Genomic DNA, 55,641 nt, shown 5'->3' on the forward strand with positions numbered 1-55,641 from the left:
GATGATGCGCACCCCCCTCTCCTCCAGCTTGTCCAGGATGAGGTTCATGCCCAGGGAATCGGAAACGATGTGCCCGGCGATGATCACGTTTATCTTCTGCCTTTCCGCCTCCTCGCGGTGCTTCTCGGAGTAATGCATGGCCACGATGGTCCCCACGCCGGCGGCCGCCAGCTTCTCCAGCACCTCCTGGGGGCCCTCGGTTCCTCCCGTCATGTCCACCATCACCTTGCCGGCGCGGTTCTCCTTCTTGCCCACGATGACCACCGGTCCCGCCTGGCTTTCCGCTGAGGCCTGGTACTCGGGGATCTCCAGGAGGATATCCACCACCTCGCCCACGGTGCGCGGCTTGCGCTTGGCGAAGAGCTCACCCAGGTAGGAATGGACCTGGTTGTCGGCCACGGTGTGCATGCTCATGAAGGGTATGCCCAGGAGGCGGGCGGCGTCCAGGGCCCGCTCGTGGTTGCGGGGGAGGAAGGCGCGGTAGATCTCCTGCATGCGCTTTCCTATGAGGGCCTCTCCGATGTTGATGGGCACGCCGTGGCGGTACCATTCGTCGGCCTGGAGGGCCATGACCTTGTCCAGGTTCACCAGCCCCTTCCCCTCCGGGTGGTGGCTTATGATGAGGTCCACGGGCTCCCCCTTCTCCCGCAGGCGGTCGGCAAGGAGGACCTCCGGCACCTCCATGTCGATGCCCACCAGGGCGCAGCGTACCTCCGTCTCCGGGTCCCCCACCAGGATGCGGGAGTCCGGAAATGGGTTCTCCAGGCTTTCCAGGTCGAAGAACCTCTTTTCCTTTTCCGGGAGCTTCTCGTACTTCTCCCGATTGGCGGCCAGTATCCTCTCGATCTCCTCCTTGCCGCGGGGGTCTTTTTCCATCCCCATCTTCACCGCCAGCTCGTAGATCTCCCTCAGCTTCAAGGCTTACCTCCTTGGTTCCACAACCTTTTCCGGTTCAGATCAGGTTCAGATAAACAACGTGCCCTGGTCCGCCTCCCTGTCCTCCTCCCGGGAGAGCACGCGCCGGATGCGGCCCACCAGGTCGTCGATGTCCAGGCCGCTCTCCTCCCGGATGCTCCTGCGGAGCATGGGCCCCACCCTCTCCATCTCGTGCAGTATCCTCTCCAGGAGCTCGAAGGCCATGGAGGCCTCCGCCTCCTCGCCGGAGACCACCATGTCCCGCAGGATGGTCTCCTCGGTGCGGGAGGCGATGACTGGCTCCTGCCGCCCCTCCACGTAGACGTAGGTGCGACGGGCCGGACCGCGTTCCTCCCCTATGGGCTCCAGGCCGATGATCTTGTCCGCCCGGTAATACTTGCCGTACCCCAGCGGAACGATGGCGTTCTTCCTAACCTCCATCTCCACCCCTTCCCCTCCTGCGACCGCTCCCGCGACCCGTCCGGCGGCCGTGCCGTCCACTACCCGGGTGCTCTATGCCTGCCTTTCGCGACCCGCCCACAGCCACCGGAGAAGCTCCTCGGGCTCTTTGGCGTTGAGGACGTGTTCCCGTCCCAGCCATCCCCTGCGGGCGGTGGCCACCCCGTAGAGCATGAAGGCCAGGTGTTCCCGGCGGTGGGCGTCGGTTCCCAGGGCAATCATCACCCCGCGGGAACGAGCCTCCATGAGGTTCTCGTCGTTCAGGTCCAGGCGGTCTGGAAAAGCGTTGAGCTCCAGGGCCGTCCCCGTCTCCGCCGCCGCCTCCATCACCGCCCGGAGGTCCACCTCGTAGGGCGGGCGCTGCCCGATAAGCCTTCCCGTGGGATGGGCGATTATCTTCACGTGGGGGTTGCGAATGGCCTCCAGGATACGCCTGGTCATCTGCTCCCTGGGCTGGCGAAATCCCCCGTGGATGGAGGCGATGACCACGTCAAGGCGGGAGAGGACCTCGGGGTCGTAGTCCACCTCCCCTCGGTTGCCCACGTTCAGTTCCGTCCCCGAGAGGAGCAGGACGGGGGAATCCTTCCTGGCATTCAGCCTCTTGATCTCCTCCACCTGCCGGAGCAGCCTTTCCCGGTCCAGCCCGTTGGCCACCTTGAGGTTCCCGGCGTGATCGGTGATGGCCAGGTAGCGGTATCCCAGGGCCTCCGCCGCCGCCCGCATCTCCAGGAGGTCGGCGGTCCCGTCGCTGGCCTCGGTGTGCACGTGCAGGTCTCCACGGATGTCCTCCAAGGTCACCAGGGTGGGGAGCCGGTGTTCCAGCGCCGCCTCCACCTCTCCCCGGTTCTCGCGCAGTTCCGGGGGCGGGCAGTCCATCCCCAGCTCCGCGTAGACCTCCTCCTCGTCGGCTCCCGCCAGCCGCCGGTTGTCCTTCACCCAGAACACGCCGTACTCGCTGACCTTCTTCCCCGCCTTCTTGGCGATCTCGCGCACCCTGACGTTGTGCGCCTTGGACCCGGTGAAGTACTGCAGAGCCGCCCCGTATTCCTCGGGAGCCACCACCCTGAGGTCCACCTGCAGCCCGTCGACGGTGCGTATAGAGCTCTTGGTATCGCCATGAAGGAGCACCCTCTCCACCAGCGGCAGGGAGCAGAAGGCTTCCATGACCTTTCCCGGTTCCCTCGAGGCGGCCAGGATGTCGATGTCCCCGATGGTCTCCTTCATGCGGCGCAGGCTCCCCGCGGGGCTCAGGGTAAGACCGGGTATCCTCTCCTGGAGGTGCCGGGATATCTCCTCCTGGACGCGGTGGGCCCGGTGGATGGGAAGCCGACCCGTGGTGGTCTGGAGGTGCCTGATGCCCTCCAGGATGTTCTGCTCCGCCTTGGGTCCCAGCCCGTGCAGCTCGGCCAGCTTGTGGGCTTCCGCCGCTTCCTTGAGCTCCTCGATGGTGCGCACTCCCAATTCGTCATATACCAGCCTGGCCCTCCTGGGGCCCAGGTTGGGGACCTGGAGGAGGGAGATGAGCTCCACGGGTATCTCCTCCTTGAGCTCCTCCAGCTTGGAGATGGTCCCGGTGCGCTTGAACTCCAGGATCTTCTTGGCTATACCTTCGCCTATCCCCTTGTACTTGCGGAGCTCCTTGATGTCCTCGGCCTTCAGGATCTCCTCGCCCACCTCCCTGACCACCTCGGCGGCCCGGTGGTAGGCGTTAACCTTGAAGCGCACCTCCCCCTTGATGTCCGAGAGCTCCGCCAGCTCCTCGAAGGCCCGGCTAAGCTCCTCCACCTTTCCCATGGAAACCACCCTCTCCGTCCCCGACTCGAGGACGCCCGCATGCGGGACGCCGCCCCGCGACCCTCCCGCGCCGCCACGCTCTCAGCGCGGAAGGCGCCGGCCCTCCACCTCCAGCCAGCTGCGCGCCTCCCTCAGGGCTTTCTCTACCCTCCCCGGGGAGGTGCCCCCCGGAAGGTCGCGTGCCTTTATGCATTCCTGGAGGGAGAGGCGCGGGTAGACGTCTTCCTCGATGCACGGCTCTATGGCCTGGAGGTCCTTCAGGGCAAGCTCCTCCAGGGGGATGCCTCCCCGGTCCAGGCAGAGCCTGACCGCCTTCCCCGCCGCCTCATGGGCATGGAGAAAGGGAACCCCTTTTTCCACCAGATAATCGGCCAGGTCAGTGGCGTTGAGATACCCCTCCGAGGCCGCCTCCTGCATCCTCTCCCGGTCGAACTCCGCCGTGCGCAGCGCCGCGGCGGTTATCTCCAGCATGGAGCGCAGTTGATCGGCGGCATCGAAAACGCCCTCCTTGTCCTCCTGGAGGTCCCGGTTGTAGGCCAGGGGCTGTCCCTTCAGCATCACCAACAGGGAAACCAGGTGGCCGATCATCCTTCCCGTCTTGCCCCTCAACAGCTCCGCCAGGTCAGGATTGGCCTTCTGGGGCATGATGGAGGAACCCGTGGTGTAGGCCTCGTCCAGCCGCAGGAAACCGAACCTGGGGTTCATCCATAGGACGATCTCCTCCGCCAGGCGGCTGAGGTGCACGGCGGTGAGGGCGGCCGCGTAGAGAAAGTCGGCCGCGAAGTCACGGTCGGAGACCGCGTCCATGGAATTGGCGGTGATTCCCCCGAATCCCAGCTCTTCGGCTAGCAGCCAGCGGTCCAGGGGATAGCCCACCCCGGCCAGTGCACCGCTCCCCAGGGGACAGCGGTCCATGCGGGACCTCGCCTGCGTGAAGCGCTCCACGTCCCGCTTGAACATCTCGAAATAGGCCAGCAGGTGGTGGGAGAGGAGGATGGGCTGGGCCGGCTGCAGGTGGGTGAAACCGGGCATGATCACCCCCAGGTTCTCCTCCGCCAGTTCCAGGAGCACCTCCATGAGATCGGCCAGCCGGTGGACGATCTCCGCCGTTTCCTCCATCAGGTAGAGTCGCAGGTCCGCCGCCACCTGGTCGTTGCGGCTGCGTGCGGTGCGCAGCTTGGCCCCCACCTCACCAAGTCTCTCCACCAGCACCCGCTCCACGGCGGTATGAACATCCTCGTCATCGGCGAAGGGGAAAGTCCCCTCCTCCGCCTCCCTGGCCATCTCCCTCAGGGCGGAGACCACCTTCTCATGCTCCTCGGGGGTGAGGACGCCGCATTCCCGCAGGGCCAGGGCGTGGGCCTCGGTTACTTTAAGATCCTGCTTGAGCAGGCGTGGGTCGAAGGCAAGGGAGGAGGTGAAACGGTGGACGATCTCCGCCGTGTCCTTGCTGAAACGACCTCCCCAGAGCTTCATGGCTTTTCATGCCCCCTTCCCAACCTCGGGGAGTGTTCTTCCCCCGGCATGTGGCGTGAAAAAAACCTTTTCTCGCCCCATTTATTTCCACCTCACAAGCGCCCCTTCCATTCCCCCCTTCCGCGGCGGTCCTCCTGCCCGGGCCGCCTCCGCCTCGCCCCCTTCCACCACCACGGTCGCATGTCCCACCCGCCCCGCTTCCTGAGCCAGGGCCCCTGCCGCCTAAAAGCCGGCCCTTTCCCGCCTCTTTCCCCATACCCGCAGCGGGAGACCCCACAACTCGACGAACCCTCGGCTGGAGGCATGGTCGAAGAGGTCGGAGCGATCGTAGGTGGCCAGGGAATAGTCGTACAGGGAATAGGGCGACTCGCGACCCACCACGGTGCAGGTTCCCTTGTACAGCTTCACCCTCACCTCGCCGGTCACCGCCCTCTGAGTCTCCTCCACGGCGGCGCAGAGGGCCGGGCGCAGGGGGTCGTGCCACAGCCCGTAATAGATGAGCTCCGCGAGCTTGGATTCCAGGATGGGCTTGAAGTGCTGCGTCTCCCGGGTCAGGGTCAAGGACTCCAGAGCCCGGTGGGCCTCGATGAGGATGGTGGCGGCCGGCGCCTCGTAGATTTCCCGCGATTTTATCCCCACCAAGCGGTTCTCGATCATGTCTATCCTGCCCACGCCGTGGGAGCCTCCCAGCCGGTTCAGCTCCATTATCAGGCCCACCAGCCCCATCTCCTCCCCCTCCAGGGAGACCGGCCTCCCTTCCCGGAAACCGATGGTCAGGTAGGCCGGTTCGTCGGGGGCCTCTTGCGGGGAGACCGTCCACTGGTAGGCGTCCTCGGGGGGCTCCACGCCGGGGTCCTCCAGGACACCCGCCTCGCAGCTCCGGCCCCACAGGTTCTCGTCCACCGAATAGGGGCTCTCCAGGGTTACCGGGACCGGGATGCCGTGCCGGCGGGCGTAGTCGATCTCCTCCTCCCGGGACATGTTCCACTCCCTCAGGGGAGCGATGATGCGGAGGTCGGGCCCCAGGGCCATGAAGGTGAGGTCGAAGCGCACCTGGTCGTTTCCCTTCCCCGTGCATCCGTGGGCCACCGCCGTAGCTCCCCGGCGCCTCGCCTCCTCCACCAGCACTGAGGCGATGAGGGGACGCGCCAGCGAGGTGGCCAGGGGGTACTTGCCCTCGTAGAGGGCGTTGGCCTTGAGGGCCGGGAGAACGTACTGCTCGGCGAAGACCTCCTTGAGATCCAGCGTGACCGCGTCCACCGCCCCCAGGCGCAGCGCCTTATCCCGCAAGGCGTTGAGGTCACCGGGCTGTCCCAGGTCGGCGGCCAGGGCCACCACTTCCAGGTCGTAGTTTTCCTGAAGCCAGCGGATGGCCACCGAGGTATCCAGCCCCCCCGAATAGGCCAGGATGACTTTCTCCTTCATAGGCACGTCCTTTCCGGATCCTTTCCTCATGAACACCCGCCGGGATTTCCGCTTCCGAGCACATCTTCAGAAGCACCCGGCTTCGGACCTTCTCGATGCCTGCCGGTCTCTATCCCCTCGTCCCCGCCCAGAAAATCATATCACCACCGGGGGTTCCGAGGCTTACGCCAGCCCCGCCTTCTCCCTCCATTCCCGGGCCAGGTCGGCGGCGCGGAATCCCTCCCTCACCACCACCAGGATAGTGTCGTCCCCGGCCACTGTCCCCGCCACCCCCTCGTGGCCCGCCCGGTCCATGATGACCGCCAGGGCATGGGCATTTCCGGCCGGGGTGCGCACCACCACCAGGTTCCCGCTGGGCTCCAGGGAGAGGGCATAGGTGCGGAGCCCCCTTTCCAGCTCCGCTTCCTCCCCTCGCAGACCCTCTCCCTCCGGCAAGGCGTAGCGCCCGCCGGGAAGGCGGATGATTCCCATCTCCCGGAGGTCCCTGGACACGGTGGACTGGTCCACCCTGACTCCCCGCTCGGAGAGCATTTCCACCAGTTCCCTCTGGCTGGAGGGGGGATGGAGGCGGATTAGCTCCCGGATGAGGTCCCGTCTCCTCCTGCGGTCCAAGGCCTCAATCCTCCTCCCCGACAAGGAGATGCAGGAGGGCGGCCTGGGCGTGCAAGCGGTTCTCGGCCTGGTCCCAAACCACGGAGCGCGGGCCGTCCAGCACCTCGTCGGTGATCTCCTGGCCCCGGTGAGCGGGAAGGCAGTGCATGACCACGGCCTCCGGGTCGGCGAGTCCCAGAAGCTCACCGTTGAGCTGGTAGGGTCGGAGGTCCCGCTCGCGACGGGCCTCCTCGCTCTGGCCCATGGACACCCAGACGTCGGTGTAGAGGACGTGGGCGCCCGAGGCTGCCTCCCGGGGATCACGGACGACCCGCACCGCTTCCTCTCCCGCCAGGGATCGTGCCCTGCGCAGGATCTCCTCATCCGGCTCGTATCCACCCGGGCAGGCGGCGGTGAAGACGATGCCCGCCAGGGCGCATCCCAGGGCCAGGGAGTTGGCCACGTTGTTACCGTCGCCCAGGTAGGTCAGCTTGAGTCCGGAGAATCCTCCGAACCTCTCCCGGATGGTGAGCAGGTCCGCCAGCACCTGGCAGGGATGCTCCAGGTCGGTGAGGGCGTTGATCACCGGGACCTCCGCCGCCTCCGCCAGCTCCTCTACCTCCCGGTGGGCGAAGGTGCGCAGGGTTATGGCCTGCACGTAGCGGGAGAGGACGCGCCCGGTGTCGGAAACCGTCTCTCCCCGGCCCAGCTGCATCTCCGAGGCATTCATGTTTATGGGATGGCCACCGAGGTGACGCACGGCGGCCTCGAAGGACACCCGGGTGCGCGTGGAGGGCTTCTGGAATATGAGGGCCACCAGCTTGCCTCGCAGGCTGGGGCGGACCTTGCCCGCCCGCAGGGCGCACTTGAACTCCGCGGCCTCCTCGAGGAGCAACAGCAGTTCCCCCGCCTCCAGGTCCGCCATGCTCAGGAAATCGCGGCCCTTGAGGCTCATCTCGCCACCCTCCCCTCTCCGGCCCCGCCACGCAGGAGCTCCCGCAACACCTCCACCAGGCCGTCCACCTCCCGGGTGGAGACGGTGAGCGGGGGGAGGAAGCGCAGGATGCGCTGTCCGATATTGTTCACCACGTAACCCCTCTCCAGGCACTCCTGCACCACGCGGCCGGCATCCATGTCCTCGAGCTCCACGGCCAGCATGAGACCCATGCCCCGGACCTCGACGATGCCGGGGACCTCGTCCTTCAGGCGCAGCAGCCTCTCCCGGAAATACCCGCCCACCCGCGCCGCATTCTCCACCAGTTGCTCCTCCTGGAGCACGGTGAGTACCGCCAGGGCCGCGGCGCAGGCCACCGGGTTACCGCCGAAGGTGCTGCCGTGGTCGCCGGGCTGGAATCCCCTGGCCACCTCCTCGGTGGCCAGCACCGCTCCCAGGGGAAGCCCACCCGCCAGACCCTTGGCCACCGTTATCACGTCGGGCAGGATACCGTAGTGTTGGTAGGCGAAGAGGGCCCCCGTCCTTCCCATGCCCGTCTGCACCTCGTCCAGGACGAGCAGGGCTCCCCTCTCCTCGCAGAGTTCACGCGCCCTCTTCAGGTAGGAAGGCTCCGCTACGTAGACCCCTCCCTCCCCCTGGATGGGCTCGAGGAGCACGGCGCAGGTGCTCTTGTCCACCGCCTCCTCCAGCGCCGCGGCGTCGTTGAAGGGCACGTGCACGAAACCCTCCGGAAGGGGCCGGAAGGGCTCCGCCTTCTCCGGTTGACCGGTGGCGGCAAGCGAGCCGTAGGTCCTCCCGTGGAAGGAACGCAGAGCGGAGACCACCTTGTAGCGGTCCTCCCCCCGCACCTCCCTCATGTACTTGCGTACCAGCTTGATGGCCGCCTCGTTGGCCTCCGTGCCGCTGTTGCAGAAAAAGACCCGATCGGCGAAGGTGCTGCGTACCAGCATCTCCGCCAGCTCCCCCTGGGGCCTGGTATGGTAAAGGTTGGAAACGTGTATCAGCTGGGAGGACTGGCGGGCCACGGCGGCGATGATCTCCCCGTGGCAGTGCCCGGCTATACAGGCCCCCAGCCCGGACACGAAGTCCACGTACTCCCGGCCCTCGTCGTCCCAGAGCCGGGTCCCGAAACCCCTGACGAAGAGCACGGGCATGCGCCGGTAGGTGCGCATGAAGAAACGCTCCTCCGCCTTCAGGGCCCTATCGAGGTTGTAATCGGAATTCATCTTTCCTCCCGCCTCACAAGCACCCGCCTGCCGGGCTCTCGCCGCCTTTCGGTGCCGTCACCCGATCCGCATCAACTTCAGGGCCGCACCATGGTCCCGATGCCGGCATCGGTGAAGAGCTCGAGCAGCAGGGCGTGCTCCACGGTCCCATTTATGATGTGGGCGCGGCGGACTCCCTCCCGCACCGCCTCCACGCAGCTCTGGAGCTTGGGGATCATGCCGCTGCCCAGAGTGCCCCCGCGCACCAGCTCCTCGGCCTCCTCCAGGCCGAGCTCCGGGATGAGGCTGCTCCGGTCCGCCAGGTCGCGGTAGATGCCGTCCACGTCGGTGAGGTAGATGAGCTTGTCTGCCTTGAGGGCGGAGGCTAGGGCTCCCGCCACCAGGTCGGCGTTGATGTTGTAGCTCTGCCCCTTCTCGTCCACCCCTATGCTGGCCACCACGGGGATGAACTCCTCCCGGATGAGGTTGTCCAGGATGCGCGGGTTCACCGCCTTCACTTCCCCCACGAAACCCAGATCCGTCTCCCCTCCCTCCCCCACGTGACGGCGCTTGACGGCCTGGATAAGGTTGCCGTCCTCCCCCGACAGGCCCACAGCCAGGGTGCCGTGTCCGTTGATAAGGGAAACGATCTCCTTGTTCACCTTCCCCACCAGGACCATCTTGGCCACCTCCATGGCGGCGGCGTCGGTCACCCGGTGGCCGTCCACGAAACGGACCTGCAGTCCCAGCCTCTCCATGTAATGCGTGATCTGGGGCCCCCCGCCGTGCACGATGATGGGGTTGATGCCCACGTAGCGCATGAGCACAATGTCCGAGGCGAAAAGCTCCTTGAGGGCTTCGCTCTCCATGGCTTTGCCCCCGAACTTCACCACCACCGTGCGGCCGTAATACTCCTTTATATAGGGAAGGGCCTCCATGAGCACCTTGGCCTTGCGCTTCGCCGCCTCCATCTCCCCTCCTCAGGTATCAGGTATGGTATTCCGCATTGATGCGCACGTATTCGTAACTCAGGTCGCATGTCCAGACCTCGGCCTCCCCCCTGCCCCGGCCCAGGCTTATCTCCAGGTCCACCCGGGGGGAGGACATTACCTTCCTAAGCGCACCTTCCTCCACGTCCACCGGTCCGCCTCCCCGGGCCACAGGAAGGCCCCCGAAGCGTACCTCCACCCCCGCCGCATCCAGTTCGGGAAGGGAGGCTCCCAGGGCCTGCACCACCCGGCCCCAGTTGGCGTCCCCGCCGAAGAAGGCCGTTTTAACCAGGGGGGAATCCGCAACCGCGCGGGCCGCCGCCTCCGCCTCCGCGTCGTCCTCGGCCTCCCGCACGCGGACGGTTATGAACCTGGTGGCTCCCTCGCCGTCCTCCACTATCAGGCGAGCCAGGCGGGAGCACAGGGGAAGGAGGGCCTCCTCCAACTCCTCGCCTCCCACCCTTCGCCCGGAGAGCCCGCTGGCCATTGCCACCACCATGTCGTTGGTGCTGGTGCAGCCATCCACCGTGATGCGGTTGAAGGTGCGGTCCACCACCCGGCGCAGGGCCCGGGAGAGTTCCCAGGTCTCCACCCGGGCGTCGGTAGTGATGAAGGCCAGCATGGTAGCCATGCGGGGACTGATCATGCCCGCCCCCTTGGCCATGCCTCCCACCCGGAAGCCGTCCGCCTCCAGGGACCACTGCTTGGGAAAGGTGTCCGTGGTCATGATAGCCTCCGCCGCCCGGCCGGCACCCTCCCGGCTGAGGGAGGTGGCCGCCTCGGAGATGCCCTTTCTCACCTTCTCCATGTCCAGGTAACACCCGATGACCCCGGTTGAGGCCACCGCCACCTCCCGTGCCGGTATTCCCAGCTCCCGGGCCGCCGTCCCGGCCATGTCCCGGGCGTCCTCCAGGCCCCTCCGGCCGGTCCAGGCGTTGGCGTTGCCGCTGTTGGCCACCACCGCCCGCAGGCTTCCTCCCCGCAGGTTCTCCATGGTGACCAGGACCGGGGCGGCCCGGAAGGCGTTGGTGGTGAAGACCCCGGCCGCCGAACAGCTGACCTCCGAGGATATGAGACACAGGTCCGGCTTGCCGCTCTCCTTCAGGCCGCAGGCCACCCCCGCGGCCGCGAAACCGAGGGGCGCGCACACGCCGCCCATTATCTCCGTAGATGTCATCCTTCGTCTCCTTTACCTTTATAAAGTCTCCCGTCTCCTTCGAAAACGGGCATTTCCGCAACCACCGGAAACGGCAACCTCCATACCCCGGTTCCCCGACGGGTCCGCTCGACCCTTGTCCGGCACCCCGCCATCCTCTCAGGGGAAGATGCCCGGATCCTCCAGGCCCAGGGACTCCTCCCAGCCCATCATGATGTTCATGCACTGCACCGCCTGACCGGAGGCCCCTTTCACCAGGTTGTCGATGGCCGACGCCACCACCAGCACTCCCCTCTCGCGGTCCAGGTGCCACCCGAGGTGGCAGTAATTGCTCCCCGAAACGCACTTGGTCTCCGGGAAACGCCCCTCCCCGAGGAGGACCACGAAACGGGACCCGGCATAGAAGTCCTCGTAGGTCCCGGCGACCTCCCGCGGGTTCACCTCGGTCCCCACGGACAGGTAACAGGTGGCCAGGATGCCACGGCTCATGGGCACCAGGTGGGGTACGAAATTAACCCTCACCGGCCGGGAGGAGAGCTCCGTGAGCCGGCCCTCGATCTCCGGCGTGTGGCGGTGGGAGCCCACCGCATAGGGCTTCACGCTCTCGTCGGCCTGGGCGAAATGGGAGGAGAGGGAAAGGGTCCTCCCCGCCCCGGAAACCCCCGACTTGGCATCGATGACGCATCCCTCCAGGGGATAGCCGCGCAGGGCCAGGGGTCCCAGAGCCAGCAGGGCGGCGGTGGGGTAACACCCGGGCACGGCCACCAGCCGGGCCTCCCGAATGCCCGTGGAGTAGAACTCGGGCAGGCCGTATACCGCCTGGGAAAGAAGGTCCGGGGAGCCGTGTTCCTTCCCGTACCAGCGGGCGTACTCCCGGGCATCGGTCAGCCTGTAATCCGCGGAGAGGTCCACCACCCTGGCCCCGCCCTCCAGAAGGGACGGCACCACCTCCATGGCCTCCCCATGGGGAAGGGCGACGAAGTGGAGCTCCGCTTCCTCAAGCGCCTCCTGCGGCCGGAAGGAGCGAAACCTCATGCCCCGGTAGGCATGCAGGTGAGGGTAGAGCTCATCCACTTCCTTTCCCGCATAAGTATGCGCGGTCACATAAGCCACCTCCACTCTGGGGTGGCGGAAAAGCAGGCGCATGAGCTCCGCACCGGTGTACCCGGAAGCGCCTATAATGCCTACCTTCATGCGGACACCTCTTCGTCCTCCGACGAGTTACTCACAACATTATGCCTAATTATGCATAATTTTGCATTTCTGTCAATCAGGATCCGGCCGAAGCCAGGCGGATTACCGTCCCGGTCAGGGCGTCCTCCGGCTCCGCGCGCCCCGTCTTGAGGTCCCGTTCCGCCTCCATCAGGGCGGCCAGGGACCGGCGGAGGCCTTCCTCCCCCAGCCGTGAGGCCTGGGGCCGGAGGCGGGAGCTAAGCGTCCACTCCATGCTCGCCGGCATCTTCAGTTCCACGGCGATCTCCCGGTCGGACAGACCGTCGTCCCGCAGGGCCTTGTAGTGGAGCAGGCGTAGATAGTGACGGGAAAGGGCGTAGAGGACCCGGTTGGGGTCCTCTCCCTGCCTCAACAGGCGGCGCAGTATCTTCAGGGCCTGGTCCGTGTCCCCCAGCATCACCCGGTCGGTCAGCTCGTAGACCGCTTTCTCCGCCGAGGGCATCACCAGGGCCACCACTTCCTCCAGCTCCACGGGCCGGTCGCCCTGGTGAAAAAGGGATATCTTCTCCACCGCCGCTTCCAGGGCCATGAGATCCTCGCCCACCATCTCCAGGAGATAAGGTATGGCCCTGCCGTTCACCCGCAGCCCCCGCGCTTCGAAGCGGGACTTTATCCACAGTGGAAACTCGCGGCGGGATATGGCCGCCTCCCTCACCGCGGCCTTTTCCCGGCAGGCCTTGATAAGGGGAGCGTTCTTCTTCAGACCTGAGGCCAGGATTATAAGAACCGCGCTCTCCGGGGGACGATCCAGGAAGGAGGAAAGCCGTTTCACCTCCCCCGGGGTGAGCCGCTGGGCCTCCTTTATGACCACGTACCTCCACCCGCCGGCCAGGGGAAGGGTCTCCGCGGCGGCCAGGGCTTCCTCCAGGCCATCCTCGCCCATGCGGAAGACGTCGAGGTTGAATTCCAGCTCCGGATGGTTACGGGAAGCCTTTTCCAGGATCTTCCTGAGCTCATCCTCCAGGAGGAGGGGTTGTTCCCCGTGAATGAGAACGGCCCGGGCCCGTTTTCCCTCGCCCAATTCAAGCCCCCTCCGATGACGGCATACATGAAGCTGCCCGGGTACGAACGTCCCATCCATCCTGGGTCCACCGGCTTGTGCGATGGCGGAAGGCCATAAGTTGGCCCCTCCCGCCCGGCGAACCGGGGCACCCTCCGGTCACGGTCGCCGGAACCGGGCTTCCGGCCGGGTGGGCGCCGCTCTCTTCCCGCCGCTCTCCCGGAAGCTCGGGGCCGCGACGGGACACCCCCTCCCGCGAGGTCTCCACCCGAAATCCCCCCTCCACCACACGGATTACTATATCACCGCCGAGGTCGGTCCGGTACACGGCGCATCCCTGCGCCCGCAGAGCGCGCAAGGTGCGCGGGGAGGGATGGCCATAAGAATTACCGGCCCCCACGCTGATGACCGCCAGCCGCGGGCGCAGGGCCAGGAGGAACTCCTCCCACCCCGCCGCATATCCGCCGTGATGGGGGACCTTCAGCAGGTCGCACGGGGGGAGGGGTTCCCGCAGGAGTCCATCCATGCCCTCCTCCTCCACGTCGCCCGGAAAAAGGAAACTCCTACCGCCCGCTTCCATCCTCAACACCAGCGACCGGTCATTGGCGGCGAGCTCGGGCCCGCAGGCGGGATCGGGACCCAGTGCCTCCAGCTTTACGTCGCCCACCTCGAACCGGTCTCCCCGCTTCATCTCCCGCACCGGAATACCCATCTCCGCGGCCAGGCTGAAGAAGCGATGTCCCTCCTTCCCCTGCAGCGGGGGATGGAGGACGAGGCCCACGGAGCAGGCCCTCAGGGCTCCCTCCAGCCCACCGGCATGGTCTTCCTCCGGGTGGCTCACGACGACGGCATCCAGGCGGCGGACGTCTCTCGCGCGGAGTTTTCCTTCCAGGACGAAGGGGTCCTTTCCCCCGTCCACCAGAAGGTTCACGCCCCCGGGGGCCTGGACAAGGCAGGCGTCCCCCTGACCCACGTCCAGAAAGGTAAGGTCGATTCCCCTCGCGCCCCCCAGTGCGGGGAGATTGAGCTGCAGGCCGCATGCCAGGAGGAGGGAGAGGAGGACGGCGAGGGAAAGCCCCGCCCACCTCCGAACCCTTCCCCTTCCCATAAGGGCAGCAAGAAGCAGGGGAAAATAGATCGTTATCCAGGCCAGGGAAAAGGGGTAGACGCGGACCAGGCTCCACCTGGCAGAGGAGAAGAACCCGGCTACCTTGAGTATCCAGCGGGCCAGCGGGGCGGCGGCGAGCAGGGGGAGGGAGGCTCCCGGAATCCCGAGGGCCGCCAGGCACAAGGAAAACATGGAAAACCCCATGAGCAGGGGAAGCACGGGAAGCACCAGGAGGTTGCTCACGGGGGCCAAAAGGGGCAGCTCCCCGAAGTGGTGCAGGAGGAAAGGGCCCACGGCGGCCTGGGCGGCCAGGGAGGTGACCACGAGGTCCAGGAACCGGGAGTTGCCAGCTCCTATAAGGACTCCAAGTGGACGGCGCAGAAGCACCACCCCCAGGGCTGCGGCTAGGGATAGCTGGAAACTGGGAGAAGCTGCCAGGTCGGCCTGGCGCACGAACAGGAGGATTACCGCCGCTCCGGCGGCGGAAAGGAAATCGAAGTCCCTTCCCAGGAGGAAGGCCGCCCCGGCCACCAGAAGCACCGCCGAGGCCCTCAGGACGGGCACGGAAAGCCCGGCCATCAGGGCATAAACGGCCAGAAGGGGTACTTGCAGGAATATCGTCGCCCGGCGGGAGAGGGTCAACTTCCTTCCCAGCCAGAGGAGTCCGACGGCCAGAATGCCCACGTGCAGCCCGGAGGCGGCGCAGAGGTGGATCAACCCCGAGCCGCGGAGGGCCACCAGGTCGCTCAGTTCCAGCCTCCGGTAATCCCCCAGCAGGATTCCGCCAAGGAGAGCTGCCTCCCGTTTTACCAGGACCCTCTCGGCCAGTCCCTCCCACCTCGTGCGCAGGAAGACGGCGCAGCGCAGCAGAGGATTGCCCGCGCCTCCCAGTCGCCGGACCTTTTCCGCCCGGAGGCTGCCCGCCACCTGGCCCCCGGAACGGGGGAAGATGTGGAGGTAGCCCTCAACCTCCAGCCGGTCCCCCCATTCCGGGGACTCGTTTTCCTCCCCCGTCCGCAGGAGGTACCGGTCCCCAGGCATGGCGAAGGGACAGTCTCTTGCCTTCTCCACCCGGAAGAGGAAAACCTCCCCCCCTGCACCGCCGGCGTTTCCCGGCTCCACCTTCCCTTCCAGGCGCGTCCATCCGGCCTCTCCCCTCCGGCCCTCCAGCCGCCGTTCGCCGTTCCAGGCGACGAAAAAGCCGGCATAGAATAGCAGCAGGGCCGGAAGCACCCAGGCCCATTCCTTCCTCCCTCTCCCGGCGGCCAGCAGCAGCATGGCCAGGGTTCCCGCCGAGAGCACCCATGGAAAGGTCTCCCTGGCGGCGCAGCCCAGCGCCCCGCCCAGCGCCAGGGCCAGGGCGAGGAGGAGGAGGCGGGAGCGGCAAAGGAGGTCTCTTCCCATTTCCAGGCATTACCAAGCCGATTCCCGGCCGGGGGCAACGGCACATGTGGAACAACCACGGAATACCACGTGCGACGCCCGGCGGCTAAGGAATTCCGCATGCCACCCACATTCGCGTGCCACGCACGGGCTTTCCTTGCGGGATTGCCGCCGCGGAAAATTCGTGCCCATGCCGCCGCCCCCTCTGCGGGTATACTCGCAACGAGCCGTCAAGAGCCGAGTTTCACGCTTCCGCCCCGCTCCCAGCGTCAGGCCGTCTTTGCCGCCGGGCGACCCCTGGTCCCGGGGCGCCTCGGTACGGCCTCAGATCTCCACCAGGTCCTTCAGCTCCTCGAACTTCTTGGGGCCTATGCCGGAGACCTTCCGGAGTTCCTCAACGCTGCGGAAACCCCCGTTCGCCTCCCGGTAATCCAGGATGCGCTGGGCCAGGGTGGGACCGATGCCGGGAAGGCGCTCCAGCTCCTCCTTCCCCGCCGTGTTTATGTTCACCCGGCCCCCCGCCTGTGACGCGGCCCCATCCTGGTCTCCGACGCTCTCCCCCTTCCGGGGCACGGTTATCTTCTGTCCGTCGCGCACCGGCTGGGCCAGGTTGAGGGAATCCAGGTCCGCGTCCGGGAGGGCTCCGCCGGCCTGCTCCACGGCGTCCATCACCCGCGCGCCGGGATCGAGGAGCACCACACCGGGGTGAACAACCGCTCCCGCCACGTGCACGGCCAGCCTGGTTTCCGCGGCTTCGGCCTCCTGCTCCTCCTGTGCCGGCAGGAAATTGCCTTCCGGACGGGGGGCGGGCCGCAGCAGGAAATAACCGCCCACCCCCGCGGCCAGGAGCAAGGCGACGACCATCGCCAGCTGCCGGTAGGACAGGCCGGAAGCCCAGTCGAGCAGGGAGGATAATTTCTCCAGCATCTCCGTGTTCCGGAGCTCGCCGCGTCTGCTCGCAGCGAGGTTCTCAGCGGGTCACGATGTTCACCAGCTTGCCGGGGACCACCACCACCCGGGCGATCTCCCTTCCTTCCAGGTTTTTCCTCACCCTGGGCGAGGAAAGCGCCACCCGTTCCATCTCCTCCCGGGTGATGTCGGCGTCCACCTCGATGCGGTCCCTGACCTTTCCGTCCACCTGGGCCACCAGGGTGATGCGCTCGGAGCGGGCCAGGCGGGGATCGTACTCCGGCCAGGGCTGCTGGTGCACGCTGAACTCACCTCCCACCTCCTCCCAGAGCTCTTCGGTTATGAAAGGGGCGAAGGGAGCCAGGAGGAGGATGAGGGTGCGGATGGCCTCGTGGCCCTCGAAGGTGTTGAAGGCGTCGGGGTATTCCTCGATCTCCCGGTAGAGCCCGTTGGTAAACTCCATGATGGCGGCGATGGCCGTGTTGAAGGCGAAACGCTCGATGTCCTCGGTGACCTTCTTGATGGTGCGGTGGGTGAGGTGGGACAGCCTCTTGAGCACCTCGGCATCCTCGGGCACTGGCTGGGTCTTGAAGGTGAGGATGTCCAGGTAGCGGTGGACCAGTCGCCACACGCGGTGCAGGAACCGGTGGGCTCCCTCTATGCCCGCGTCGTTCCACTCCTTGTCCGCCTCCGGGGGACCCAGGAAGAGGATGAACAGGCGCAGGGTGTCTGCGCCGTAGCTGTCGATGAAACTCTCCGGGGTGATCACGTTCCCCTTGGACTTGCTCATCTTGGCCCCTCCCATGACCACCATCCCTTGGCACAGGAGGTTGGTGAAGGGCTCGTCGAAGTCCACCATCCCCAGGTCCTTGAGGACCTTGGTGAAGAAGCGGGAATAGAGGAGATGCATGATGGCGTGCTCGATTCCCCCTATGTATTGGTCCACGGGGAGCCAGTAACGCACCGCCCGGGGATCGAAGGGCCGTTCCTTCTCGTGAGGGCTGGCGTAACGCAGGTAATACCAGGAGGAGTCCACGAAGGTGTCCATGGTGTCTGTCTCCCGCTCCGCCTCCCCGCCGCAGCGCGGGCAGGTGGTGCGACGGAACTCCTCCGACCTCTCCAGGGGAGAGGGCCCCTCGAATATGAACTCCACGTCCTCGGGCAGGAGCACGGGCAGGTCCTCCTCGGGCACGGGGACCATCCCGCACCGGGAACAGTAGATGATGGGGATAGGTACGCCCCAATATCGCTGACGGGAGATCAGCCAGTCACGCAGCCGGTAGTTAACGGTGCGCCTGCCCCACCCGTGCTCCTCCAGGTAATCCGGGACCCTGAGCGTTCGCCCCTCCTCGCTGTCCAGCCCCTCAAAGGGCCCCGAGTTCACCATGGTCCCGGGATCCACATAGGCCCCGGTCATCTCCTCCGGGCGCAGCTCGCCTCCCGGTGGCTGAATGACCACCCGGATGGGCAGGCCGAACTTGCGGGCGAACTCGAAGTCCCTCTGGTCGTGCGCGGGAACGGCCATCACCGCCCCCGTCCCGTACTCCATGAGCACGAAGTTGGCCGTCCAGATGGGCACCTCCTCCCCGTTGACCGGGTTCACGGCATGCGCCCCCAGGAAGACCCCGTCCTTCTCCGTTTCCAAGGAGGCGCGCTCGATGGCCGAGACCCCCTTGAGCCGCTCGCGGAAGGCCTCCACCTCCTTCCGGTAGGGAGTGCCCTCGGTGAGTTCGTCCACCAGGGGGTGTTCCGGGGCCAGGAGGAAGAAGGTCACCCCCCACAGGGTATCCGGCCGGGTGGTGAAGATGGGTATTTCCTGCCCCGTCTCCTTGACCCGGAAGATCACCTCGCATCCCTCGGAGCGCCCGATCCAGTTGCGCTGCATGGTGAGGACGCTCTCCGGCCACCCGGAGAGCTGGTCCATGTCCTTAAGCAGCCTCTCCGCGTAGGCGGTGATGCGCAGGAACCACTGGGAGAGAGCCTTCTGCTCCACCAGGGTGTCACAGCGCTCGCAGCGCCCTCCGACCACCTGCTCGTTGGCCAACACGGTGCGGCAGGAGGGGCACCAGTTGGCCCAGGCCAGGGCCTTGTAGGCCAGGCCACGCTCGTAGAACTTGAGGAAGAACCACTGGGTCCAGCGGTAGTACTCGGGATCGCAGGTGGCCAGCTCGCGGCTCCAGTCGTAGGAATATCCCAGGCGCTGTAGGCCCTCCTTGAGAAGGGCGATGTTGTCCCAGGTGTACTTGGAGGGATGGACCCCGGAGCGGATGGCCGCGTTCTCCGCCGGCAGCCCGAAGCCGTCCCACCCCATGGGATGGAGTACGTTCATCCCCCGGCGGCGCAGGTAACGCGCCAGCACGTCACCCAGGTTGTAATTGGCCACGTGCCCCATGTGGGCGGGGCCGGAGGGATAGGGGAACATGACCAGGACATACTTCTTGGGGCGTTTCTCGTCCTCATCGCACCGGTAAAGATCAGCTTCCTCCCAGCGCCGCCTCCACTTCTCCTCCAGGCGCGCGAAATCGTACTTCTCCTCCATGTTCACCTCTTGGAAACGGTTTCCAATAGACTCTTACTTCCTTTCCTGCCCTCTCCGCGTCGTTCAATGATACGTTAAAGTATGCCTTCCCGGCAGTGCAACCCGCCGCGGCAACCGGGCCGCCCGCCAATCATCCGGACGCCCCCGCTGCCACTCGACCCATTCACCGGCCTCTTTCCGTCATTTTTACTAATTCATATAACATGTACATAATATATAATATAGGCCGCGGCTGACAAGACCCGTGGCCGGGAAATCAGCCTCAAGGCTGCGGCGGGAACTCCTCCCCCGCCTCGCCCTCCCGGCTGCACGGCACCATCTCCTCCCGGGAAAGAGGCCTTTTCCGCTTACCATATATTCCCAGAAGGCGCGCCGCCTCCTCAAGAGCCTCCTCCCCGGGCGCACCGCCACGGGGAAAGCGCCGCAGCAGTGCGGTGGGTCCCGGCTGGTCCCTCTCCCGCAGGAGGAGGTCGGAGGGAAGGGCGGCCTCCCTGAGTCTCAGGTTCTCCTCGTGCCTCCTCCCCAGGACGATGAGGGTGTCCCCCACCCAGAATTGGCGTCCCAGCTTGACCAGCTCCGCGTCGTGGCGGTCGAACCCGGGAACCCGGGCCATAAGTTCCCGGAGGCGGGAGGTGAAACCGGGGTCGGTGAGCAGACAGCCCCCGGCCGGGCTCTCGTAGTCCACGATCCCCCACTCCTTGGCCAGCTCCATCTGTCGGCGGCGGGAGCGCCCGCTTATGTCCAGGAGGTCCTCGCGCCTCACCCACCCCTCCCTCTCTGGGCGGGTCTCCGGCAGGAGGCGTGCGGACAGAGGGCGCAGAAGGAGGTCGCCTGCCCCCGAGTGACGGGCCACCAGCTCAAGGGCCTGCCGGTTCTGGGATTTGGGCCGCTCCCCCAGCACCTCCCCCGTGGCGATGAACCAGCCGCCGAGCTCCTCCAGCCTCTCCAGCGCCCTGCCCACCATGAGGGCGTGGCAGTCGATGCATGGATTGAGGTTCTTTCCGTATCCGAAACGCGGGTTCTTGACTATCTCCAGGTGGGGCTCGGTGATATCCTCCACATGGAAGGGGATACCCAGGTGGCGGGCGGCCTTCTCCGCCTTGGCGCTCCCGAAAAAGGGGCTTCGAAAGGCCAGGCCTACCACCTCCACCCCGCATCGGCGCAGGAGCTCCGCGGCCAGCATGGAATCCAGGCCCCCGGAAAGCAGTACTACCGCACGGGGATTCGCTCCGCTTCGTTTCTCCACTTCGGCCTTCCCTCCTATCCACCATTACCGATACTTCGGGCACGCGGTCCTCCTTGCTTCCCGATCCCGCGCGGGAACCCGGCGACGACGGCATAATCCTCGCCGGAACCTTTCTCCGGCAGCGATCCTGCGGCCGGCATCCCGAGGCGCGTATCTTCCGGAGAGGACGCACCGATGCCGTCGTCTGGATCCTACATCACCATCCCGCGTTCCGCGATGCTATCATTATCCCATGGAGGACATTCCACGGCTTGCGGATCGCGTGAACTACGCGGACCTCTATTCCCGGGCCCTCCTCCGGGTAGGAAAGGGGTTGAGCGTTCCGGAGGCCGTTTCCTCCTGTGCCCGGGAGGAATACCCACACGCCTACCGGGATGTCCTGGACACGGCCATGGATATCCTCGAGCGCCTCAAGGAAAGGCGGGGCTGGGGCTCGCTGCGGGCCCTCCGGGAGCTGGCGGGAAACCCGCGGGCGGTGGAGGAGATACGCGAGCGGCCAAGGAACGCCTCGCCGGGAGGAAGTGTCAGGGGCTCCGGCACGGAGGTCTTCGCCGACTTCCCGCGCATATTCTCCCTGGCTCAGCGCAAGCGGAAGGCTGGCTTTTCCCTTGAGGACTGCGTGGACATGGCGGTACGGGAGCTCTACCCCCACACCTTCAGGCGCACCCGGGAGGCGGCCCTCCTATACCTGCGCAGGGCGGCCCACCGCCTGAACACCCACGAGCTGCGGGCCCTGCGGGAGCTGGCGGAGGACCCGGGCCTCTTCCGCACCCTCTTCGGAGAGGACTGAGGGGTCAGGTCTTGAATTTTGCAATCGTGGGCGCTGTGTAAATCCCAAGAAATGCGACATGCCCTGGTATGCAAAATTCAAGACCTGACCCCTTTCTCTTTCTCCCGGTCTATTCTGCTCAGGAGGTCGAGCAGGTATTCCACGTGCCGGGCCCTTTCCTCCAGCCTCTCCTCGTAGGAACGGGACAGGACCTCCCGGATTATCTCCACCAGCCGGTGGGGGTCGAAGGGCTTGGTCACGTATTCGTCTGCCCCCCGCCTCCACCCCTCGAACATGTCCCGGTCCTCGGTGCAGGCGGTGAGCATGATCACCGGTAGTTTCTCCGTGCGCGGGTCCCCCCTCAGGCGGGCCAGGACCTCGAAGCCGTCCATCTTCGGCATCATGATGTCCAAGAGCACCAGGTCCGGACTCTCCTCCTTTACCATGCGTATGGCTTCCTCTCCGGAAAGCGCCTTCAGGGGCTGGAAACCCTCGAACTCGAGCACCGTGGAGAGAAGGTTGGCCATGGTGGCGTCGTCGTCCACGATGAGTATCTTCTCCGCCATGCTCTCCCTCCTTCACCCTCAGCTCCACCCGCGAACGTTTCCCCACGCGAAAAGGTCCGGAAACGGAAAGTGACGCCCGCGAATGCCGTGTCAATTATGGTAATTAATCGGTCGCGCAATGGCTTTCCTTAATGCCTAATCATGTCTCACCCGAGGCCTGCGCGGCCGCCGTCAGTCTTTTCCTTATTCCACCATCTCATCCCCTCCCCTCACCGGGCACGAAGACCGATTTCTTGATCCTTGACATTCTCCGTCCTCCCTACTTCGGAGACCGGACGCGGTACCACGGTTGCCGTACCGGGTAACGGAGGGAATGCTCCACTCCTTCCCCGGGCCTCACCGGTTTCACAAGTTCGGCAGGGCGGTCCCCCGAAACCTCTCGACCCCTAAAGCGCCACCGGAAATTCGCGGCATCAAGGCCATCTCCTCGACCCTCGGCGCCGAGAGGAGGGACGGGAATCAACCCATAAAGGAAGTCCCTGCCGGGATTAACCTCGCACCTCTTCCCGTGTTAACCTTATCTGGGCAACCGCTGCCGGCAGCGCCATTATCAGAGGGAATCGCAAGTCCATGAAAATGCAGGGATCACCTGGCGGGGTGCCTGCCTCCGGCGGTTCCCCATAAGCACGGGAGGGCGGATTGCGGGAAAACCTCCATCAGGAACCGGAAGCCGTCCCGGGGTCGATCGCCTTCATCGCCGCCACCCCCGACGAATCCTCCTGCCTCTTGCCCCTCCTGCGGGATCCCACCTCGCTCCCCGCCCCACGGGGAATGGAGCTTCGGCGGGGCAGCCTGGGATCCTCCCACGTCCTTGTCCTCACCTGCGGCGTGGGGAAGGTGCCCGCGGCGGCAGGCTCCATGTATCTTCTGGAGCGTCACCGGGCCCGCGTCCTGGTGCTCATAGGCACCGCGGGCTCCCTGGATCCCCGCCTCCGCCTCGGCGACCTGGTGGTTGCGGACGAGGTGCTCCCCGCGGACGTGGGGGTAATCCACTCCGGGGGCTTCGGCCACACGGGTCCGGGACTATGCGAAGGGGGCAAGGTGCTCTTTTATCCCTCCTTCCCGGCAGGGGGCGAACTGGCAGAGATGGCGGGAAGGTCCGCCGCCCGGACGGCCTTGACCTGCCACCGGGGCAGGATCATCACCTGCGACCAGGTGGTCCTGGACCCCGAACTGCGCGCCCACCTCGGATCGACCTTCCGGGCCCTGGCGGTGGAGATGGAGGGTTCCGCCGTGGTCCAGGTGGCCGCTGGGGCCGGGGTGCCCGCGGCCGTCATCAAGGCGGTCAGCGACGAGATGGAGCACGATTTCGTGGGCCTGGAGGACCTCCTGCCCTATTCCGGCCAGTCCCGACCCGACCTGTGGTCCAAGCGCTTCCGGATGATGGCCGCCGACGGCTCCCTCCTCGCCCGGGCGCGGGATATGCGCCGGGGCATGCGCCGGGCGTTGGCCAGCCTTCGCCGCTTTCTAGAAGCCTTCCTCCCCGCGCTCTCCTGATCCCTCTCAACCATCCACGGTGGGGACCGCACCTCTCCCCATTTCGCCGACGGCGGGAACGGTGAAGAAGAAAGCGGAGCCGCTCCCGGGCTCCGATTCCACCCATATCCTCCCGCCCCAGCTCTCCACCGCCTTCTTCACGATGGACAACCCCAACCCCAAGCCGGGTTCCTCGCAGGAAAGCAGGCGCCGGAAGGGCTGAAATATCTCCTCCGCCTTCCCCGGCTCTATTCCCGTGCCGTTATCCCTCAGGTACAGGCAGATCATCCTCCCTTCGGGCCTCCAGCCGAGTCTGACCCTCAGGGGCGCGTCCGGTCTCCGGTACTTGAGCGCGTTGTCCAGCAGGTTGGAGAAGACCTGCTGGAGGCGTACGGGATCGGCCCTTACCGGAGGGGTGCCCTCGTCGACCTCCACCCAAGCCTGGAGGTTCTCCAGGTCCAGGGCCCTCTCCATGGCCACCTCCCGGAACACCTCCCCCGGGTCCACCACCTCGAGAGACGCGGGCCCGGCGCTCGCCCTGGCATAGGCAAGAAGGGAGCTGATGAGCCGGCCCATGCGTTCCGCGGCCTTTTCCATCCTCTCCAGGTACTCTTTCTCCTCCTCCCCCAGCCTATCCCCGGCCCTCTCCTTCAGAAGCTCCAGGAATCCGGTGATCACCACCAGGGGGGCATTCAGGTCGTGGGAGACGGTCTGGGCGTAGGCCTCCAGTTCGCGGTTTTTCTCCCTGAGCTCGGCGGTTCTCTCCTCTACCACCCTCTCCAGCTCCCGGTAATGGTTCTCCAGTTCCCCGTGCAGTTGTCCCTGTCTCCGGCTCAGGTAGGCCACCACGCATCCCACCATGATTAAGGATAAGCCGCGGACCACTTCCACCCACATGGAGACCTGCAATCCGCTCGCGGCATGGGAGAGCAGCAGAAGGGCGAAAAGGGAAGCGGCTACGCTCAACCCCTTCCAGTCCCACCACAGGGCGGCCAGGACCACGGGAAGGTAGAAGAAGTGGCTGAAGACCACGTCCTTTTTCAGCCCAAGGTGAAAGACCAGCACCAGGGCCAGGGAGGCCGCTAAAAGGACCGCCAGGATTGAAAAACGCGACCATCTCCCCGGACGCCGCTTCCCGTTACCCTTTGTGGACATCCTCATCCCCCTATCCCTTTGAAGGCGCCGCTCCTTTTCCTTTTCAAGGGAGCGGGAAGCATGGCGCTTCTCACCGCGCCTTCCCACGCCGCCCGCGCCCTTCCCGGTCGCACAAGGGAAACCTGCCTTCCGCTGCAGATAAGTTCGCGGCCTTTACGGGTGCCACTCCGGACGGCGGAGCTCCTCCCGAATGCTGAAGCCCATCCCGTGCACGACGGCAGGCGCCGGCCACGCAAGGGTTCATCTCCCGGAAAACCACGCCCTCGGCCTCGGAACCGGCATCCCGTCGGGACCCTTTTCCCGAAGGGGGGAGCGATTCGACCAGAATGTGCATCTCCGCAATCCAGGCCCGGCGACCGCCGGCACGATACGCGATTATTATAATCCCAGAGGTTAAGATCCCGAGGCCTTCCACCACCCCATCCGTAAATCGGCGCCCGAGCGAGCCCGCAGCCCATTCCCCACGGCCAACGGAGGTATTTCTCCTTGGGTTCATTACCTGCCTGAAACCGTACCACACGCGCCATTCTTTGCTACCGCCCGTCACGCCGCTTTCACGAGCAGCGGGGGTCGGAAAAGTTCACGTCTGCTATAATAAACCCATGTCCGGGGAAGCATCTGGCGTGCGGGGTGGCGAAGCCCTGAAGAGGCGGCTGCTGGCCGGGCTGCTGGGTTTCACGGGGGCGGCCACCGCCGCATTCTGGATACTCTTCTTCACCGGGAAGATTCAGGCCACCGAGACGGAGCAGGACGAAGCCTTCGAGCGCGCTTTCCCCCTGGCCGATTCCTGGATGAGCACCGCCTGCATGCTAGCCGCCTGGCATCTCTGGAAGGGCGAACCGGAGGGCGGATTCTTCGGGGTGGCAGCGGGGAGTTCCCTCCTCTTCCTCTCCCTCATGGACATCCTCTACTCCCTGGAGAACCGCAAGTACTGGCCCCTGGACCGGGACCGCTTCACGATGCTCCTCATCCACCTGTGGACGCTGGGGCTGGGGTCGGCCACGCTTTCCTATTTTTGGAAAAAGACCGTACCGGCGGCCCCCGGGTCCTGAAGGCCAGCGTGGCTCACGCCGCAAGGACGAAACCTGCCGTCATCCAGGTATCGGGTCCCGGAATCACCCCCCACCCTCCAGGGCGGTCTTCCATCCGGCCGGTGAACGCGGTCCGCCACCGGATTCCTCAGGTCCCGGAAGGCTTCCCGGGAGCCCTTGTCGCCTTGCTCCCGGGCCTGCCGGCGGTGGAAGCGGAGGCCTCCCCGCCGGATGCCCCCGCCGGCCTCGCGGAGGCCGCTTTCCCCGAGCTTCCCCTTACCCTGCCGCCCTTTTTCGCGCCGGGACAGCGTTCCACCAACCACCCGGAGACCATGGGGGCCAACTCCTTCTGGGATCGGGAGCTCACGTAGATCCCGATATGCCCCCCGGGGAAACCGTACAGCGTCTTGTCCTCGCTTCCCACCAGGTCGTTGAGGGGGATGGAGGAGGCGGGGGGCACCAGGTGGTCCTCGGTGGCGTAGATGTTGAGGAGGGGCATGGTTATCCTCCCCAAGTCCACCCGCCGGCCCCCTATCTCCAGCTCCCCCTTGACAAGCTTGTTCTGCTGGTAGAGCTCCTTGATGAACTTTCGGTAGGCTTCCCCCGCCTGGGCCGGGCTGTCGAATATCCATTTCTCCATGCGCACGAAGTTGGCCACCGTGGCCGGATCGTCCAGGTTGTCCATGAGGCCCACGTACTTGTCCACCATGAGCTGGAAGGGCTTGAGCATGAGGAAACCCACGTTCATGAACTCGCCGGGGATGATGCCCATGGTATCCACCATCTTGTCCACGTCCATGTGCCGGCTCCAGACGTTGAGCAGGCCGTCGGTGACGTGGAAGTCGATAGGGGTGACCATGGTGACCAGGTTGCGTATCTTCTCCGGGTACAGGGCGGCGTAGATCACGGAGAAGGTCCCTCCCTGGCAGACCCCCAGGAGGTTGATGCGCTCCTCCCCCGACCGCTCCCGCACCAGGTCCACGCAGTCGTTGAGATACACATCTATGTAGTCCTCCAGGGTGAGGTAGCGGTCACCGTGGTCGGGATAACCCCAGTCGATGATGTAGATGTCCAGGCCCTCCCCCAGGAGGTTGCGGATGAGGCTGCGGTCGGACTGGAGGTCCATCATGTACTGGCGGTTGACCAGGGCGTAACAGATGAGCACGGGCACCGGGCAGCGCGGCTCCCCCGGCGAGAGGTAGTGGAACAGCCGCATCTTGTCCTCCTCGAAGACCAGCTCCTTGGGAGTGGGTTCCACGTCCACGTCGGGGATGCTTAAAAGTATCTCGGCCCCCTTGACCACCTTGCGGTTGATATCCTCCAGCTCCCGGAGGAAGAACTTGGGGTCCAGGAACTCGCGGAACATGCTCATCCCTCCCCTCCCGAACCGGTCGGCGCACCCCTCATCTCCCGCAGCTCCTTCTTCAGGGACCTTACCTCCCGTTTCAGGCGGTCCAGGGTCCGGTAGAGGTGGTCCATCTCGGAGCGGTTGGGGAAGGGCAATTCCTTGGATATCTCCTCCACGTAAGCCTGGAAGGCGGAGCGGAATTCCATCCCCTTGTCCACCAGCTGCCCCAGGAGGCGGGAGAATTCCTCGGTACGGAAGAGGTCCACGTAGATGTCCTCGTTGGTCTGCCACCACAGGCGGTAAAAGTCCCGGAAGGACATGAGCCCGTCACCGCCTTCCTCCCGCATGGAGGCCATCCGTTCCCGCAGCCTCTCGAAACCCTTGATCCCGGCGCCCTGGAGGGCGGCGTAGAACTCGGCCAGCGCGATGCCGAACTCGTTGAGGGAATCCATTGTCTTGGCATATTTTTCCATAGACTCCCGGTAGTACCCCATGGCCGGCATGCGCAGCAGCCGCCCGTAGCTCTCCTCGTAGGCCTTCCTCCATTCCTCGTAGACCTTGAGCGCCGTCTCCGGGGTGGGACGCTCAAGGCTGAAGCCCCGCCGGGACATGGAGCGGGCGAATTCCGCCCAGGGGGCCCAGAACTGGGCCGTGAGTCCTCCGGCCAGGAGGGGTATCTCCCCGGAATAGAGCTCCGCCACCCACTGCAAAGGCTCGGGAAGGGCGGGGGTGAAGACCTTGTCCACCAGCTCCCGGTACTTTTCGGCCCACCTGTCCAGCAAGGCGTGCAGTGCCTCCAGGTCGAATTCCCCCTTCTCCCCCACGGCGCGGCGGTAATCCTCCGCCATCTCCATCCACAGGGAATACAGCTCGCCGTATATCTCGGCGGAATGGAAGGTCCGAAGGAAGGTCTCCGGCCCCACCCCGGTTACGGGGATCCCGAAACGGGACATGAGATCGCGGTTATATTCCATCCATTCCTGGAAAAGGGACACGGCCCCGCCGGCGCCCGCCTCCCTCTCCCCCTCCCCGCCTGAAGGAGTCCTCCAGCCGGGGAAGGCACCGGAAAGGGTGTTTCCCCAGGCCTCCAGCCACAACCGGAAGGCCTCCGCCTGGAGTTCCTGCCACCTCCTCCAGGTCTCCATCCACTCCAACCGGCTCCCGCCGTTCTCCGCCATATCGCCCTCCTTGATCCAACCGGGCCGCCCGCGACAGCGGGGGACGATTTCAATCCTGCCCCAGGAGCTCCTCCATGCGGCGCAACCCGTCCTCCAGGTTGCGCAGGAGTTCCTCCCTTCCCTTGCGCAGGTTCTCCAGCCACTCGGCGAGCATCTTCTCGCCCTCCTTCTGCACCTCCCCGGCTTGCTCCAGGAAGGTCCTCCACATCTTCTCCATCTGCTCCTGAAAGGAGGCCAGGGTGTCGAAGGTCATGCGCAAGAAGTGCCGCATACCCTCCAGGGTCATCCTCTGTACCGCCTTGGGATCCATAGTCCCCTCCTTTCCCTCTCGATTTCCGGCGGGGGAAACACCCCCGGCCGACCTCCTATCCCGCACCACCTCGGCAGTCTAACAACTCCTCGGCCCCGTCCTATCCGACCCGCCGTGGGAGGGTCGCAGCCCTCCCCGCCCGCTTACGCCGACTCCGCCGGGCCGTTCGGTACAACCTTCGCTGCCCTCGCGATCACCTTTATGGTTCCTCCTTAACCGGTAGGTTAAACTTGGACGGAAAAGGAAGCCTCCCTGGCCGAGCCGACCCCCAGGTTAGGGATTCCACGTGTACTCCCGCCGAATCAAGGTATTCATGCCCGTTCTCACCGCATTTGATGCCGGCCGGCACGGGAGCGGCTTTCGTCCGCTTTCATCGATCATTCGGCCCGGCCTTAGCCCAGCTGCCGGCGCGGGAGCGTTATTCATTCCCTTTCATCGATCATTACCTTAATGGGATGGGGATTCTTCGCTGCACGCCGACGGCGCAGGGGCGGTGTTGGCCCTCTCCCATTGGTCATTCCGGAGCCGGAAGAAGGGGCCGTGGCAGGGGAGCATTCGATGGCATACTTTCGGACCGATATCCTGAGATACACAAGGTCCGCCTCTTTTCGTAGCTCCTTGGTGTATACTATCTCCACGAATGCTCGGAAACTGACCGAAGAAAGCACTGATTATGCAATGCCTCCGGAACTGGCGTGCCGTTCATGGGTGGCGCGGCATTTTCAGGAGTCATTGCGGGCGTCAAGAGCCGATGTGACGTTAAACTTATAGAGGCCTGAAGCGCGCTTTCCGCGGGGAAATCAAGGAGTGAACCTGTATGGTCAAGAAAACCGTATCTCTTGTGGTGTCGGCCCTTCTGCTCGGTGCGTTCTTCTCGCTCGCGGGCTGTGGGAGCGCGGACCGGGAGGATTACTTCCGGGAAATTCGCAAGATCAACGAAAAACTGACCTCCAGGCTCGGAGAACTGGGCGAGGAGGTGGCCGCCCTGGATCACGGGAACGAGGAGGAACTTAAGGAGGACCTGGCCGGGATCCTGGAGGAGACGGCCCTGATCCTGGAGGAAGGTGTCCGGGAGATGAGCCGGGTGAGGGTACCGGCCGGTGGCGAGGAAGCCCATCTGAGCTTCCTTGAACTCCTATCCGAAGCGGCTGCGGGTTACCGGGAGTCCGCCACCGCCCTCATGCCCCGCGCAGTGGAAGAGCACGGGCACGAGAGCGGGGAGGAGGAGGTCCACGTTGAAGAGGCGGGGGATCATGCCACGCAGGAGGGAGCGGAAGAGAATCACCCCATTCAAGCCGCCGCCGAGGAAGCGGGTCATTCGGGGGGACACTGACCAGCAATCGGATGCGCCGGAACCATGTTCCCGTCGAAGGCACCCGTAACCGTCCCCGGCGGCGGCTCCCGGCTTATAATATCCCTATCGTGTTCTCTCGGTGCAGGATGGAGAAAGGGGAAGGCACATGAACGACGAGGACCTCTACCAGCAGTTGGCGAGCAGGGTGCTCATGCCCCAGAGCAAGCTCATACCCGAGCTTTTCCGCATGATCGCCGACGAGGAGGAAGCGCGCATCCTCCTGGCCACTCCGGGCACCCTCCCGGAGCTGGCGGAGAAGGTGGGGCTTCCCGAGGACGTAGTTAAGGAGAGACTGGATATCCTCTTCCGCAAGGGATTGATCTTCAAGTCGGAGAAACCCCAGGGGACGGTCTACCGCATGTGCCGGGACCTGGTGCAGTTCCACGACGCCTCCATACTCTGGCCGGAGGCCCCTCCCGAGTACCACCGGCTCTGGAAACGCTTCATGGCCGAGGAGTGGCCGGAATTCGCCGGGATGGTCTCCAGGATGCTTCCAAAGCCCTTCTCCCGTATCGTCACCGTGCAGCAGCCAGTGGAGGCCCGCTCGCGCATCCTGGCCTTCGACGACGTGGAGCGCATCATAAGGGATTCCGGAAGGGTGGCGGTCACCAAGTGCACCTGCCGCCTCATAGAGGGCAACTGCGACAAGCCCCTGGAGGTGTGCCTGCAGGTGGGAAGGGCGGCGGAATACACCATCGAAAGGGGCAGCGGTCGCGAGGTAAGCGTGGAGGAAGCCCTGGACATCATCCGGGAGTGCGAGGAGGCCGGGCTGGTGCACGTGACCATGAACCGGACCACGGACAGCCATTACATCTGCAATTGCTGCGATGACTGTTGCATGTCCTTCACCCTCATCTCCAAGGGCATCAACCTATGCGATCCCAGTCGTTTCCAGGCCCGGGTGGACGCGGAGAAATGCAGCGGCTGCGGAACGTGCCTGGAGCGGTGCTTCTTCGGGGCCCTTTCCCTCGCCGGAGAGGAGGGTTCCCAGGTCAGCACGGTGGACCCGGAGAAGTGCATGGGGTGCGGGCTGTGCATGGTCACCTGTCCCGAGGAGGCCATTTCCATGGAGCTGGTACGCGAGGAGGACTTCATTCCCCGTTTCTGAGCGCAAATCGACAGGAGGATCGAAAATCGGTCCCCTACCGCGGATGTACCCTTATTCGCCGGTATGACGGCGGGCAGATACCGGGTTCTAGCCGGAGGGGTTCCCTTTCCCGGTAAACCAGAGTAAAAGAGGGGCGGGCAGGCCCGCCCCTCTTTTCACCATAGCCCGCCTTACACGTTGAGCCACACCGCGGCGTTGGTGATACAGTACTCCTCCGGACGCTCCTTGGTGGTGCACCGGAAGATTATTTTGTCCTCGGACTCCTGCCACATCTGGGTGACGATAGTGTCTCCCGGCCACACGGGACGGCTGAAGCGCACCTTGATGGCCTTGAACTTGGCCGGGTCGTTCCCGCAGTACTCCCTGAGAACCGCCCGACCCGCGTGCCCGAAGGTGCACAGGCCGTGCAGTATGGGCTTGGGGAAGCCCGCCATGCTGGCGAAGTTGGGGTCAATGTGCAGTGGATTGTAGTCCCCGGACAGGCGGTAGATCATGGCCTGGATGGGGAGTGTTTTCATCTCCACCACCTTGTCCGGGTCGCGGTCCGGAGGCTCGTTGCCCGGCTCGGGTCCGCGCTCGCCGCCGAAGCCGCCCTCTCCCCGGATGAAGCTGGAGAACTTGTTGAAGAAGACCACGTCTCCGGATTCGTCCACCGTCTCCACGTCCAGGTCGATGACCGCGCCCTTGGTCTTGTCCCACACGGCGGCGATCTTGGGCTTGGAGGTCAGCTTGCCCTGGGTGGGAATGGGGTGCTTGCGGATCTCCAGGTACTGTTCCCCGTGCACCAGCATCACCAAGTTGATGTCCACGCCCTCCACGTTCACCAGTCCCATGAGCGCCGGGAAGGGAGGGATTACCCCGAAGGTGGGCAGCACCTGCAGCCCGTTCTCGTAGACGAACTTCAGCTCGTCGTCCTCGTACCCGGCCCCCACCCCCAGGGCATAGAGGATCACGTCCCGAACCGTGTACTCGTAATCCAGGGCAGGCAGCTCCTTCCCCACTACCGAAAGGTCGATAGGCATCTTATATTCAACTCCTTCCTCGACTCGCCGTCCTGCCTTCCCGCCGGCTCATCCTAGGTTGAGCTTAGAAAGGGCGTTGCCGGTCTGCTCGGTGGCGTTCTCGAAGGTCCGGGCGCCCTCCAGGGAGACGATCTTATCGATGTTCTCGTCGATCATCTCCAGGGTGATCCCCTGGGCCGGGTCCAGGAAGACCCCCGGGCCCTCCATGAAGGCGGTGCGGCTGAAGTAACCGGCCCCGGCCACGAAGGTGTAACCGGAGAAGTTGCAGCGGTCAGAGCAAGCCCACACCACCATGGGGGCCACGTACTCGGGCTTGAGGATCTCCACCAGGTTGGGCGGCAGCACGGTGGCCGTCATGCGCGTTCCGGCGATGGGCACGATGGTGTTGCAGAGGATGTTATACTTGGCTCCCTCCTGCTTGAGGACGTGCATTAGACCGATGATGCCCATCTTGGCCGCTCCGTAGTTGGCCTGCCCGAAGTTGCCGTAGACACCGGCAGCGGAGGCGGCGGAGACGATGCGCCCGTAATTGTTCTCCCGCATGTAGGGCCAGGCCGCCTTGGAGCAGTAGAAGGTGCCGTTGAGGTGGACGGCGATGACCTTCTCGTAATCCTCCAGCTCCATCTTGAGGAAGCTCTTGTCGCGCAGGATGCCGGCGTTGTTGATGAGGATGTCGATCTTCCCGTAGTTGTCGATGGCCGTCTTGATGATGTTCTGGGCGCCCTCCCAGTCGGCCACGCTGTCGAAGTTGGGGACCGCCTCCCCGCCGGCGTCCTTGATCTCCTGCACCACCTTCTCCGCGGCGGTGGTCCCGGCGCCCGTTCCGTCCACGGCCCCGCCCAGGTCGTTGACCACCACCTTGCACCCGCGGCTGGCCAGGAGCAGGGCGTATTCCCTACCTAGGCCGCCGCCGGCCCCGGTCACTACTGCGACGCGTCCGTCGAACCTTATCTCCGACATATACCCTCTCCTTTCTTTCCTCCGGGGTCTCCCCCGACGATCCCTTACCACCTCCTCAGGACAGCGGGAAAACTCCTTTCCGCCGTCTCCTTGCGCCCTCCGAGCCGCTGCGCGGCTTTATAATTATATAACGGATTTCGGCTCATTTACCAAACGGTATCTTCAAGGGGCGGCCGTCGCGGGAAAAGGACGGCGCGGCAGGAGAAACCACTCCACGGAACCTCTTCCCGGCTCACACTTCGCCGCCGGCCGCCGCCAGGCGGCGCAGAAGTCGCGCACCCCATAGGAAATATTTTCCATTTTCTTCCGTAACACGACCAGCTGCCGGCGGGCGACCCCCAACTTCGATGCAAGGCGCGGCGCCAAGCGAGCGACGCGGAGAGTATGCGCTACGGGCACAAGGTGGTGGGTCGTACGCGCCCGGGCAAGGCGCGGGTTATAATCATTGCGTAGCATTGCGTAGCGTGGACCGGCCTCACCGGCGCACGCGGCAGGAAGACGAAGGTTCGATCGGGACGGAAGGTTATGGGCAGGTCGTCGACGAGACGCCCGGCGGCCTTTCTGCTCGCCTTCCTTCTGGCGGCCCTCTCCGCCGTCGCCATCTACGGGTGCGGGGGCGATAAGGCCGGCGAGGAGGAGATGGCGGGAAAGGGGGCTCCCGAAAGGGAGATACCCCTGCGGACCCTCATGCAGGGCTCGGTATGCGATTACGGGCGCTTCGAGCAACCGGCCACCGGGGGAGAAACCGGACCCGCTTTCCTGGTGCTGGAGGACGATGAGGCACTAAAGCGGCTCCTATTCCTCTCTGGCCTGGAACTTCCGGCGGGCGAGATCAACTTCTCGCGCCAGGTGGTCATCGCCGCCATGCAGGGACCCAGGAGCACGTCGGGATACGCCGTCTCCGTGGTGCGGGCGGTGCAGGTGGGAACCGAGGTCCGGGTGGAGGTGGAAGTGGTGGAACCGGAATCGGGAAGCATGACCGCCCAGGTGCTCACCAGTCCTTTCCACCTGGTAGTGGCGGAAAGGGAAGATTTCCAGCCCCGGGGCGAGCTCTCTTTCACCTTCACGGACAGGAAGGGGGAGACGCTAGAGAGGACCACGGCGGAGATATGAGGTTTCAGCAAACGCTCCGCTCTCCCGTAATATTTCCAGTTACCAGGCGTCATGCCACGTCAGATCGCTCAAAACGACCCCCACGGACACCAGGTGAAAGCGCCGGAAAGCACCGTCCGGAGCGCCGGGTGTCCCGGGGCATTCGTTCCCCCTTGATCCTGCCGAGGCGGTGCACGGTCGATAAATCCACGTACTTCGAGTGAGAAAAAGGCCCAACAGGGTCGCCGCTGAGAATCGGCCTTCCGCGGGGTTTCCATTTTACGGATGGCCTTAACGGGGTAGGATAACAATAAGTCTCGGGATAATGGAGATCGGAAAGCGCGGTGTCCGTGACTGGGCCCGCGGGGAACGCTCGGCGATCGGTCTTCGGAAGGCTAAACCCGGGAGATAAAGGAGGTTCAGGATGCTCTGTCCGGCTTGTAATCGGGAAAACGACGACACGGCTTCCTTCTGCCGTTTCTGCGGACAACAGCTGAAAGCGCCTGGTAGCGTCCCCGGAAGCACCATGCCTGACGCGCCTTCCGGGTCACAAGCCCGGGAGGCTACTCCGGCGCAGGCCCAGGCGGTTTCCGCCCCACCCGCCGCCTCAACCCGTAATGGGGACCTCGCGCCCACTTCGCTGGCGGCCCTGGTCCGGCAGTCCATGGAGGTGGAAAGCCCCGACGCCTTCAGCCTGCAGAGTAAGAAGCTCTTGCGAGTGAACATGGACGCCTGCGGCGGGCAGGTGCTGGCCAAGGCCGGTTCCATGATCGCCTACCAGGGAAGGATAAGCTTCGTCCGCCAGGGGAGCGGTGGGGTGGACAAGTGGATCAAGAAGGCCGTCTCCGGAGAATCCTTCACCCTCATGCTGGCGCAGGGCACCGGGGACCTCTTCCTGGCCGACGCCGCCAACGACATCGTGCTTCTCTACCTGAACAATGAATCCATCACCGTGGAGGCCCTTAACCTCCTGGCCTTCACCCCCAGCATCTCCTGGGACATCAAGATGATCAAGGGAGCAGCGGGGATGATGGCCGGGGGGCTGTGGACGGTGGAGCTGCAGGGGACCGGCTACCTGGCCCTCATATCCAAGGGAGAGCCCATGACCCTGAAAGTTACCCCGGACCAGCCCGTGTTCACCGACCCCAACGCCACCATCGCCTGGTCCCAGAGCCTCAACCCCACCCTGCACGTGGACGCCAACCTCTCCAGCCTGAAGGGGATCTTCGGCTCCACCCACGGCGAGCTCTTCCAGTTGGCCTTCCAGGGAGAGGGGTACGTGGTAGTGCAGCCCAGCGAGGAGGCTCCCAAGACCAGCCTCCAGCAGCCCAGGACCGGGGACAGCGGTCCGGCGGGAGGGATACTGGGAGGCCTCCTCGGCCATTGACCCGCGTCGATAGCCAAGAAGAAGCCTGGGAGCGCGGAAAGTAAGGGCATGGGCCGGGAGCGGGAAATCCCCCGTTCCGGGTGGGGATATCCCCACTTGTACCTGCCCCGGGGGTGAACATAGAATAAACCCGCGTCCGAAAGGCTGTCGCGGCCCGTGCGGCGGCGAGGGAGGCTTCTTCTCCGGCCCTGATCAACCCGCGGGGGACGGTGAGCCGTTCTCCTCCCATCTTACCGCCGCGAAGAAGCATGCGAAGGCGAGGGGGAGTCCATGGACGAACTCTGCAGGATGGCCCGGAAACTGGTACCGCCCCGGCTCCGGGAATGGAAGGAAGGTGGCGGGCAAGTGGTGGGATATACCTGCGTGGCCACGCCGCGGGAGATCTTCGACGCCGCGGGTATATTGCCCTACCGCCTGCGCGCCCTGGGGAAACCGGAGCGCGACCACGCTGACGCCTACCTCTCCCGCTTCAACTGCGGGTTCTGCCGCGCCTGCCTTCAGCTGGCCCTGGAGGGAGCCTATGATTTTCTGGACGGGCTGGTGGAGACCAACGGATGCGACCACCTGCGGGGGATGTTCGAGAACTGGAGCCGCACCACGAACCCCGGGTTCTTCCACTATCTCAAGGTTCCCCACCTGGTGACCGAGGAATCGCTGGAATTCTTCGCCGAGGAGCTGGAGCTCCTCCGGGAATCACTTGCCAACTATTTCCAGGTAGATATCGGCGACTCCGCCCTCTCCGAGGCGGTGCGGGCGGCCAACCGGCGCCGCGAGAGGATGCGCGAGCTGTTCTCCCTGCGGGAGAGGGAGAACCCGGCCCTCACCGGAAAGGAGGCGCTGGCCGCCCTCCTCCTGGAGTCCTCCCTGCCCCCGGCGGCGTTCGATGCCCTCCTGGAACAACTCCTGGAGGAGGTCCAGGGAAGGGAGATCCGCGGCTACCGAGCCCGGCTCCTCCTCGCCGGGAGCGCCACCGACGAGCCGGAGCTGGTAGGGGAGATCGAGGACCTGGGGGGCCTGGTGGTCACCGACGCCCTCTGCTACGGGACCCGTACCTTCTGGAAGCTTCCGGAGGTGGAAGGGGAGCCCATCCCCGCCCTCGCGGAGGCCTACCTGCGGCACCTGCTGTGTCCCCGCATGTTCGACGATTACCCTTCCCGGCTGGAGTTCATCCTCCGGGCGGCGGAGAGGGCCAGGGTGGACGGCGCCGTGCTGGTGTACAACAAGTTCTGCGACCTGCACGGGGTAGAGAACGTGCGCCTGCGCCTGGACCTGGAGGAACGCGGTATCCCGGTCCTGGTCCTGGAGAAGGAATACGGTTCCCCCGCCGACCTGGGACGGATACGCACCCGGGTGCAGGCCTTCCTGGAGCGCATCTCCGGCCGGAGAGGCTCCGGGGTGGCCGCTTTGCCGACGGGCGGCGTCTGAGAACGGAGGGGTGAGAGAATGGCCGCACGGGGTTTGGATATCGGCGACGGGCTCTTCCGCAGGGTGGAGGAGCTTATCGAGGTGGCCATGGATCTTCCCAGGGGGATGAGCGACCAGGAGGTGGAGGGCCTGCTCCACCTGCTTCCCCCGGATACCTCGCGCTCCATGCGCGCCCTCCTCTCCCCCCGCTTCCGCGAGGTGAGCCTGGACTTCATAACCATGATCGGGGGCTGGATACGCGAGGCCCGGCGGGCCCGGGAGGAGGGGCGCAAGGTGATCCTGGTCCCCTTCAACTTCCCCCCCGAGATAATCTACCTCTTCCGGAATGCCGTTCCCCTCACCAGCGAGGTGCTCACCACCCTGGGAGTCTCCGTGCTGGAGGGGCAGGGGGAGCGTTACTGGGACTACGCCATGGGCCTGGGGATACCCGATTTCCTCTGCTCCTCGTCCACCATCGAGCTGGGATCCGTCCTCACCGGCCGGGACTTCGAGCCGGACATCATCGTCCAGTCCGCCCCCGGCGCCTGCGACGCCAACTCCAAGATCCACGAGTTCGTCTCCCTGCACATGGGCATACCGCAGGTGATCCTGGAGAAACCCACCGAGACCGGGCCGCGGGGGAGGAAGCTCCACCGGCGCTACTTCCTGGGCTTCCTCCGCCGCCTGGAGGAGATGATCGGTGAGGAGCTGGACGAGGAGCGCATGCGCGAGGTGCTGGAGGAGGCCAACCGCGCCGCGGAGCTCTACTACGAGCTGTACGACTTGAAAAAATTCTCTCCCTGCCCGGTGCCCAACATCTTCTCCCTCTTCACCTACGGGACCCGCTTCACCCGCTGGGGCCGCCCGGAGGGAACGGAGATGATGCGCGCCATGGTGAACCTTTCCAGGAAGCGCCTGGAGGCCGGGGAGTACCCCGCCTCGGAGGAGGTAGCCCGCTGTATATGGCTTTATATCGGGTACTACTTCGACTTCCTAGGCTTCTTCAACTGGATGGAGGAGCGGGGCATAACCTACCTGAACGACGTCCTCTCCCTGTGCCAGCCCCGCTTCGTGGACACCTCCTCCCGGGAGAGCATGCTTGAGGGCCTGGCGGAAACCTGCTTCGAGTATCCCATGACCAGGCAGATGGGGTCCTCCTCCATGTCCCTTACCTGGATAGAGGACATGTGTGGGTTCATCCGTGACCTGCGCGCCGACTGCGCCATCTACTCCGGGCACCACGCCTGCAAGCAGACCTGGAGCGTCATCAACCAGGTGCGCCAGGAGATAATGAAGCGCACCGGGGCCCCCGTCCTCTGCCTGCAGGGAGATTCCTGGATCCGGCGTATGACCCCCACCAGCGTGCTCCAGGAGGAGATAGAATCCTTCGTGGCCAACGTGGTCCGCAGGCGTAGCCGCCGGGCAGGGAGGAGTGCATGAGAGGAGGTCGTTCCCGAGGGGTGAGGGGAAACGATTCCCGTTCAGCGGGAGACCTTCCAGAGCTTCCGTTCTACCTCGACGGAGACGAGATTGACAGAAAATGACCGCGGTCATATCATACAACCGCCCCGTAAAGATCCGGCTGCATTCGCGGGGAGGAGGCTCGGATGAGCCACCCATCGCACCTTCCCCAATTCGCGATGGCTCATCCTGCCTCCTGAATCCCCGGAGACGGATGGGATAAAATTGAAGGTGGGGACATAAAGAAGCAGGCCAGGACCTTGTGCACGGACCCAGGGGACCGGCAAGTCGGCAGAGGGAGGTGAGACATGCGCTTCGGGGGTATCGACGTGGGCTCCCTCACCGCCCAGGCGGTGATCATGGAGGACGGAAAGATCGCCGGCTTCCGGAGCATAAGGGTGAAGCCCAACCCGGTGGAATCGGCGGAGACGGTGATGGGGGAGCTCCTCTCCGAGCTGGGCCTCCGTCCCGGGGACATCGACTTCACGGTGAGCACCGGGTACGGCAGGGAGCAGGTGCAGGCCCGCGGCCTGGCCCAGGCCAACGTGAGCGAGATCTCCTGCCACGGCACGGGCGCCCTGTGGCTCCTCCCCGGGGTGCGCACCATCATCGACATCGGGGGCCAGGACGCCAAGGTCATCCGCATGGAGCCCACGGGAGAGCTCAAGGATTTCGTCATGAACGACAAGTGCGCGGCGGGAACCGGTCGCTTCCTGGAGGTCATGTGCCGCACCCTGGGCATTACCCTGGACGAGCTGGGCACCCTGTCCCTCAAGTCCCGGCACCCGGTGGACCTCTCCAGCCGCTGCAGCATCTTCTGCGAGACGGAGGTCCTGCACTACATGCAGCGGGGCGTGGACAAGGCGGACATCGCCGCAAGCGTCAACCGGGCCATGGCCGAGCGGGTGGCCGCCCTGGCCCGACGGGTGGGGGTGGAACCTGAGGTGACCATGTCCGGCGGGGTGGCCAAGAACGCCGCGGTGAAGGCGGAACTGGAGCGCATCCTGGGAGTGAGGATGGTGCCCTGCCCGGTGGATCCCCAGATCGTGGGGGCGCTGGGCGCCGCCATCCTCGCCCGTCGCATGGGAGGGACGAGATGAAGGCGCTGGGTTGCGACATCGGGAGCCTCTTCTCCAAGGCGGTGGTCATGGACGGCGAGACCCTGCTCGCCTGGAAGATAATGGAGACCACCGGCAACATCGCCGGGGAAGTGGACGGGCTCATCGAGGAGGTGTGCCGCGAGGCGGGGGTGAGCCGCCACAACCTGGACGGCATGGTGACCACGGGAAGCGGAGCCGAGTTCCTCAAGGAGGCCGACTTCCTGGAGGACGAGGTGGCCTGCATCGGCTGGGCAGCGCGTTGCCTCCTTCCCGAGGTGGACCTGGTGGTGGACATCGGGGGACAGAGCATCACCTCCATGCTCCTGGACCCGGAGGGCGAGGTCGTAGACTTCATGCGCAACGACAAGTGTGCCTCGGGCTCCGGCCGCTTCCTGGAGGTCATGGCCGCGGCCCTGGGCATCCCCGTGGAGCGCATCGACGAGGAGGCCTCGCGGGCCGCGAAGCGCGTCCCCATAAGCTCCCAGTGCGGTGTCTTCGTGGAGAGCGAGGTCATCACCCACGTCAACAACGGGGAATCACCCCAGGACATCGTGGCCGGCCTGTGCGACGCCGTGGCTCGCATCGTCACCTCCCAGGCCCGCCGCTTCGGGGGCGGCAACCGCTACACCTTCACCGGCGGCGTGGCCAGGGTACACACCGTGGTGGACCTGGTGCGTGAGCGCATGGAGGGAGAATTCCAACCCTTCCCCCTGGACCCCATGCTGGCCGCGGCGGTGGGCGCCGCCCTGCTGGTGGAAGCGAGCTGAGTTGGGACTCTTCGAGGAACCCCTGAAGGACATCCGGCGCTACCTGGAGGAAAAGCGCTCCCTGGGAAAAGCGAGGGAGTTCTCCTATACCCCCGTGCTTCCCCGGGCCTCCTCCCCCCAGGTCATCCTGAGCGAGGACACCGGCCTGGAGCTGGGAAGCCCAGGCACGTCCTCCCGTTCCCTCCTTCTCTGGGACGACTCCGGAGCCGTGGCGGACGGGAGGATAACCCTGGTGGGACCGGACTTCCCGGAGATCGGCGGCGGAAGGGCGCCCCTGGCCCAGGTGGTCATGGTGGGCGGCCGCTTCAGCGACGAGTACGACTGTTACCGCGACCTACGTGACGCCACCTACAACCTCGGCCTGCTCGGCTTCATGACCCGCGTCCTCCCCGGGAGACAGAGCGTGTGGTGCCGCATCAGCCGGGAAGCCATGGCCCGGGGCTTCAACGCCCAGGTGCTGGGGAGCGCCCTCATCCAAGCGGTGAAGAGCCTGGACTTCGTGGACGCCGCGGAGGTGCTCCTGGTAACCTCCTCCCCGGAGGACATCGAGGAACTGTCCGGCGCCGCCGACCTGGTCCAGGAGATCGTGGAGGCGCTGATCAAGATGTACGAGGAGATGAACTTCGACTGCGACACCTGCGAGTACGTGGAGGTCTGCGACAGCGTGGTCGAGCTGCGGCGCATCCGCGAGCGCCTGCAGGCGGAACGGGGCGGTGGGGAGGTCGATCCCGGGTGAACCAGAGGACGGTGGTGGCCGTCTGCGGCAAGGGCGGGGTGGGCAAGACCACCGTGGCCGCCCTTCTGGCCAGGCTCCTCCGGGAGGACGGCCGGCGCCGCGTCCTGGTGGTGGACGCCGACCCGGCCGTGGGACTGGGCATGGCCCTGCGCATCTTCCCGCCCAGGACGGTCAACGACGTGCGCAAGGAGATCATCTCCACGGTGCGGGAGCACGCCGCCGACCAGGTGGACCTGGCGGCCTCCGTGGATTACAAGATGATGGAGATCCTGGAGGAGGAGGGCAACCTGGCCTTCCTCTCCGTGGGGCGCCCGGAGGAGGAGGGATGCTACTGCCAGCTGAACATGCTGCTGCGGGAAGCCATCGAGTTCCTCTCCTCCCACTTCGACCTCACCCTCATCGACGCCGAGGCCGGGGTGGAACAGGTGAACCGGCGGGTGATGCGCTCCGTCTCCCACCTCCTCCTGGTCAGCGACGTAACGGCCAAAGGCATTAAAGTGGCGGAGTCCATCCGGGAGGTCGCCGAGGAGGCCGTGGACTACCGGAAGCTGGGCCTCATCGTCAACCGGGTGAGGGACCCGGAAGAGGCCCGGGCGGTGTGTGAAAGCACTGTCCTTCCCCTGCTGGGATTCCTCCCGGAGGACGAGACGGTCCGGGAATTCGACGCCGGGGCTGAAAACTTCCTGGAAATTCCTTCCTCCCCGGCCCTCGAGGCGGCGCGCGAGTGCCTTCTCGCAAGCGGTTTTCTTTCCTCCTGAGCTGAAGGTTCCGCCTCAGCCCTCCGTGGCCTGGTCGGGCTGCAGTTTCTTTACTTGCATCTCCCGCAGGGCCTTCTTGTTGACCTTGAAGACCTCGGTGAGAGGCATCTCGTCCAGGAAGATCACCTCACGGGGCACGGCATACTTGGCCACCTTCTCCTTGAGGTAGTTCATGTAATCCTCTTCGGTGACCTTTCCCTTGTACTCCTCCTTCACCTGGACGAAGACCCACACCCGCTCGCTACCCGGCCTCTCCGGGTCGGGGACCCCGATGGTGGCCGCCAGCTCGGTGGCCGGGTGATCGTAAAGGATGTCGTCCACCTCGCGGGTGTACACCTTGTACCCGGAAACGATGACCATGTCCTTGGTCCGGTCGACGATGGAGAAGTAGCCGTTCTCGTCCATCTTCACCACGTCCCCAGTGTGGACGAAGCCTTCCTCGTCCAGGCCCTTGCCCGGCTCCGGCCAGTAACCCAGCATGCGCTGGGGTCCCTTGAGGAGCATTTCGCCCACCTTGCCGTCCCGGTAAAGCTCCTCGAAGGAGAGGACGCGCCCGCTGTCCACCTCCACCACCCGGACCTCGGTGTCCGGCAGGGGGATGCCGATGGTGGCCTTCTTCTCCACCCTGCGGGCCTCCTCGGACTTGCGGGAGCGCTTGGCCAGGAAGCCGATGATGCCGGTGAACATCTTGCCGAACCTCCTGGGACCCAGGAGCCTGGCCTGGGCCCTGGTGAGGGCGATGCTCACCGGGTTAAAGAGTACGGCGTTGAAGATCCTTACCCCCTTCCTTCCCCCCATGACCCGCAGGTTGGTGGAGACGTTGAAGTGGGTTACCGGGGAGAGCTCGGAGAGGCCATATCCCTCGGATACGTACCCTCCCCCGCTGGATTCCTCGAACTTCTCCTGGACCGTGGGGGGCAGCGCCGCTGAGCCGGAAATGCCGATGACCCGGGCGGCCCGCAGGTCCTCCTCAAGCATCTTCATGAACTGGGTGGGAACCCCGAACTGGATCACCGGATTGTACTTGTGCATGATGTCCAGCATGGCCTTCACGTCCCGGGGGTCGGGGACGATGAGCATGGTGGCGGCCATGCCCCCGATCATGGTGTGCATGATGCAGTGACCGTAGCTGTGGAAGAAGGGAAGCCCCATGATGACGTTGATATTCCCCTTGAGCACCTTGGTCACGGGGCCGAAGACGGCGATGTTCTGGAGTACGTTGGCCACCAGGTTGCGGTGGGTGAGCATGCATCCCTTGGGAAGTCCCGTGGTCCCGCCGGTGAAGAGCAGGGTCTCCAGGTCATGGGCGGGATCGATGTCCACCTTGGGGGGCCGGGGATCAGCCTGCTCGATTACCTCCGGAAGCCAGAGTACATCCGGAAGGCTGGAACGCTTGGTGGACCACCCGGAATAATCGTCCAGCTTGGTAATGATGATGTTGGGGGCGGCCATGAACTCCCGCAAGTACTCGGCGGTGGCCAGGTGTTCCTCCAGGCAGATGATGGCCTTGGGAGAGCTCTCGGTGAACTTGTGAGCCAGGGTTTCCCGGGCCTCGAGGAAGCTGCAGGGCACGTGCACCGCCCCCGCCTTGGAGATCCCGGAATCGGCCACCACGTACTGGATAGAGGAGGGAAGCAGGGTCACCACACGGTCACCCTTCTCCACCCCCAGGCCCGCCAGGGCGTTAGCCAGGCGGTCCGCGTGGTCCTTAATCTCCCCGTAGGTCATCTCCAGGCCCAACTGGACGCAACCCATGCGGGGAAATTCCTCCGCCACCCGGTCCAGGAACCCGTGGGTGGGGATGGAGGGATAGGGCTCCAAGGTCCTGGGAATGCCGCAGAGATCATATTCCTTGAACCACGGGTACTCCATAGTCGCAACCCCCCCTTTTTTAACATCGGCCCTACGGTCGGCGGATCCGGTTCTCGGAAATCCGGTACCGTGCCCTTGGTGCTCCTAAGATAACATACATGCTAATTCCATATGTTCACAATATCAACCTCTGGGTCAAGAATTCCGCCACATAATCTTGGCCTTGGAAGTTACCCTCCCCTTTGCAGGTACGTGAGACTCTCAAGCCAGCTGATTTTCCTTCTTCACCGGCAATCACCGCGCGGTTATCTACCCGGTGAAGACACGTCTTCCATCCCCTCCCAGCCTCCCTCCCTTCCGTACCTTTACTCAAGGGCTTGACCCCGCCCCCGCAGCCCTTTAAAGTTCCTTCCCCGGCTCCGGGTCACGCCGGAAGAAGGCTAGACCTTTCCTCGATTCTGAACTGACGCGTCATTACTATATATTTTAGTTACCTGGGGGTCAATATCCACAAGTCGAATACCAGGTATTCGATGACGGCATCCCCGACCGGAACTATCGAGAAACGGCCCCGAGCGACCGCGTGGTTATATCCTCCAGCCTGCGGGCGTGAAATCAAACGGGGCGAGAACGGCGCTCCGGGCGCCGGCTCGAACCACGCCCCACCAGACTCACCAGAGAAGGACCCTGCGGAAACCCTCGTAGATGCCTTGGGCCACCAGCTTTCCGCTCAGGGCAGAGAAGACGATCCCGCCCGGCCAGATGGAATAATGACCCGCCAGATAGAGGTTCTTCACCGGCGTGGTGAAGCGGGCGAACCTTCCGAAGAGGGGGGTGCGGTACATGTCGTAGGACCATCCCATGATGGACCCCCGTGGGTTAAGGGTGAAGCGGGCCAGGGTACGAGGGGTGGCCAGGTCGCTGCATTCCACCCTGCTCCCCAGGCCGGGAACGATCCGTTCCGTATCCGAGATGACCTCCTTGAGGACCTTTTCCTTCAACCTCCAGTATTCCTCGTTGCGCACGCAGGGGTCGGATGAACCGGTGCCCCAGCCGTTGAGCCAGTCGTAGGGCATGGGGATCTGTATGATGATGGAATTCTTTCCCGGGGGAGCCAGAGTCTTGTCGTGCCGGGAGCACCAGCTGATCATGGCCCACCTCTTGCGGTGCAGGTCGGGATCGTAGACATCCTCCTGCGCCCCGTAGGTTCTCCAGTGGATCACGTGATGGGTCTTGAGGTAGCCCTCCAATTCCCGGTCGGGGATGTCCAGGCCCAGAAAGGCGGTGATTACCGAGATGCTCACCGGACCGTTCTCCATGACGGACCGGAAGCGGCGGGGAAAGAGCGCGGGGTCGCACATCACGGAAACCAGCCTCCTCGGATTCCCGGTATTCACCACCTTTTCGGCACGATAACGCTCGCCCTCCCGGGTCTCCACCCCCACCGCCAGGTCACCCTCAGTGAGGATGCGGTCCACGGTGCAGGAGGTCCTCAACTCCCCCCCGTGTTCCTGGAAGCTCCGGGCCAGGGACTCGGCCAGGGAGACCAGGCCGCCCTTTGGATACACGTAATCGTGGAGGAAGCTGTACCAGAAGGAGTAATGCATGAAAAGCAGCATGTTGCTGTCGCCGAACTCCCCGAAAAGAAAGGCCAGCCTCGGGTCGCGGAAGATACGGCGCGCCAGTTCGCTCCCCGGAATCCTCAAGGTCCTGGGCATGGTCCCGGTAAGCGGGAGGCCGAGGCGAAAAACCCTTGCGGTGAGGCGCAATTTCTCCGCCCCGCGCTTGACCAGGGGGAAGGGATGTTCCCCGAGCATCTCCACCATCAGCCGGCAGCCCGGCTCCAGGAAGTCGAACCAGGCGTCGATGTCCCGGGAAGACTCCGGGAAGCAGGCCTTGAAGTCCGCCCGCACCTGGGAGAAATCGCGCAGCACCACGTCGCAGTCCGGGGTCACCCACCGCCAGTCCGCGCGCTCCCAGTCCTCGGGGTTGAATATCCCCAGTTCCTCGAGGATGGGAAAGAGAATGCCCACGTTCTCCGTGGACTGGGACCCGGCGTCGAAGAAAAAGCCCCGGCGTCGGAAGCCGGAGATGTTGCCGCCCACCGACTTTCCGTGCTCGAGGAGGAGCACCTTCTTGCCCATGCGCACCAGGTAATTGGCGCACACCAGGCCGCCCACGCCGGCCCCGATGACCACGACGTCGTATTTCCTTCCCTGCCCCATCTTCACCCCCTGCTCAAACCTCCGCACCCATCGCCGCCGCTGACCATCCTCCTTGCATCGTCGCGGGATGAAACCCGTACCTTTTATCGAGTATTTCACCCTCCATTTGTGATGTTAATCTATGATGACCTATAAGTTAATATTACTAACCAATTTAAGATGGCGACCTTACCCGCGCATACGGTGTCCCCCTGCCCTGCCCACTTTTTCCTTTTAACCGGGCAAATCCGGTCGGCCCGTCTCCATGGGAGGTTGACCGAATGCGGAAAGGAGAGGGAATTTAGCTGAATCCGGTGCCCAATCCGAGCGTAAGAGCTACCCTCTCCAACAACCCGGTGAACAGATCTCCGCCGGGCTTGCCCTTTCCGGCCGGGGACCCTCATGGTCGGGAAAACTCCTCTTTACCCGGCTGGTTAAAGCGCCCCCGGCCGGTAAAAGGGTCCACAACGCCCTAGCCGGCGCATCACGATTCAGGGGGTGAGGAGTTCGGTGTTCCCCTGCAGGGAGTAGATTAGGATCACCGTCTCGCCGCCCTCCCTCCGGATGCCGACCACCACCATGCGGTCCCCCTCGGCGCGGTTCCAGGTGGCCAGGGCCTGCTGGGGGTTGCACATGGTAGGATCTCCCAACCTCTCCCGGTACCAGTAATACACAGCCTCGAAGCTGTCCGCGCTGCGGAATTCTCCTCCCACGGTGGCGAACTCGCCCTCGGGAGCGTTCCCTTTGACGCTCCCCCCGCTCCCGGGTACGTAAGCGGCTCTGGGATAAACGGGCACGCCCAGCATCTCCTCGGGCGGCGCCTCCTGGCTCACCTGGTAGGTCACCACGCTCCCGTCCATCGTGTAGGTCACGCTTTCCCCGCCCTCCACGGCACCGGTTTCGGGATCCGGTGCCTTTTCTTCCCCCGCTCCCGCGGTATCAGGTGCAACCTCTTCGGCCGCGGGTTCCCCCGCGGAGGGAACCTCCTTTCCGCCGCAGCCCGCCGATAAGAGAAGGAAGGCGGTTAAAAGAATCGTTCCCACCGTCAAGGTGGTCATACGTCGCCATCCCCGTGCCGTTCGCGCCTTCATAATCCCTTCCTTTCAGCGGCGGCAACCCCAGTTCCTTCCCGATTCTAACCCACCCCGGCTCCGATGCCCAAACCGCGTGTTCTCCTCCTGCCGCACCGGAACGTCCGCCATCCCTTGCCCTGCAGCCATGCCCATGGGCAGCGCTTATATAACATTCGCCCGTCTGCAGGACGCTCTACCTCTATCTGGAGGCAACCATGAAAAGGGCCGGCGGAAGGCCGGCCCGTGCGCAACATTCCCGCCGCGAAGGTTTTATTTCGTCCCCGACAGCCTGGCGATGGTGATGCTGGTCTTCCCGTCTTCCTCGGTCACGGAAACGGTGACTACGTGGTCCTCGCTGCTCATCATCCAGCTGGCCTCCCTGGGAGAGGTGCTCTCGTACATGGGAGCGCCCAGCTTGCTCTCGTACCAGGAGATGACCTCCTCAATGCCATCCCCGGTGGTGAACTGTCCACCGGCAGTGGTGATGGCCTGACCCTCGGAGGTGCCCTTCACCGTGCCGCCGGTTCCCTCCACATACTCGGCACCGGGATAGATGGGGGCTCCCAGTTCCTCCTCGGTGGGAGCCTTCTCCGTGGCCTCGTAGGTGACCTCTCCTTCCTCGCCGCGGAAGGTCACCTTGCCCTCGCCCTCTTCCACGCTTACCTCGCCCTCAGGGGTCTTAATGGTAGTCTCCTTCTTCCCGCATCCCGCCAGTACCAGCAGGACGGACACCAATCCCAGACAGACAACGATGGCCAGTAATTTCTTCAACGTCCTTCCTCCTTACTCTCGCGCTCCTCGATGAAAAGGCCCACCATCTCGAAGCGACCGCCTTTTGGTATTCCTTAAATATGGCACATTCACCACTTTTTGTCCACGAGGCCATCGAGGGATTGGCCTCTCTTAGTAACTATTCCCAGCATTCCGATGGCTGAAGGATGCGTATGCAAAGCGAGAAAAATCGAGTTTGTCACTGCGTTGTCTCGCCCTCCTCGGGGCGGGAAAGACGGAGGCGCGGTGGGTGTGGATCAGAGAAGACGGGGACGCGGAGGTGAGGGCGGGCAACATGGGCGGGCTCACGAAGCGGTATGCCCCTGGATGAGGGGAGGGACGACCCCAGCAAGGCAAGAAAAAGCCGGGGTTCCGCTTTCGCGTTTTCCCGGCCAAATCCTGGTGGAGCCGACGGGACTTGAACCCGTGACCTCTACCATGCCAAGGTAGCGCGCTCCCACTGCGCCACGGCCCCGTTAAAGACTCTATCAGTGAAGAAGTATAAGGATACGCCCTTTATGCGTCAACGATCCCGACCGTCATGGCTCCTCTGTCGGAGCGTTATAGGGTCATGCCGCCGTGAAGGTATGCGTATTTCCCCTGACGCTCTCCATCCGAGCGGGCGGAAATTTTAAAGCCCGGTGGCGGCCCGGTCCTTTTCCTCCTCCCATTCCACAGGAGGGGCGTCCTTCCACAGCCTCTCTATCTCGTAATACTCCCTCTCCTCCTGGCGGAAGATGTGGACCACGATATCCAGGTAGTCGAGGAGAATCCAACGCCGGTGCCGCACTCCCTCGCGGCGCACCGGCCTCACGCCGAGGGCGGCCAGCCTTTCCTCCACCGCCTCCTGGATGGCGGCCACCTGGCGGTCGGTGTTTCCGCTGCAGATAACGAAGAAGTCGGTGAGGATGAATACCTCCCTCATGTCCAGGACCAGCACGTCGCGGGCCTTCTTCGCGGCAGCCGCCCGCGCCGCGGTAACGGCTATCTCCCTGCTTTCCGCCGGTATCCACCTCCTTCCGTGATTCCGAGTTACGCGGCCCTTTCCCACCCTATCCTTTCCCGGGCGGCGATTCGGATCTCGCTTTACTTCAGGGAAGAACGTTTCCTTCCCTCCCTTAGGTTACCACATGAGGCCGTTTAAGAGGCCATATCCCTCCCGGCTATCACCACCACTTCCGCCCCCGGTCCCACCTCCTCTCGGACCTCCTTCACCGAAAGCTGCACGCCCAGGTACCTGGCGAAAGCCAATGCCCGGGGATCGGCGCTGCGGCATATGATAAGACTCTCCTGGTGGCTGAAATCGTTGACCTCCTCCCCATTCACCACCACCTTGGCGTTTTTACCCGTTTCCCCCAGGGGAACCCCCATGTCCGCCAGGCGTTCCCCGACCTTCCTGCCCAGGTCCGGAACCCCGCAACCGTTGAGAACATCCACGCGCGGAATCCCGCGACAGGGTATCTCCCTCCCGGCGGCAGTCACCGCCGCCTGCAGCATGGAAACTAGGTAGGAGGCGTCCCGAGCCTCCGACCCCGTGCCGGGGACCAGGGTCATGCCGCCTTCCTCCCCCGGGAAACCCTCCGGGACGACCCCTCCCGTTCGTGCGGAAAGCGTCTCCAGGGCCCGGGGCAGGAATTCCTTCAGCCGCTCCACACGATGCAGGTATCCGTCCCAGTAATCAGAACGGTCCGTGGCCAAGAGATGGCAAAGCAGGCGATCCGCGTCGCTGATCCGCTGGCCGGCGAAAACGGTCTGGGTCTCCCCGGTCAGCGGATTGCGGAACCGGGCGTCCTCCTCGAGGACCACCGGCGGAAGCTCCAGAGCCTGCATGACCCGGACCGCCTCCCGGAAGTCACAGAGGAGGAGGTAGTGGACCTCCGTTCCGGAAAGGTTCTCCACCGTGGAGCGAAGGAGGTCCGTTCCCTTGTCCCCCCACAGGCACTCCCGCAGGCGCACGGGATTCCCGGATGCGTCATAGGTCATGAGCACTTCCGGGACCAGATAGACCTCCAGGCCGCCCTGGCCGGGAAGAAGGGTGAAGAGGACCAGGGACAGGAGTTCTCCCGGACCCTCCTCATCCGGTTTCCCGGTCACGCCCAGGAGCACGGACACGCCGCCTTCCAGTCGCTTACCGGTCTGGGGATGGGTCTGGAAAAGGTACTCCGGGAGCTCCTCGCCCCCGCTGCCCCCTGAGGAGGCCACCCGTTCCAGCAGCCAGTTCCAGGCGCGCCGTGGAAAGTTGATAGCCGGAAGGTCCACAACGGTGCCTATGGTGAGGGCGGCCACCAGGATGATCAGAAGGCCGATGACCAGGCGCTTCCTCAGCCGTGCCTCCCGCTTGCGGTGGCGGGCCAGGCGCGAGGGCTTCTCCCTCGCCCGGGCCGCGGAAATGCTGTCCCGGTCACTATCGGGTACTTTGCTCATCATCCTCCCGGTCAGCGGTCTTGCTCCATGGAGACAGGTGCGCGTCCCTCACCTGTAAAACCCGTGCTTCTCGATGAACTCCCGCACCCCCTCCGGCACCAGGTAGCGGATGGGCTTTCCCTCCCTGACCCTCCTGCGGATGTCCGTGGAGGAGATGGCCAGGGCGGGTATCTCCATGACCAGCACCCGGGGGTTGGTGGTGTGGCGTACCCTCTCCGCCTCGGGCAGGGATTCCTCCAGGCGCCGCAGGTCGTAGCCGGGACGGGTGGCGGCGATGAAGGTGCATTCCTGGAGGACCTTTTCCGGTTCCTTCCAGGTGAGAATCTCCAGTATGGCGTCTGCACCAGTGATGAAAAAGATCTGGGTGTTTTTCCCGTAGACACGGTGCAGTTCGCGGACGGTGTCTATGGTGTAGGAGGGGCCAGGGCGGTCGATCTCCAGGCGGGAGACCTGGAAATGGGGGTTGTCGGCGGTGGCTATCACCGTCATGAGGTAGCGGCTCTCGGCATCCAGGCTCCGGCGGTCCTCCTTGTGGGGAGGATGGCCGCTGGGGACGAAGAGGACCAGGTCCAGCTGGAACTGCTTCCAGGCCTCCTCGGCGGTCACCAGGTGCCCGTGATGGATGGGGTCGAAGGTCCCCCCCATCACCCCAATCCTCTTGTAGCGCAGCCTGCCCATCTCAGCTCCGAATCTGCCCCTCCCCCCAGATGATGAACTTGGTGGAGGTCAGCTCCCGTAGGCTCATCGGTCCACGGGCGTGCAGCTTCTGCGTGGAGATGCCGATCTCCGCCCCCAGCCCGAACTGCCCACCGTCGGTGAAGCGCGTGGAGGCATTCACGTAGACGTCCGCGGAATCCACCATGCTCACGAAGCGGCGGGCAGCCTGGTAATCCCTGGTAACGATGGCCTCGGAGTGCTTGGACCCGTAACGGTTGATGTGCCCGATGGCCTCCTCGAGGTCGGAAACTACCTTCACCGCCAGGATGAGGTCCAGGTATTCCCGGTACCAGTCCTCCTCGGTAGCCTCATCCGCCTCGGGAATGATCTCCCGGGTGCGGGGACAGCCGCGGATGGTCACCCCCCTCTCCCCCAGCGCCTCCGCCGCCCGGGGCAGGAACTCCCGGGCCACCGCTTCGTGCACCAGCATGGTCTCCATGGCGTTGCATACCCCGGGGCGCTGGCACTTGGCGTTGATAACGATCTCCAGGGCCATGTCCAGATCGGCGGAGGCATCCACGTAGGTGTGGCAGTTGCCCACCCCGGTCTCGATCACCGGGACGCTACTCTCTTCCACCACGGTCCTGATGAGCCCCTCCCCTCCTCTGGGGATGAGAACGTCCAGGTATTCCCGCATGCGCATGAGCTCTTTCGCCGATTCGCGGTCCGTCAGGGGCACCAGCTGGATGCTCCCGGCGGGAAGGCCCGCGCTCTCCCCCGCTGCGGCTATGACCTCGGTGAGCACTCGGTTGGAGTTGATGGCCGAGGAGCTGCCCCTCAGGATCACCGCGTTTCCCGACTTTATGCAAAGTCCCGCCGCGTCCACGGTCACGTTGGGACGGGCCTCATAAATGATGCCCACCACGCCGAGTGGTACCCTTACCTTCTGGATCTCCAGGCCGTTGGGCAACCTCCACCCGGCGACCACCTCCCCCACCGGGTCCGGCAGCGCGGCCACCTCGCGCAAGCCCTGCGCCATCTCCCCGATCCTCTTGGGGTTTAAGGTGAGGCGGTCGATGAGTGCGGAGCTCATGCCGCTCGCCCTCCCGGCCTCCAGGTCCAACCGGTTGGCGGCCAGGATGTCCTCCTCCCTGGAGAGGAGTGCCTCGGCCATCTCCTCCAGGGCCCGGTTCTTGACCTCCGCGGTCAGCGCCCCGAGATGCAGGGCCGCTTCCTTGGCTTTCTTTCCAATCTCTTCCAGAACCTCCATATCCCCTCCTTGCCAGCTTAACGTCGATCACCTCTCCACTCGCGAACCCGTCCCGGGGAGGCATCGCCGCCTCGGCGAACAGCCCCCCGCAAAGAGGAGGGCAACCTTAAGACTCTTTCCCAGCGTCGGCCGGTCCTCCTCCCCGCCGCCCGCCTCCACGTCGTGCCGGCGCGCTCAGCCTCCGCTCCCGGCGTCTCTCTCCTCCAGGATGACCAGGTAATCGCGGTGGATGACCTCCTCGCATTCACCGCCGAGGCGCCCGGCGGCCTCCCTGGTATGCAGGCCCTTGACCCGGTTGACCTCCAAGGAGGACATGCCGCATATCCCACGTGCTATATGCCGGCCACTGGCATCCACCACTTCCACGGCATCCCCGGCGTTGAACTCACCCCGGCATTCGATAACCCCGGCGGGCAGGAGGCTCTTTCCTCCGCTCAGCAGCGCCTCCCGCGCCCCGTCGTCAACCACTATGGTCCCCCGGGGCGTGGCGCCGAAAGCTATCCAGTGCTTCTGGCTCCGCAGGCGCCGGGGGGAGGGATGGAAATAGGTGCCCACTCTCTCTCCCTCCAGTACCCGCCTCAGCACCTCCGGCTCCCTCCCGGGAGCCACCACCGCCCCGATGCCCGCCGCATTGGCGATACGTGCCGCCTCCAGCTTGGCGCGCATCCCTCCCGAGGAATGCTCCCCGCCCGCCTTTCCGGCCGCCCGGACCAGCTCCGGCGTGATCTCCTCCACTTCATGGATGATGCGGGCCTTCGGATCCCGCCGAGGATCCCCGGTGTACAGCCCCTCGATGTCCGAGAGCATGACCAGGAGTTCCGCCCCGGTGAGCACCGCCACCAGGGCGGCTAGGCGGTCGTTGTCCCCGAATCGTATCTCCTCCACGGCCACGGTGTCGTTCTCGTTGACCAGCGGCAGCACGCCGTGCTCGAGGAGCTTGCGGAAGGTGTTCCTGGCGTTTAGATACTGGCGACGGTGGGCGAAGTCGTACTGGGTGAAGAGGACCTGCCCCACCAGTATCCCGTGCCGGGCGAAGAGATCGGCGTAGGTGCGCACCAGGAGCCCCTGCCCCACCGAGGAGGCGGCCTGCAGGGTGGGGATGTCGCGGGGCCGTTCGGGCAAACCCATGAGCTCCACGCCGGCGGCAATGGCTCCCGAGGAGACCAGGATGACCCGGGGACCCCGGGCGCGCACCCCGGCAACCTGGTCCACCAGGTTCCGCACCTGCTCCCTGTCCAGGCGGCCCCGGGCATCACTCAGGGTGTAAGTACCCACCTTGACCACCAGGACCTTTACCGAGGGAAGTTTTCTCTCGCCCATTCCCTGCACTCCTCAGGAATCGCCTTCCGGACCCGCCCTCACCGACATTCCATCGCGGCCGCGGGTCGAGCTCACTCCCGGCTATGGGCCAGCCCGGCCGATTTTACATTTAGGTTAACACAACCATCCCCGCCGGCGAGGTACCCCATGCTCCCATGCTCAGGCGCGTCCACCGTCCATCCCCCTCGGCGGGGGACAACCCGTAAGCTTGAAAGGCGTGATGCCCATTCTTTTCTTCCATCCTTTCGCCGGGGGACATCCCCCTGGTTCTAGGAATAGCGCGCCCGCATGTCCCGGGGATATGGAGGATAGAATTCGTTTCCCGAGGACCGTGGCAATTGAACCCTTGCCACCATGCTCACAGCTCGGGGAGGAAATCGAACACGTAATCGCCTATGACCACCGTGTCCCCCTCCCTGGCCCCCTGGCGCAGTAGCTCTTCTTCCACCCCCATCATCCTGAGCCGGGACTGCACGTAGGCCAGGGCCTGCGGCCTATTCAGGTCCAGCCGCTCCACCAGCCTCTCCACCGACTCGCCCAGCACGCGGTAATAACCCTCCTCCCGCACCACGCGGAAGCCCCTCTCCCGCCGGGGATCGAAGACGTAGACCACCCTTTCCTCGACCTCCGGGTACCTCCCCCGGCTCCTGTGCTCCTCCACCAGGTCCGCGAGGCAGCCCACCAACTCCGGTATCCCCTGCCCGGTGACGGCGGAAACAGGAAAGAATTTCCATCTCCTCCTCTCCGCCTCCCCCCGTGCCTCCTCCAGGTAGGTCTCATGGACCACGTCCGTCTTGTTGGCCGCCAGAAGCTGGGGCCTCCGCAGGAGGCGCGGGCTGTAGGCCTCCAGTTCCCCCAGGACCGTCTCCAGGGCCCGACCCGGTGGCTCCATGGCCGCCCCGGAGACGTCCACCAGGTGAAGGAGGACCGCAGTCCTCTCTACGTGGCGGAGGAACCTCAACCCGAGGCCCCTCCCCTCGTGGGCTCCCCGGATGAGACCCGGCAGGTCGGCGATGACGAAGCTGCGCTCCTCGTCCACGCGTACCGTTCCCAGGGCCGGCTCCAAGGTGGTGAAGGGATAATCCGCTATGCGCGGCCTGGCGGCGGAGACGCGGGAAATGAGGGTGGACTTTCCGGCGTTGGGAAGGCCCACTACTCCCACGTCGGCCAGGAGCTTAAGCTCCAGCCTGATCCTTTTCTCCTCCCCCTTCTCCCCCTTCTCCGCGAAGTCGGGAGCCCTCCGCGCCGGTGTGGCGAAGGAGGCGTTGCCACGCCCTCCCCGCCCTCCCCTGGCCACCACCACCTCCTGCCCGGGACGGGAAAGGTCGGCCAAAAGGCGGCCCTCCCCGTCCCGGACTTGGGTGCCCACCGGTACGTCGAGGATTAGGTCCTTCCCGTCCGCTCCGCGGCGGTCGTTGCCCGAGCCGTTGCCTCCCCTTCCAGCCCGGAAACGCGCCCGGCGCGTGAATTCCACCAGGGTGTTCACGCTGTCCGATGCGCGCAGGATGACCGATCCTCCCCGCCCTCCGTCTCCTCCGTCGGGACCCCCCATTGGACGGTATTTTTCGCGGTGGAAGCTGACGCAGCCGTCGCCTCCGTCGCCCCCCCGCACCTGGATCTCTACCTCGTCTATGAACAACGTCCCGTTCCTCCGTGGTGGCCCTTTTTTACCCGGCGCCTTTCGCCCCATCCCCGGCCTTGCCGAAGGCCGAAAATGAAAACCCCGGTACACCGGGGTTTTTACCGCTGAAGCCCTCCGGAGGACCTTCCGCGTCCGCGGATCAGGCACCCTCCACGGGAATGACGCTCACGAAATGGCGGTCGCCCGAGCGGTGGTACCTCACGTACCCGTCGACCTTGGCGAAGAGGGTGTAATCCTTTCCCAATCCCACGTTATCGCCGGGTTTTATCCTGGTACCCCGCTGCCGGACCAGGATGGAACCCCCGGTCACGAACTGGCCCCCGTAGCTCTTAACGCCCAGTCTCTTGGACCGGCTGTCCCTGCCGTTACGAGAACTCCCTACGCCCTTCTTGCTGGACATGCTCAATCACTCCCCTCGGAGCTCCGTTCTCTCTCCTCCTTGCCGCTTCCCTTCGCGGCGCCCTTCTTCCCCGTGGTGGCCGCGCTTATGCGGTCCACCCGGACCTCGGTGAAGAGCTGCCGGTGGCCACGCTTGCGGTGGTAACCCTTCTTGGGCCGGTACTTGAAGACCACTATCTTCCGGCCCTTACCGTGCCCCAGGACGGTGCCCTCCACCTTGACCTTGCCGGCTTCCGGCCCCACCAGTACCTCTCCTTCTCCGCCGGCCATGAGCACCCGCTCAAAGATGATCTTCCCCCCCACCGGTATGTCGAGCTTCTCCACCCGGATCACCGAGCCGCTCTCCACCCGGTACTGCTTTCCTCCCGTCTCTATGACCGCATACATCTCTATTCAACCTCCAGGGTCATTTTAGCACGGTTCAATAAGATAACACGGAGTCAGTGCCATGTAAAGGAAGGGAAAGGGGCGGGGCCGCCCGGAGACCGGGAGGCCCCTATATAAAACCCTCAACCGGTCAAAGCACGCAGCCCTCGGCGAAGTACCAATCCGTGGAGGGCTGTCCAGCCCCCACGGAGCTGTTGCCGTCGGTGATGCCTCCGAAGTTGAAGTAGGTTGCCAGTTCCGCCACCACGGGGAGCGAGGCCTTCACCTGGGTGGAGACGTCGGTGGACTCCAGGCCGGGTATCTCGTCCACGTGCACC

At 64.8% G+C, this 55,641-nt stretch carries 48 protein-coding genes, 1 tRNA gene and 1 pseudogene; 13 read left to right on the plus strand and 37 right to left on the minus strand.

The window, feature by feature from the left end; translation table 11 throughout:
- From QME84_07900 to QME84_07975, 16 genes are all read right to left on the minus strand, one after another.
- Window positions 1-918: NGG1p interacting factor NIF3 (locus tag QME84_07900; protein MDI6874188.1), on the minus strand; the 918-nt coding region annotated here is incomplete at its 3' end.
- Between the two features lie 45 nt (window positions 919-963).
- Window positions 964-1,356: a hypothetical protein gene (locus tag QME84_07905; protein MDI6874189.1), complete on the minus strand. Its 393-nt coding sequence runs from the start codon at window positions 1,354-1,356 to the stop codon at window positions 964-966.
- Window positions 1,357-1,428: 72 nt separating this feature from the next.
- Window positions 1,429-3,168, minus strand: a complete 1,740-nt coding sequence (gene polX / locus QME84_07910) for a DNA polymerase/3'-5' exonuclease PolX (protein MDI6874190.1) — start codon at window positions 3,166-3,168, stop codon at window positions 1,429-1,431.
- A gap of 81 nt (window positions 3,169-3,249) precedes the next feature.
- Window positions 3,250-4,644 carry an argininosuccinate lyase gene (gene argH, locus QME84_07915; GenBank protein ID MDI6874191.1) on the minus strand — a complete coding sequence of 465 codons (1,395 nt, stop codon included), beginning with the start codon at window positions 4,642-4,644 and terminating at the stop codon, window positions 3,250-3,252.
- A gap of 222 nt (window positions 4,645-4,866) precedes the next feature.
- On the minus strand, window positions 4,867-6,069 hold the full coding sequence (locus QME84_07920) for an argininosuccinate synthase (GenBank protein ID MDI6874192.1): 1,203 nt from the start codon (window positions 6,067-6,069) through the stop codon (window positions 4,867-4,869).
- A gap of 162 nt (window positions 6,070-6,231) precedes the next feature.
- A complete protein-coding gene (locus tag QME84_07925) occupies window positions 6,232-6,681 on the minus strand; it encodes an arginine repressor (GenBank protein MDI6874193.1) in 450 nt (149 codons plus the stop codon).
- A gap of 4 nt (window positions 6,682-6,685) precedes the next feature.
- Window positions 6,686-7,615: an ornithine carbamoyltransferase gene (argF, locus tag QME84_07930; protein ID MDI6874194.1), complete on the minus strand. Its 930-nt coding sequence runs from the start codon at window positions 7,613-7,615 to the stop codon at window positions 6,686-6,688.
- The gene (locus QME84_07935; protein ID MDI6874195.1) at window positions 7,612-8,841 is read right to left on the minus strand and encodes an acetylornithine transaminase; all 1,230 of its coding nucleotides are present in this window, start codon (window positions 8,839-8,841) and stop codon (window positions 7,612-7,614) included. The genes argF and QME84_07935 overlap by 4 nt, the downstream gene beginning before the upstream one ends.
- Before the next feature lie 77 nt (window positions 8,842-8,918).
- Window positions 8,919-9,791 carry an acetylglutamate kinase gene (gene argB / locus QME84_07940; GenBank protein ID MDI6874196.1) on the minus strand — a complete coding sequence of 291 codons (873 nt, stop codon included), beginning with the start codon at window positions 9,789-9,791 and terminating at the stop codon, window positions 8,919-8,921.
- 16 nt (window positions 9,792-9,807) lie between these two features.
- Window positions 9,808-10,986, minus strand: coding sequence for a bifunctional glutamate N-acetyltransferase/amino-acid acetyltransferase ArgJ (gene argJ / locus QME84_07945; protein MDI6874197.1), 1,179 nt, complete (start codon window positions 10,984-10,986; stop codon window positions 9,808-9,810).
- Window positions 10,987-11,124: 138 nt separating this feature from the next.
- Window positions 11,125-12,159: an N-acetyl-gamma-glutamyl-phosphate reductase gene (gene argC / locus QME84_07950; GenBank protein MDI6874198.1), complete on the minus strand. Its 1,035-nt coding sequence runs from the start codon at window positions 12,157-12,159 to the stop codon at window positions 11,125-11,127.
- A 76-nt stretch (window positions 12,160-12,235) separates the two neighbouring features.
- Window positions 12,236-13,219: a DNA polymerase III subunit delta gene (gene holA, locus QME84_07955; protein ID MDI6874199.1), complete on the minus strand. Its 984-nt coding sequence runs from the start codon at window positions 13,217-13,219 to the stop codon at window positions 12,236-12,238.
- 1 nt (window position 13,220) lies between these two features.
- Window positions 13,221-15,710 carry a ComEC/Rec2 family competence protein gene (locus QME84_07960; GenBank protein ID MDI6874200.1) on the minus strand — a complete coding sequence of 830 codons (2,490 nt, stop codon included), beginning with the start codon at window positions 15,708-15,710 and terminating at the stop codon, window positions 13,221-13,223.
- A gap of 303 nt (window positions 15,711-16,013) precedes the next feature.
- Window positions 16,014-16,616, minus strand: coding sequence for a helix-hairpin-helix domain-containing protein (locus QME84_07965; GenBank protein ID MDI6874201.1), 603 nt, complete (start codon window positions 16,614-16,616; stop codon window positions 16,014-16,016).
- 43 nt (window positions 16,617-16,659) lie between these two features.
- The gene (gene leuS, locus QME84_07970) at window positions 16,660-19,137 is read right to left on the minus strand and encodes a leucine--tRNA ligase (protein MDI6874202.1); all 2,478 of its coding nucleotides are present in this window, start codon (window positions 19,135-19,137) and stop codon (window positions 16,660-16,662) included.
- Between the two features lie 262 nt (window positions 19,138-19,399).
- Window positions 19,400-20,383 (minus strand): tRNA 4-thiouridine(8) synthase ThiI, encoded by a 984-nt coding sequence (locus QME84_07975; GenBank protein MDI6874203.1) that lies wholly within the window; start codon window positions 20,381-20,383, stop codon window positions 19,400-19,402.
- 262 nt (window positions 20,384-20,645) lie between these two features.
- Here QME84_07975 and QME84_07980 point away from each other — a divergent pair, with 262 nt between their 5' ends.
- On the plus strand, window positions 20,646-21,173 hold the full coding sequence (locus QME84_07980) for a hypothetical protein (GenBank protein MDI6874204.1): 528 nt from the start codon (window positions 20,646-20,648) through the stop codon (window positions 21,171-21,173).
- A gap of 77 nt (window positions 21,174-21,250) precedes the next feature.
- Here the strand turns inward: QME84_07980 and QME84_07985 are convergent, their stop codons facing one another.
- Window positions 21,251-21,718: a response regulator gene (locus QME84_07985; protein ID MDI6874205.1), complete on the minus strand. Its 468-nt coding sequence runs from the start codon at window positions 21,716-21,718 to the stop codon at window positions 21,251-21,253.
- Between the two features lie 639 nt (window positions 21,719-22,357).
- Here QME84_07985 and QME84_07990 point away from each other — a divergent pair.
- Window positions 22,358-23,215 (plus strand): 5'-methylthioadenosine/S-adenosylhomocysteine nucleosidase, encoded by an 858-nt coding sequence (locus QME84_07990; GenBank protein ID MDI6874206.1) that lies wholly within the window; start codon window positions 22,358-22,360, stop codon window positions 23,213-23,215.
- 6 nt (window positions 23,216-23,221) lie between these two features.
- Here the strand turns inward: QME84_07990 and QME84_07995 are convergent, their stop codons facing one another.
- Window positions 23,222-24,349, minus strand: a complete 1,128-nt coding sequence (locus QME84_07995; GenBank protein ID MDI6874207.1) for a HAMP domain-containing sensor histidine kinase — start codon at window positions 24,347-24,349, stop codon at window positions 23,222-23,224.
- 623 nt (window positions 24,350-24,972) lie between these two features.
- Here QME84_07995 and QME84_08000 point away from each other — a divergent pair.
- Window positions 24,973-25,401, plus strand: coding sequence for a hypothetical protein (locus tag QME84_08000; GenBank protein ID MDI6874208.1), 429 nt, complete (start codon window positions 24,973-24,975; stop codon window positions 25,399-25,401).
- Window positions 25,402-25,528: 127 nt separating this feature from the next.
- On the opposite strand, the gene phaC is transcribed toward QME84_08000, so the two are convergent.
- Genes phaC through QME84_08015 form a run of 3 tightly spaced genes read right to left on the minus strand, consistent with a single transcriptional unit; the run spans window position 25,529 to window position 28,216 of the window.
- Window positions 25,529-26,752, minus strand: a complete 1,224-nt coding sequence (phaC, locus tag QME84_08005; protein MDI6874209.1) for a class III poly(R)-hydroxyalkanoic acid synthase subunit PhaC — start codon at window positions 26,750-26,752, stop codon at window positions 25,529-25,531.
- A complete protein-coding gene (locus QME84_08010) occupies window positions 26,749-27,906 on the minus strand; it encodes a poly(R)-hydroxyalkanoic acid synthase subunit PhaE (GenBank protein ID MDI6874210.1) in 1,158 nt (385 codons plus the stop codon). The genes phaC and QME84_08010 overlap by 4 nt, the downstream gene beginning before the upstream one ends.
- 49 nt (window positions 27,907-27,955) lie before the next feature.
- On the minus strand, window positions 27,956-28,216 hold the full coding sequence (locus QME84_08015; GenBank protein MDI6874211.1) for a hypothetical protein: 261 nt from the start codon (window positions 28,214-28,216) through the stop codon (window positions 27,956-27,958).
- Between the two features lie 817 nt (window positions 28,217-29,033).
- Here QME84_08015 and QME84_08020 point away from each other — a divergent pair.
- On the plus strand, window positions 29,034-29,549 hold the full coding sequence (locus QME84_08020) for a hypothetical protein (protein MDI6874212.1): 516 nt from the start codon (window positions 29,034-29,036) through the stop codon (window positions 29,547-29,549).
- 127 nt (window positions 29,550-29,676) lie between these two features.
- Window positions 29,677-30,678, plus strand: a complete 1,002-nt coding sequence (locus tag QME84_08025; protein ID MDI6874213.1) for a 4Fe-4S binding protein — start codon at window positions 29,677-29,679, stop codon at window positions 30,676-30,678.
- Between the two features lie 170 nt (window positions 30,679-30,848).
- Here QME84_08025 and QME84_08030 read toward each other — a convergent pair whose 3' ends face one another.
- Both QME84_08030 and QME84_08035 read right to left on the minus strand, forming a co-directional pair.
- Window positions 30,849-31,700 (minus strand): MaoC/PaaZ C-terminal domain-containing protein, encoded by an 852-nt coding sequence (locus tag QME84_08030; protein MDI6874214.1) that lies wholly within the window; start codon window positions 31,698-31,700, stop codon window positions 30,849-30,851.
- Window positions 31,701-31,748: 48 nt separating this feature from the next.
- Window positions 31,749-32,660 carry an SDR family oxidoreductase gene (locus tag QME84_08035; protein ID MDI6874215.1) on the minus strand — a complete coding sequence of 304 codons (912 nt, stop codon included), beginning with the start codon at window positions 32,658-32,660 and terminating at the stop codon, window positions 31,749-31,751.
- 525 nt (window positions 32,661-33,185) lie between these two features.
- Here QME84_08035 and QME84_08040 point away from each other — a divergent pair.
- From QME84_08040 to QME84_08075, 8 genes are all read left to right on the plus strand, one after another.
- On the plus strand, window positions 33,186-33,773 hold the full coding sequence (locus QME84_08040; GenBank protein MDI6874216.1) for a protease complex subunit PrcB family protein: 588 nt from the start codon (window positions 33,186-33,188) through the stop codon (window positions 33,771-33,773).
- Between the two features lie 403 nt (window positions 33,774-34,176).
- Window positions 34,177-35,139 carry an AIM24 family protein gene (locus QME84_08045; protein MDI6874217.1) on the plus strand — a complete coding sequence of 321 codons (963 nt, stop codon included), beginning with the start codon at window positions 34,177-34,179 and terminating at the stop codon, window positions 35,137-35,139.
- Between the two features lie 270 nt (window positions 35,140-35,409).
- Window positions 35,410-36,564, plus strand: a complete 1,155-nt coding sequence (locus QME84_08050) for a 2-hydroxyacyl-CoA dehydratase family protein (protein ID MDI6874218.1) — start codon at window positions 35,410-35,412, stop codon at window positions 36,562-36,564.
- Between the two features lie 18 nt (window positions 36,565-36,582).
- Window positions 36,583-37,983 (plus strand): 2-hydroxyacyl-CoA dehydratase family protein, encoded by a 1,401-nt coding sequence (locus tag QME84_08055; GenBank protein ID MDI6874219.1) that lies wholly within the window; start codon window positions 36,583-36,585, stop codon window positions 37,981-37,983.
- 329 nt (window positions 37,984-38,312) lie between these two features.
- Window positions 38,313-39,104, plus strand: a complete 792-nt coding sequence (locus QME84_08060; GenBank protein ID MDI6874220.1) for an acyl-CoA dehydratase activase — start codon at window positions 38,313-38,315, stop codon at window positions 39,102-39,104.
- Window positions 39,101-39,871, plus strand: coding sequence for an acyl-CoA dehydratase activase (locus tag QME84_08065; GenBank protein MDI6874221.1), 771 nt, complete (start codon window positions 39,101-39,103; stop codon window positions 39,869-39,871). Before QME84_08060 ends, QME84_08065 begins: the two co-directional genes overlap by 4 nt.
- 1 nt (window position 39,872) lies before the next feature.
- Window positions 39,873-40,607, plus strand: a complete 735-nt coding sequence (locus QME84_08070; GenBank protein ID MDI6874222.1) for a hypothetical protein — start codon at window positions 39,873-39,875, stop codon at window positions 40,605-40,607.
- Window positions 40,604-41,365 (plus strand): AAA family ATPase, encoded by a 762-nt coding sequence (locus QME84_08075; GenBank protein MDI6874223.1) that lies wholly within the window; start codon window positions 40,604-40,606, stop codon window positions 41,363-41,365. The genes QME84_08070 and QME84_08075 overlap by 4 nt, the downstream gene beginning before the upstream one ends.
- A gap of 15 nt (window positions 41,366-41,380) precedes the next feature.
- Here the strand turns inward: QME84_08075 and QME84_08080 are convergent, their stop codons facing one another.
- The 14 genes and pseudogenes from QME84_08080 to QME84_08145 all read right to left on the minus strand — a co-directional run.
- Window positions 41,381-43,237, minus strand: coding sequence for an AMP-binding protein (locus QME84_08080; GenBank protein MDI6874224.1), 1,857 nt, complete (start codon window positions 43,235-43,237; stop codon window positions 41,381-41,383).
- A gap of 611 nt (window positions 43,238-43,848) precedes the next feature.
- Complete coding sequence (locus QME84_08085; GenBank protein MDI6874225.1) at window positions 43,849-45,402, minus strand: NAD(P)/FAD-dependent oxidoreductase; 1,554 nt, start codon at window positions 45,400-45,402, stop codon at window positions 43,849-43,851.
- A gap of 470 nt (window positions 45,403-45,872) precedes the next feature.
- The gene (locus tag QME84_08090) at window positions 45,873-46,253 is read right to left on the minus strand and encodes a hypothetical protein (GenBank protein MDI6874226.1); all 381 of its coding nucleotides are present in this window, start codon (window positions 46,251-46,253) and stop codon (window positions 45,873-45,875) included.
- A gap of 471 nt (window positions 46,254-46,724) precedes the next feature.
- Window positions 46,725-47,225, minus strand: a complete 501-nt coding sequence (locus QME84_08095) for a hypothetical protein (protein ID MDI6874227.1) — start codon at window positions 47,223-47,225, stop codon at window positions 46,725-46,727.
- A 400-nt stretch (window positions 47,226-47,625) separates the two neighbouring features.
- Window positions 47,626-47,700 (minus strand) — tRNA-Ala (locus QME84_08100).
- Between the two features lie 156 nt (window positions 47,701-47,856).
- Window positions 47,857-48,276 carry a ribosome silencing factor gene (gene rsfS / locus QME84_08105; GenBank protein MDI6874228.1) on the minus strand — a complete coding sequence of 140 codons (420 nt, stop codon included), beginning with the start codon at window positions 48,274-48,276 and terminating at the stop codon, window positions 47,857-47,859.
- A gap of 89 nt (window positions 48,277-48,365) precedes the next feature.
- Window positions 48,366-49,649 carry a LytR C-terminal domain-containing protein gene (locus QME84_08110; GenBank protein MDI6874229.1) on the minus strand — a complete coding sequence of 428 codons (1,284 nt, stop codon included), beginning with the start codon at window positions 49,647-49,649 and terminating at the stop codon, window positions 48,366-48,368.
- A gap of 48 nt (window positions 49,650-49,697) precedes the next feature.
- Window positions 49,698-50,327 carry a nicotinate-nucleotide adenylyltransferase gene (nadD, locus tag QME84_08115; GenBank protein MDI6874230.1) on the minus strand — a complete coding sequence of 210 codons (630 nt, stop codon included), beginning with the start codon at window positions 50,325-50,327 and terminating at the stop codon, window positions 49,698-49,700.
- A gap of 1 nt (window position 50,328) precedes the next feature.
- A complete protein-coding gene (locus tag QME84_08120; GenBank protein MDI6874231.1) occupies window positions 50,329-51,576 on the minus strand; it encodes a glutamate-5-semialdehyde dehydrogenase in 1,248 nt (415 codons plus the stop codon).
- Between the two features lie 174 nt (window positions 51,577-51,750).
- A complete protein-coding gene (proB, locus tag QME84_08125; protein ID MDI6874232.1) occupies window positions 51,751-52,896 on the minus strand; it encodes a glutamate 5-kinase in 1,146 nt (381 codons plus the stop codon).
- Between the two features lie 358 nt (window positions 52,897-53,254).
- On the minus strand, window positions 53,255-54,535 hold the full coding sequence (gene obgE / locus QME84_08130; protein MDI6874233.1) for a GTPase ObgE: 1,281 nt from the start codon (window positions 54,533-54,535) through the stop codon (window positions 53,255-53,257).
- A 142-nt stretch (window positions 54,536-54,677) separates the two neighbouring features.
- On the minus strand, window positions 54,678-54,938 hold the full coding sequence (rpmA, locus tag QME84_08135) for a 50S ribosomal protein L27 (GenBank protein ID MDI6874234.1): 261 nt from the start codon (window positions 54,936-54,938) through the stop codon (window positions 54,678-54,680).
- 80 nt (window positions 54,939-55,018) lie between these two features.
- Window positions 55,019-55,324 (minus strand): annotated as a pseudogene (gene rplU / locus QME84_08140) (50S ribosomal protein L21).
- A gap of 130 nt (window positions 55,325-55,454) precedes the next feature.
- A partial coding sequence (locus tag QME84_08145) for a hypothetical protein (GenBank protein ID MDI6874235.1) occupies window positions 55,455-55,641 on the minus strand: 187 nt, incomplete at its 5' end.

Source organism: Actinomycetota bacterium (assembly GCA_030019255.1).
GTDB lineage: Bacteria > Actinomycetota > Geothermincolia > Geothermincolales > RBG-13-55-18 > Solincola_A.

Bases quoted from the DNA above. Each gene is read 5' to 3' on its own strand.
- QME84_07905 (MDI6874189.1), bottom strand. From the start codon at position 1,356: ATGGAGGTTAGGAAGAACGCCATCGTTCCGCTGGGGTACGGCAAGTAT.
- polX (MDI6874190.1), bottom strand. From the start codon at position 3,168: ATGGGAAAGGTGGAGGAGCTTAGCCGGGCCTTCGAGGAGCTGGCGGAG.
- argH (MDI6874191.1), bottom strand. From the start codon at position 4,644: ATGAAGCTCTGGGGAGGTCGTTTCAGCAAGGACACGGCGGAGATCGTC.
- QME84_07920 (MDI6874192.1), bottom strand. From the start codon at position 6,069: ATGAAGGAGAAAGTCATCCTGGCCTATTCGGGGGGGCTGGATACCTCG.
- argF (MDI6874194.1), bottom strand. From the start codon at position 7,615: ATGAGCCTCAAGGGCCGCGATTTCCTGAGCATGGCGGACCTGGAGGCG.
- QME84_07935 (MDI6874195.1), bottom strand. From the start codon at position 8,841: ATGAATTCCGATTACAACCTCGATAGGGCCCTGAAGGCGGAGGAGCGT.
- argB (MDI6874196.1), bottom strand. From the start codon at position 9,791: ATGGAGGCGGCGAAGCGCAAGGCCAAGGTGCTCATGGAGGCCCTTCCC.
- argJ (MDI6874197.1), bottom strand. From the start codon at position 10,986: ATGACATCTACGGAGATAATGGGCGGCGTGTGCGCGCCCCTCGGTTTC.
- argC (MDI6874198.1), bottom strand. From the start codon at position 12,159: ATGAAGGTAGGCATTATAGGCGCTTCCGGGTACACCGGTGCGGAGCTC.
- QME84_07960 (MDI6874200.1), bottom strand. From the start codon at position 15,710: ATGGGAAGAGACCTCCTTTGCCGCTCCCGCCTCCTCCTCCTCGCCCTG.
- QME84_07965 (MDI6874201.1), bottom strand. From the start codon at position 16,616: ATGCTGGAGAAATTATCCTCCCTGCTCGACTGGGCTTCCGGCCTGTCC.
- leuS (MDI6874202.1), bottom strand. From the start codon at position 19,137: ATGGAGGAGAAGTACGATTTCGCGCGCCTGGAGGAGAAGTGGAGGCGG.
- QME84_07985 (MDI6874205.1), bottom strand. From the start codon at position 21,718: ATGGCGGAGAAGATACTCATCGTGGACGACGACGCCACCATGGCCAAC.
- QME84_07995 (MDI6874207.1), bottom strand. From the start codon at position 24,349: ATGTCCACAAAGGGTAACGGGAAGCGGCGTCCGGGGAGATGGTCGCGT.
- phaC (MDI6874209.1), bottom strand. From the start codon at position 26,752: ATGAGCATGTTCCGCGAGTTCCTGGACCCCAAGTTCTTCCTCCGGGAG.
- QME84_08010 (MDI6874210.1), bottom strand. From the start codon at position 27,906: ATGGCGGAGAACGGCGGGAGCCGGTTGGAGTGGATGGAGACCTGGAGG.
- QME84_08015 (MDI6874211.1), bottom strand. From the start codon at position 28,216: ATGGATCCCAAGGCGGTACAGAGGATGACCCTGGAGGGTATGCGGCAC.
- QME84_08020 (MDI6874212.1), top strand. From the start codon at position 29,034: ATGGTCAAGAAAACCGTATCTCTTGTGGTGTCGGCCCTTCTGCTCGGT.
- QME84_08025 (MDI6874213.1), top strand. From the start codon at position 29,677: ATGAACGACGAGGACCTCTACCAGCAGTTGGCGAGCAGGGTGCTCATG.
- QME84_08030 (MDI6874214.1), bottom strand. From the start codon at position 31,700: ATGCCTATCGACCTTTCGGTAGTGGGGAAGGAGCTGCCTGCCCTGGAT.
- QME84_08035 (MDI6874215.1), bottom strand. From the start codon at position 32,660: ATGTCGGAGATAAGGTTCGACGGACGCGTCGCAGTAGTGACCGGGGCC.
- QME84_08040 (MDI6874216.1), top strand. From the start codon at position 33,186: ATGGGCAGGTCGTCGACGAGACGCCCGGCGGCCTTTCTGCTCGCCTTC.
- QME84_08045 (MDI6874217.1), top strand. From the start codon at position 34,177: ATGCTCTGTCCGGCTTGTAATCGGGAAAACGACGACACGGCTTCCTTC.
- QME84_08050 (MDI6874218.1), top strand. From the start codon at position 35,410: ATGGACGAACTCTGCAGGATGGCCCGGAAACTGGTACCGCCCCGGCTC.
- QME84_08055 (MDI6874219.1), top strand. From the start codon at position 36,583: ATGGCCGCACGGGGTTTGGATATCGGCGACGGGCTCTTCCGCAGGGTG.
- QME84_08060 (MDI6874220.1), top strand. From the start codon at position 38,313: ATGCGCTTCGGGGGTATCGACGTGGGCTCCCTCACCGCCCAGGCGGTG.
- QME84_08065 (MDI6874221.1), top strand. From the start codon at position 39,101: ATGAAGGCGCTGGGTTGCGACATCGGGAGCCTCTTCTCCAAGGCGGTG.
- QME84_08080 (MDI6874224.1), bottom strand. From the start codon at position 43,237: ATGGAGTACCCGTGGTTCAAGGAATATGATCTCTGCGGCATTCCCAGG.
- QME84_08085 (MDI6874225.1), bottom strand. From the start codon at position 45,402: ATGGGGCAGGGAAGGAAATACGACGTCGTGGTCATCGGGGCCGGCGTG.
- QME84_08110 (MDI6874229.1), bottom strand. From the start codon at position 49,649: ATGAGCAAAGTACCCGATAGTGACCGGGACAGCATTTCCGCGGCCCGG.
- nadD (MDI6874230.1), bottom strand. From the start codon at position 50,327: ATGGGCAGGCTGCGCTACAAGAGGATTGGGGTGATGGGGGGGACCTTC.
- QME84_08120 (MDI6874231.1), bottom strand. From the start codon at position 51,576: ATGGAGGTTCTGGAAGAGATTGGAAAGAAAGCCAAGGAAGCGGCCCTG.
- proB (MDI6874232.1), bottom strand. From the start codon at position 52,896: ATGGGCGAGAGAAAACTTCCCTCGGTAAAGGTCCTGGTGGTCAAGGTG.
- rpmA (MDI6874234.1), bottom strand. From the start codon at position 54,938: ATGTCCAGCAAGAAGGGCGTAGGGAGTTCTCGTAACGGCAGGGACAGC.